The sequence below is a fragment of the Devosia sp. YIM 151766 genome (assembly GCF_030285925.1).
Taxonomy (GTDB): Bacteria; Pseudomonadota; Alphaproteobacteria; order Rhizobiales; family Devosiaceae; genus Devosia.
Genome location: NZ_CP127251.1, coordinates 3,054,958 through 3,111,321, shown reverse-complemented (window position 1 = coordinate 3,111,321; position 56,364 = coordinate 3,054,958). Strand labels below are relative to the sequence as shown.

At 64.2% G+C, this 56,364-nt stretch carries 50 protein-coding genes and 1 tRNA gene (2 of these 51 cut by a window edge); 28 read left to right on the top strand and 23 right to left on the bottom strand.

Features of this window, described 5'->3' with window-relative positions; translation table 11 throughout:
- Positions 1 to 1,304: the 5' portion of a glucose/sorbosone family PQQ-dependent dehydrogenase gene (locus O9Z70_RS15265; protein WP_286020293.1), read on the bottom strand. 547 nt of this gene lie to the left of the window's left edge; the window shows 1,304 of its 1,851 coding nt (coding positions 1-1,304); the start codon lies at positions 1,302 to 1,304; its stop codon lies beyond the left edge, outside the window.
- A 229-nt stretch (positions 1,305 to 1,533) separates the two neighbouring features.
- Positions 1,534 to 2,259, bottom strand: coding sequence for a Bax inhibitor-1/YccA family protein (locus tag O9Z70_RS15260; RefSeq protein ID WP_286020292.1), 726 nt, complete (start codon positions 2,257 to 2,259; stop codon positions 1,534 to 1,536).
- Between the two features lie 202 nt (positions 2,260 to 2,461).
- On the opposite strand from O9Z70_RS15260, the gene thpR reads away from it, so the two are divergent.
- The 4 genes from thpR (at position 2,462) to rlmN (ending at position 5,966) form a co-directional block, all read left to right on the top strand.
- On the top strand, positions 2,462 to 3,001 hold the full coding sequence (thpR, locus tag O9Z70_RS15255; RefSeq protein WP_286020291.1) for an RNA 2',3'-cyclic phosphodiesterase: 540 nt from the start codon (positions 2,462 to 2,464) through the stop codon (positions 2,999 to 3,001).
- 202 nt (positions 3,002 to 3,203) lie between these two features.
- Positions 3,204 to 3,725 carry an invasion associated locus B family protein gene (locus tag O9Z70_RS15250; protein ID WP_286020290.1) on the top strand — a complete coding sequence of 174 codons (522 nt, stop codon included), beginning with the start codon at positions 3,204 to 3,206 and terminating at the stop codon, positions 3,723 to 3,725.
- A gap of 88 nt (positions 3,726 to 3,813) precedes the next feature.
- Positions 3,814 to 4,320, top strand: a complete 507-nt coding sequence (locus tag O9Z70_RS15245; protein ID WP_286020289.1) for an invasion associated locus B family protein — start codon at positions 3,814 to 3,816, stop codon at positions 4,318 to 4,320.
- Positions 4,321 to 4,757: 437 nt separating this feature from the next.
- Positions 4,758 to 5,966 (top strand): dual-specificity RNA methyltransferase RlmN, encoded by a 1,209-nt coding sequence (rlmN, locus tag O9Z70_RS15240; protein ID WP_286020288.1) that lies wholly within the window; start codon positions 4,758 to 4,760, stop codon positions 5,964 to 5,966.
- 131 nt (positions 5,967 to 6,097) lie between these two features.
- Here rlmN and O9Z70_RS15235 read toward each other — a convergent pair whose 3' ends face one another.
- Together O9Z70_RS15235 and O9Z70_RS15230 are read right to left on the bottom strand one after the other, a co-directional pair.
- Positions 6,098 to 6,943 carry a 23S rRNA (adenine(2030)-N(6))-methyltransferase RlmJ gene (locus O9Z70_RS15235; protein ID WP_286020287.1) on the bottom strand — a complete coding sequence of 282 codons (846 nt, stop codon included), beginning with the start codon at positions 6,941 to 6,943 and terminating at the stop codon, positions 6,098 to 6,100.
- Between the two features lies 1 nt (position 6,944).
- Positions 6,945 to 7,592, bottom strand: coding sequence for a LysE family translocator (locus O9Z70_RS15230; protein ID WP_286020286.1), 648 nt, complete (start codon positions 7,590 to 7,592; stop codon positions 6,945 to 6,947).
- A 105-nt stretch (positions 7,593 to 7,697) separates the two neighbouring features.
- Between O9Z70_RS15230 and O9Z70_RS15225 the strand changes: the two genes are divergently transcribed.
- The 8 genes from O9Z70_RS15225 to O9Z70_RS15190 all read left to right on the top strand — a co-directional run bounded on the left by O9Z70_RS15225 (position 7,698) and on the right by O9Z70_RS15190 (position 17,959).
- The gene (locus O9Z70_RS15225) at positions 7,698 to 8,921 is read left to right on the top strand and encodes an argininosuccinate synthase (protein ID WP_286020285.1); all 1,224 of its coding nucleotides are present in this window, start codon (positions 7,698 to 7,700) and stop codon (positions 8,919 to 8,921) included.
- A 188-nt stretch (positions 8,922 to 9,109) separates the two neighbouring features.
- Positions 9,110 to 9,703, top strand: a complete 594-nt coding sequence (locus O9Z70_RS15220) for a phosphotransferase-like protein (protein WP_286020284.1) — start codon at positions 9,110 to 9,112, stop codon at positions 9,701 to 9,703.
- A gap of 68 nt (positions 9,704 to 9,771) precedes the next feature.
- Positions 9,772 to 11,898: a sensor domain-containing protein gene (locus O9Z70_RS15215; RefSeq protein ID WP_286020283.1), complete on the top strand. Its 2,127-nt coding sequence runs from the start codon at positions 9,772 to 9,774 to the stop codon at positions 11,896 to 11,898.
- A 273-nt stretch (positions 11,899 to 12,171) separates the two neighbouring features.
- Entirely contained in the window at positions 12,172 to 13,986 is a 1,815-nt protein-coding gene (typA, locus tag O9Z70_RS15210; RefSeq protein WP_286020282.1) for a translational GTPase TypA, read from the top strand.
- Positions 13,987 to 14,080: 94 nt separating this feature from the next.
- The gene (locus O9Z70_RS15205; protein WP_286020281.1) at positions 14,081 to 14,689 is read left to right on the top strand and encodes a DedA family protein; all 609 of its coding nucleotides are present in this window, start codon (positions 14,081 to 14,083) and stop codon (positions 14,687 to 14,689) included.
- A 338-nt stretch (positions 14,690 to 15,027) separates the two neighbouring features.
- Positions 15,028 to 15,330: a YggT family protein gene (locus O9Z70_RS15200; protein ID WP_286020280.1), complete on the top strand. Its 303-nt coding sequence runs from the start codon at positions 15,028 to 15,030 to the stop codon at positions 15,328 to 15,330.
- A gap of 3 nt (positions 15,331 to 15,333) precedes the next feature.
- Positions 15,334 to 15,708, top strand: coding sequence for a DUF167 family protein (locus O9Z70_RS15195; RefSeq protein WP_286020279.1), 375 nt, complete (start codon positions 15,334 to 15,336; stop codon positions 15,706 to 15,708).
- A gap of 136 nt (positions 15,709 to 15,844) precedes the next feature.
- Positions 15,845 to 17,959 carry a sodium-translocating pyrophosphatase gene (locus O9Z70_RS15190; RefSeq protein WP_286020278.1) on the top strand — a complete coding sequence of 705 codons (2,115 nt, stop codon included), beginning with the start codon at positions 15,845 to 15,847 and terminating at the stop codon, positions 17,957 to 17,959.
- Between the two features lie 429 nt (positions 17,960 to 18,388).
- On the opposite strand, the gene O9Z70_RS15185 is transcribed toward O9Z70_RS15190, so the two are convergent.
- The 3 genes from O9Z70_RS15185 to O9Z70_RS15175 form a co-directional block, all read right to left on the bottom strand.
- Positions 18,389 to 19,762 carry a serine hydrolase gene (locus O9Z70_RS15185; protein ID WP_286020277.1) on the bottom strand — a complete coding sequence of 458 codons (1,374 nt, stop codon included), beginning with the start codon at positions 19,760 to 19,762 and terminating at the stop codon, positions 18,389 to 18,391.
- Positions 19,763 to 19,829: 67 nt separating this feature from the next.
- Positions 19,830 to 20,360: an inorganic diphosphatase gene (gene ppa, locus O9Z70_RS15180; protein ID WP_286020276.1), complete on the bottom strand. Its 531-nt coding sequence runs from the start codon at positions 20,358 to 20,360 to the stop codon at positions 19,830 to 19,832.
- A 213-nt stretch (positions 20,361 to 20,573) separates the two neighbouring features.
- Positions 20,574 to 21,029 carry a tellurite resistance TerB family protein gene (locus O9Z70_RS15175; RefSeq protein WP_286020275.1) on the bottom strand — a complete coding sequence of 152 codons (456 nt, stop codon included), beginning with the start codon at positions 21,027 to 21,029 and terminating at the stop codon, positions 20,574 to 20,576.
- A 214-nt stretch (positions 21,030 to 21,243) separates the two neighbouring features.
- Here O9Z70_RS15175 and O9Z70_RS15170 point away from each other — a divergent pair, with 214 nt between their 5' ends.
- The 3 genes from O9Z70_RS15170 to O9Z70_RS15160 are packed head-to-tail and all read left to right on the top strand — an operon-like array spanning position 21,244 to position 27,057.
- Complete coding sequence (locus O9Z70_RS15170; protein WP_286020274.1) at positions 21,244 to 22,053, top strand: ImuA family protein; 810 nt, start codon at positions 21,244 to 21,246, stop codon at positions 22,051 to 22,053.
- Complete coding sequence (locus O9Z70_RS15165) at positions 21,938 to 23,605, top strand: Y-family DNA polymerase (protein ID WP_286020273.1); 1,668 nt, start codon at positions 21,938 to 21,940, stop codon at positions 23,603 to 23,605. Before O9Z70_RS15170 ends, O9Z70_RS15165 begins: the two co-directional genes overlap by 116 nt.
- Complete coding sequence (locus O9Z70_RS15160) at positions 23,602 to 27,057, top strand: error-prone DNA polymerase (protein WP_286020272.1); 3,456 nt, start codon at positions 23,602 to 23,604, stop codon at positions 27,055 to 27,057. The genes O9Z70_RS15165 and O9Z70_RS15160 overlap by 4 nt, the downstream gene beginning before the upstream one ends.
- Positions 27,058 to 27,080: 23 nt before the next feature.
- On the opposite strand, the gene O9Z70_RS15155 is transcribed toward O9Z70_RS15160, so the two are convergent.
- On the bottom strand, positions 27,081 to 27,371 hold the full coding sequence (locus tag O9Z70_RS15155; protein ID WP_286020271.1) for a 4a-hydroxytetrahydrobiopterin dehydratase: 291 nt from the start codon (positions 27,369 to 27,371) through the stop codon (positions 27,081 to 27,083).
- Positions 27,372 to 27,565: 194 nt separating this feature from the next.
- Here O9Z70_RS15155 and O9Z70_RS15150 point away from each other — a divergent pair, with 194 nt between their 5' ends.
- Positions 27,566 to 29,860 carry a putative bifunctional diguanylate cyclase/phosphodiesterase gene (locus O9Z70_RS15150; protein ID WP_286020270.1) on the top strand — a complete coding sequence of 765 codons (2,295 nt, stop codon included), beginning with the start codon at positions 27,566 to 27,568 and terminating at the stop codon, positions 29,858 to 29,860.
- Between the two features lie 135 nt (positions 29,861 to 29,995).
- Positions 29,996 to 30,751, top strand: coding sequence for an N-acyl amino acid synthase FeeM domain-containing protein (locus tag O9Z70_RS15145; protein ID WP_286020269.1), 756 nt, complete (start codon positions 29,996 to 29,998; stop codon positions 30,749 to 30,751).
- A 6-nt stretch (positions 30,752 to 30,757) separates the two neighbouring features.
- Here O9Z70_RS15145 and O9Z70_RS15140 read toward each other — a convergent pair.
- From O9Z70_RS15140 to hemC, 5 genes are all read right to left on the bottom strand, one after another.
- A tRNA-Thr gene (locus O9Z70_RS15140) sits at positions 30,758 to 30,833 on the bottom strand.
- A 36-nt stretch (positions 30,834 to 30,869) separates the two neighbouring features.
- A complete protein-coding gene (locus O9Z70_RS15135; protein WP_286020268.1) occupies positions 30,870 to 32,255 on the bottom strand; it encodes a heme biosynthesis protein HemY in 1,386 nt (461 codons plus the stop codon).
- Positions 32,252 to 33,454 carry a COG4223 family protein gene (locus O9Z70_RS15130; protein ID WP_286020267.1) on the bottom strand — a complete coding sequence of 401 codons (1,203 nt, stop codon included), beginning with the start codon at positions 33,452 to 33,454 and terminating at the stop codon, positions 32,252 to 32,254. The genes O9Z70_RS15135 and O9Z70_RS15130 overlap by 4 nt, the downstream gene beginning before the upstream one ends.
- A gap of 25 nt (positions 33,455 to 33,479) precedes the next feature.
- The gene (locus tag O9Z70_RS15125; protein ID WP_286020266.1) at positions 33,480 to 34,214 is read right to left on the bottom strand and encodes a uroporphyrinogen-III synthase; all 735 of its coding nucleotides are present in this window, start codon (positions 34,212 to 34,214) and stop codon (positions 33,480 to 33,482) included.
- A complete protein-coding gene (gene hemC / locus O9Z70_RS15120) occupies positions 34,211 to 35,149 on the bottom strand; it encodes a hydroxymethylbilane synthase (protein ID WP_286020265.1) in 939 nt (312 codons plus the stop codon). The genes O9Z70_RS15125 and hemC overlap by 4 nt, the downstream gene beginning before the upstream one ends.
- Positions 35,150 to 35,206: 57 nt before the next feature.
- On the opposite strand from hemC, the gene tsaD reads away from it, so the two are divergent.
- From tsaD to O9Z70_RS15100, 4 genes are read left to right on the top strand one after another with little or no spacing between them, the layout of a single operon-like run.
- Positions 35,207 to 36,286 carry a tRNA (adenosine(37)-N6)-threonylcarbamoyltransferase complex transferase subunit TsaD gene (gene tsaD / locus O9Z70_RS15115; RefSeq protein ID WP_286022029.1) on the top strand — a complete coding sequence of 360 codons (1,080 nt, stop codon included), beginning with the start codon at positions 35,207 to 35,209 and terminating at the stop codon, positions 36,284 to 36,286.
- Positions 36,276 to 37,262 carry an NAD(P)H-dependent glycerol-3-phosphate dehydrogenase gene (locus O9Z70_RS15110; RefSeq protein WP_286020264.1) on the top strand — a complete coding sequence of 329 codons (987 nt, stop codon included), beginning with the start codon at positions 36,276 to 36,278 and terminating at the stop codon, positions 37,260 to 37,262. The genes tsaD and O9Z70_RS15110 overlap by 11 nt, the downstream gene beginning before the upstream one ends.
- A gap of 1 nt (position 37,263) precedes the next feature.
- The gene (locus O9Z70_RS15105) at positions 37,264 to 37,557 is read left to right on the top strand and encodes a YciI family protein (RefSeq protein WP_286020263.1); all 294 of its coding nucleotides are present in this window, start codon (positions 37,264 to 37,266) and stop codon (positions 37,555 to 37,557) included.
- Between the two features lie 3 nt (positions 37,558 to 37,560).
- On the top strand, positions 37,561 to 37,995 hold the full coding sequence (locus O9Z70_RS15100) for an EVE domain-containing protein (protein ID WP_286020262.1): 435 nt from the start codon (positions 37,561 to 37,563) through the stop codon (positions 37,993 to 37,995).
- Positions 37,996 to 38,562: 567 nt separating this feature from the next.
- Here O9Z70_RS15100 and O9Z70_RS15095 read toward each other — a convergent pair.
- The 4 genes from O9Z70_RS15095 to dapF form a co-directional block, all read right to left on the bottom strand.
- Positions 38,563 to 39,180 (bottom strand): septation protein A, encoded by a 618-nt coding sequence (locus O9Z70_RS15095; protein ID WP_286020261.1) that lies wholly within the window; start codon positions 39,178 to 39,180, stop codon positions 38,563 to 38,565.
- 285 nt (positions 39,181 to 39,465) lie between these two features.
- Positions 39,466 to 40,677: a signal recognition particle-docking protein FtsY gene (gene ftsY, locus O9Z70_RS15090; protein WP_286020260.1), complete on the bottom strand. Its 1,212-nt coding sequence runs from the start codon at positions 40,675 to 40,677 to the stop codon at positions 39,466 to 39,468.
- A gap of 132 nt (positions 40,678 to 40,809) precedes the next feature.
- Positions 40,810 to 42,072, bottom strand: a complete 1,263-nt coding sequence (mtaB, locus tag O9Z70_RS15085) for a tRNA (N(6)-L-threonylcarbamoyladenosine(37)-C(2))-methylthiotransferase MtaB (RefSeq protein WP_286020259.1) — start codon at positions 42,070 to 42,072, stop codon at positions 40,810 to 40,812.
- Positions 42,072 to 42,920 carry a diaminopimelate epimerase gene (dapF, locus tag O9Z70_RS15080; protein ID WP_286022028.1) on the bottom strand — a complete coding sequence of 283 codons (849 nt, stop codon included), beginning with the start codon at positions 42,918 to 42,920 and terminating at the stop codon, positions 42,072 to 42,074. The genes mtaB and dapF overlap by 1 nt, the downstream gene beginning before the upstream one ends.
- Positions 42,921 to 43,204: 284 nt before the next feature.
- On the opposite strand from dapF, the gene O9Z70_RS15075 reads away from it, so the two are divergent.
- The 4 genes from O9Z70_RS15075 to rpsP all read left to right on the top strand — a co-directional run bounded on the left by O9Z70_RS15075 (position 43,205) and on the right by rpsP (position 47,603).
- Positions 43,205 to 44,164, top strand: a complete 960-nt coding sequence (locus tag O9Z70_RS15075) for a hypothetical protein (protein WP_286020258.1) — start codon at positions 43,205 to 43,207, stop codon at positions 44,162 to 44,164.
- Positions 44,161 to 45,363: a GNAT family N-acetyltransferase gene (locus O9Z70_RS15070; RefSeq protein WP_286020257.1), complete on the top strand. Its 1,203-nt coding sequence runs from the start codon at positions 44,161 to 44,163 to the stop codon at positions 45,361 to 45,363. The genes O9Z70_RS15075 and O9Z70_RS15070 overlap by 4 nt, the downstream gene beginning before the upstream one ends.
- Before the next feature lie 246 nt (positions 45,364 to 45,609).
- On the top strand, positions 45,610 to 47,193 hold the full coding sequence (gene ffh, locus O9Z70_RS15065; protein ID WP_286020256.1) for a signal recognition particle protein: 1,584 nt from the start codon (positions 45,610 to 45,612) through the stop codon (positions 47,191 to 47,193).
- A gap of 35 nt (positions 47,194 to 47,228) precedes the next feature.
- Positions 47,229 to 47,603 carry a 30S ribosomal protein S16 gene (gene rpsP / locus O9Z70_RS15060; protein WP_286020255.1) on the top strand — a complete coding sequence of 125 codons (375 nt, stop codon included), beginning with the start codon at positions 47,229 to 47,231 and terminating at the stop codon, positions 47,601 to 47,603.
- Between the two features lie 101 nt (positions 47,604 to 47,704).
- Here the strand turns inward: rpsP and leuB are convergent, their stop codons facing one another.
- Positions 47,705 to 48,805, bottom strand: coding sequence for a 3-isopropylmalate dehydrogenase (gene leuB, locus O9Z70_RS15055; RefSeq protein ID WP_286020254.1), 1,101 nt, complete (start codon positions 48,803 to 48,805; stop codon positions 47,705 to 47,707).
- A 180-nt stretch (positions 48,806 to 48,985) separates the two neighbouring features.
- Entirely contained in the window at positions 48,986 to 50,251 is a 1,266-nt protein-coding gene (locus O9Z70_RS15050) for a Glu/Leu/Phe/Val family dehydrogenase (protein ID WP_286020253.1), read from the bottom strand.
- Between the two features lie 179 nt (positions 50,252 to 50,430).
- Between O9Z70_RS15050 and O9Z70_RS15045 the strand changes: the two genes are divergently transcribed.
- Positions 50,431 to 50,814 (top strand): GreA/GreB family elongation factor, encoded by a 384-nt coding sequence (locus tag O9Z70_RS15045; RefSeq protein ID WP_286020252.1) that lies wholly within the window; start codon positions 50,431 to 50,433, stop codon positions 50,812 to 50,814.
- Between the two features lie 2 nt (positions 50,815 to 50,816).
- Here the strand turns inward: O9Z70_RS15045 and O9Z70_RS15040 are convergent, their stop codons facing one another.
- The 3 genes from O9Z70_RS15040 to argC form a co-directional block, all read right to left on the bottom strand.
- Positions 50,817 to 51,458, bottom strand: coding sequence for a CPBP family intramembrane glutamic endopeptidase (locus O9Z70_RS15040; RefSeq protein WP_286020251.1), 642 nt, complete (start codon positions 51,456 to 51,458; stop codon positions 50,817 to 50,819).
- 120 nt (positions 51,459 to 51,578) lie between these two features.
- A complete protein-coding gene (leuD, locus tag O9Z70_RS15035; protein ID WP_286022027.1) occupies positions 51,579 to 52,184 on the bottom strand; it encodes a 3-isopropylmalate dehydratase small subunit in 606 nt (201 codons plus the stop codon).
- A gap of 98 nt (positions 52,185 to 52,282) precedes the next feature.
- Positions 52,283 to 53,236, bottom strand: a complete 954-nt coding sequence (gene argC / locus O9Z70_RS15030) for an N-acetyl-gamma-glutamyl-phosphate reductase (protein WP_286020250.1) — start codon at positions 53,234 to 53,236, stop codon at positions 52,283 to 52,285.
- Positions 53,237 to 53,366: 130 nt separating this feature from the next.
- Here argC and deoD point away from each other — a divergent pair, with 130 nt between their 5' ends.
- Positions 53,367 to 54,080: a purine-nucleoside phosphorylase gene (gene deoD, locus O9Z70_RS15025; RefSeq protein WP_286020249.1), complete on the top strand. Its 714-nt coding sequence runs from the start codon at positions 53,367 to 53,369 to the stop codon at positions 54,078 to 54,080.
- Between the two features lie 39 nt (positions 54,081 to 54,119).
- Here the strand turns inward: deoD and O9Z70_RS15020 are convergent, their stop codons facing one another.
- Positions 54,120 to 55,517, bottom strand: coding sequence for a M20/M25/M40 family metallo-hydrolase (locus O9Z70_RS15020; protein WP_286020248.1), 1,398 nt, complete (start codon positions 55,515 to 55,517; stop codon positions 54,120 to 54,122).
- 147 nt (positions 55,518 to 55,664) lie between these two features.
- On the opposite strand from O9Z70_RS15020, the gene O9Z70_RS15015 reads away from it, so the two are divergent.
- Positions 55,665 to 56,364, top strand: the 5' portion of a protein-coding gene (locus tag O9Z70_RS15015) for a FadR/GntR family transcriptional regulator (protein WP_286020247.1). The gene runs 77 nt beyond the window's last position; the window shows 700 of its 777 coding nt (coding positions 1-700); its start codon is at positions 55,665 to 55,667; the stop codon falls past the right edge of the window.

Below are 56,364 nucleotides of genomic sequence, written 5' to 3'. Positions count from 1 at the left end.
GTGTCGCGATAGCGGTTCTGGGTGCTGAACCAGGCCGTCGGCAAGCCATCGGCCTGCTGGCCGTCTTCGGTCAGGTGCTGGACATAGAGCTGACCGTGCTTGAGGGTCGGCAGCAGCACCGAATTGTCCCATTCGGCGATGCCATTGTCCCCGGCGGCGTAATATTCGACTGAGCCCGGCGCGACGGTCGGGTTGCAGATCCAGCCGCAGCCGCCGGCGAAGTCGAAGTCATTGTCGACCGTCCAATAGGTGGCGATGGGATCGACAACCTCGGCCTCGAATTCGGTTTCCGGATAGAGCGGCACCGTATCGGGAATGTTGCGGCCGGTATAGCGCAGGTCCTGCGGCGCTTCGCTCCAATTGCCGTAGACATAGGCCTTGTCATCGACAAAGCCCGCGACATTGGGCCAGCCGTAATTGCCGCCCGGCTGCAAGACGTTGAGCTCATCGTCGGTATCCGGGCCGTGCTCGGAGACATAGATGGTGCCGTCGGGGCCGAAATCGATGCCCTGCGGATTGCGGTGGCCATAGGTGAAGATGTGGCTGCGCACACCGTCGATTTCCGGATTGTCCTCGGGGATGGAACCGTCGAGATTGAGCCGCAGCACCTTGCCGGAATAAGCGGTCCAGTCCTCGTCGGCGACCTGCTCGGCGGTGGGCAGCAATTGGGCATGGTTGGGGAGCTGATAATTGCCGCCGAAATTGGCGCCCTGCTCGCCGATGGTATAATAGAGCTTCATGTCGGGACCGATCTTGACCCGGCCGGCATTGTGATCGTTGCCGGCGGGAACGCCGGTCAGCAATTCAACCGGGTTGGTCAGCTCCTGATTGTCCACGTCATAGGTGTAGCGGACCAGCTTGGCGCGGGGGCTAGGCGCATCGGCGGTGCCGGTCTCATAGGTATGGACCAGATAGACGTAATCATTGCCGGTGCCGGTCAGCAATTCGGGATGCAGCGCCATGCCGAGCAGGCCCTGATGCTGCACGTCGACGCTGAAATCGTCCAGGGTGAGCAGCGTCTGCTGCGCGCCGGTAAAGGGATCGATACGGGTCACCTCGCCCGAGGAGCGTTCGGTCGCCCAGATCAGATCGTCCGGACCCCAGGTGATTTCCCAGGGATTGGCCAGACCCGAGGTCAGCACCCGCGCCGAAAACAGACTGTCCTGGCCGGCTTCGATGTCGACGGGGTTGTCCTGAGCCAGGGTCAGGCTCGTAGTCAGCATCAGCGCCGTGGCCAGCGCCCCCCCGGCCAAAGTCCGCACAAGCGAAGCCGCGCTCGCGCGCCCGATATGCCGCGTAGTCATGAGCAATTTCCTTATAGAAGATCCAAGCCGATGCGGGCCGCGATCCGAAGGCCCGATCCACACAACGAACGAGCCGGGTTAAGGTTCCATAAGCTTTCGAAGAAGATTTGAATTTATCCACGCCGCTTGGCCTGACGGGGCCGCACAGAAAAGGCCGCGGCTTGTGCAAGCCGCGGCCCGGATTGTCGTTCGACCGTATCCCTCGACCAGGTGATCGAGGTCCGTGCTCCTATTCGCGATTGCCGAACAGGCGCAGCAGCATCAGGAACAGGTTGATGAAGTCGAGATAGAGCGAGAGCGCGCCCATAATGGCGTTCTTGGCCATCACGTCGGCACCGTAATGCTCGGAATAGCTTTCCTTGATCTTCTGGGTGTCATAGGCGGTGAGGCCGGTGAAGATCAGCACGCCGACCACCGAGATCACGAATTCCATCATCGAGGACTGCATGAAGATGTTGACGATGGAAGCGATGATGATGCCGATCAGGCCCATGAACAGGAAGCTGCCCATGCCGGTCAGGTCACGCTTGGTGGTGTAGCCGTAAAGGCTCATGGCGCCGAACGTGGCGGCGGTGATGAAGAACACCTTGGCGATCGAGGCGCCGGTATAGACCAGGAAGATCGACGAGAGCGACAGGCCCATCACGGCGGCGAAAGCCCAGAACACCGCCTGCGCCGCCGGCACGGAAAGCTTGTTGATGCCGAAGCTCAGCACCAGCACGAAAGCCAGCGGCGAGAGCATCAGCACCCAGGCCAGCGGGCTGCCATAGAGCAGCTCGGCATTGGCCTGGCTCGACATCGCCCATTGGCTGGTGAAATAGGCGACCAGCCCGGTCACGACGAGGCCGAGGCCCATGTAATTGTAGACACGCAGCATATAGCTGCGCAGGCCCTCGTCGATGGCCAAGGCCGAGCCGGCCCGCGCATTGAGGGTCTGACGGTCATATTCAGCCATTCTCAGGTTTTCCTTTCCCATTTTCGATGCGGTCTTTTCACCGCCGGGGGCAATTGGCTCATGCCACTTGCAGGGGAATATGGGGATGTCGTCATTGATTGACAAGGATAAATGGCGCGCTGCGGCATCGGGACTGGCCCGATAAAATCATTGTGTTAGGCTCAATCCCAGAATCGCGTCGCCGCTTGCCCGGGAGGCAGCCATGCCCCGGCTCTTTACTGGCCTCGAAATTCCCGCCGATCTGGGCTTCGCCCTGTCGCTGAAGCGCGGTGGATTGATCGGAGCCCGCTGGGTCGATCCGGAAAACTATCACATCACCCTGCGTTTCATCGGCGATGTCGATGGCCAGATCGCCAATGAGGTCGCCGACAGCCTCGACCGGCTGAGCAATTCGCCGCAATTTCCCGTGCGTCTGACCCAGTTGAGCGTATTTGGCGGCGACAAGCCGCGGACATTATATGCCAGCGTCGAGCCGTCCGAAGCGCTCAGCCGCTTGCAGGCGGCGCATGAGCGGGTGCTGCAGCTGGTGGGATTGCCGCCCGAGGGACGCAAATTCGTGCCGCATGTCACCCTGGCGCGGCTGCGCGGCACCAGTGCCGCAGACGTGGCGCGATTTCTCGCCGAAGCGGCGCGCTTCGAGCCGTTGAGCTTCGTACCGGCGCGTTTCGTGCTGTTCTCCAGCCGCGATTCGGTCGGGGGCGGCCCCTATCTGGTCGAACAGAGCTATCCGCTGGCCGCTTGAGCGCCGTTAGCGTTTCCTTAACCGTTCGGCCGCAAAGCCGGCTTGGAGGGCCGACCCGTCAAATTGCCGCCGCCTTTGGCTTTCATTTGAAACGAATACGCGTCAAATGCAGGCGGATTTGACACCTTGGTAACCATGTTCGGGCCATTTTGGGCGGGCAGGACGTTCCCGAATTGCAGTAAGACAAGAGGAAGAATTGGCGATGACGACGAAACCCGGTGCCCTCGCAATCGGGCTGGCTGCGGCCGCGATCATGGCTCTGGCGCCAGCGGCACAGGCGCAGCAGGCGACTGAATTGGGCACTTTCAACGCCTGGTCGGCCTATACGGCCAGCGATCAAAGCGGGCAGCTCTGCTTCATTATCGGCGAGCCGCAACGGAGCGAGCCGGCGGGCGTCAACCGCGACCCGATCAAGTTCCTCATTGTGCACCGCAAGGGCATGGGGTCCAAGAACGAGGCGCAGACGCAGATCGGCTATCCTTATAACACCACCGACGCCAAGGCTTCCGTCGCCGTGGACGGCAGGAGCTATGTGATGGCGGCGCGCGGCTCGACCGCCTGGCTCGCCTCGTCCGGCGACGAGGCCGGCTTCGTTGCCGCCTTCAAGGCCGGCAATCAGATGGTGGTGCGCGGCACCAGCCAGCGCGGCACCGATACGGTGGACACCTATTCGCTGTCCGGCGCCACGGCGGCGATGAACGCCATCGACGCCGCCTGCCAGTAAGCACTTGCCCCTCGCGGCCGAAAGGCCGTAACTGGGCGCCGGACCGCTTGGCCCGTCGCCTGTCGCTTTCTCCAAGAGCCGATTATTGATGATCCGACCCCTAGCCGCCGCCCTCGCTCTTGTCCTCGCCGCCACCGCCATCCTGCCCGCGCAGGCGCAATCGGCGCGGGTGCTGGGAGATTTTCGCGACTGGTCGAGTTATGCGGCCGATGACGGCACCGGCACGATCTGTTTTGCCATGACCAAGCCTAAAAGCACCGAGCCGATTCCGGACGGCTATGGCGACGCCTATGTCTATGTCACCAATCGTCCCGGCGAGGACGTGCTGAACGAGTTCAATGTGGTGGCCGGCTATACGTTCCAGACCGGGTCCATGGCCAGTGTCGGCGTCGACGGGCAGAATTTCGCGCTGTTCACCCAGGGCGACGCCGCCTGGCTCGATGACAGCGCCCAGGCCGCCAATCTCGCCGCCGCCATCCGCGCCGGCGTGACGCTGACGGTCACCGGCACCGCGTCCGATGGCAGCCAGATCACCCAGTCCTATTCGCTGTCCGGCGCCACGGCCGCGCAACAGGCCAGCGGCGCCGAATGCTGAGGCATGAGCAAGCTCGTCCGCAATGAACAGCGGAAATTGACGGCGAGCTATATGAACGGCCTGTCTATGGCTTTTTTGGCATTGGCGGGTTCGCGCCGTTGGTCGCCAGCGCCGTGTCCGGCCCCGCATCGCCCCTGATCCCCCTCCTGGTGCTCGGTTGTATTCTGGCCAGTGCGGCCCACATTTACTGGCGAGACTGGCTCTGAAAGAGTTGGAAGAATGACGGATTTCGGATTTCTGCTCAGCTATGGAATCGTGTTTGTTGGCGCTGCGGCAATCGCGGTCTTGGCGTTGACCCTCAGCCGGACGAAAAAGCCGAACCATGCGGCGCCTGGCGAATAGGTCAGGCCGCCTCCCGCCAGCGTGACTTTGCGCTTTGGCACGCCCTGTGATATTGGCCGCGGACTTTCCCGCATTTCCGAGCCCCCGTGCCTGCCATGAGCATTGCGCTGAACCTTGACCATTCGAGTGCCGTCCGTCCCGTGGCCGCGGGCCGGCCATCGCTGATCGGCCTATCCAAGGCTGGCCTGGCCGAAGCGCTCACCGCCCATGAAATAGTGGCGGAAAAGGAAGGCCGGATGCGCGCCAGCCAATTGTGGAACTGGCTCTATGTCAATGGCGTCACCGATTTCGAGCGCATGACCAATGTGGCCAAGCCGGTGCGCCAGAAGCTGAGCGATACGTTCAATCTCGACCGCCCTGAAATCGTCACCGAGCAGGTTTCGGTCGACGGCACCCGCAAATGGCTGTTCCGCTTCCGCGACCCGGCCAATCCGAACCTGCCGCCGGTCGAGGTGGAAACCGTCTATATTCCGGAAAGCGATCGCGGGACGCTTTGTGTCTCCTCGCAGGTGGGCTGCACGCTGACCTGCTCGTTCTGCCATACCGGCACGCAGAAGCTGGTGCGCAATCTCACCGCCGGCGAAATCCTCGGCCAGATCCTGATGGCCCGCGAGCGCCTGGGCGATTTTCCCGGCGGCGCGCGCCCCGACGATGGCGGCCTGGTGCCGGGCGGCGAGACTCGCGCCATCACCAATATCGTGATGATGGGCATGGGCGAGCCGCTCTACAATTACGACAATGTCAAACAGGCTCTGCTCATCGCGTCGGCCGGCGACGGCATGAGCATTTCCAAGCGCCGCATCACGCTGTCGACCTCGGGCGTCGTGCCCTATATCGAGCCGACCGGCCGCGAGATCGAGGTCATGCTGGCCATTTCCCTGCATGCGGTGCGTGACGATCTGCGCGATGTGCTGGTGCCGATCAACAAGAAATGGCCGCTCAAGGACCTGCTCGACGCCTGCCGCAATTATCCGGGCCTATCCAATGCCCGCCGCATCACCTTTGAATATGTGATGCTCGACGGCATCAATGACAGCGATGCGGAAGCCCGCGAATTGGTGCGGCTGCTGGCCGGCATCCCGGCCAAGATCAACCTCATCCCGTTCAATCCCTGGCCGGGCAGCAATTACGGCACCTCGCCCTCGAGCCGCATCGAGCGCTTCGCCGATATCGTCAACAAGGCCGGATATGCCTCGCCCGTCCGTACCCCGCGCGGCCGCGACATCTTCGCCGCCTGCGGCCAATTGAAGAGCGAAAGCGAACGGCTGAGCAAGAAGGACCGCGAAGCGTTGGCCGGGGTCTGACGAGAACGCGAAAGCTTCAATAGACCTCATCCTGAGCCCGTCGAAGGACGAGGTCGATATACGATGGCCCGCGACCTCGTGGTTCGTACTTCGACAAGCTCAGCAGCTCACCATGGGGTCTATCAGAAGCTCTATTCCCCCGCGACCCAATCGACCAGCCAGCCTCCGCGCTCCTCGCCCAGCAGCTCCGCCAGAACCGGCAGCACCGTCCGCATTTCCTCTCCCAGCACATAGGGCGGATTGACCACGATCATGCCGGTGCCGTGCAGTCTCGGCGGGATGGAGGGCGGCCTGATGGTCAGTTCCAGCCGCAGGATTTTTGGAATTCCCGTCGCCTTGAGCGCCTTCACATAAGCCTCGACCGCTGCCGGCTCCTTGATCGGATACCAATAGGCATAGATGCCGCCGGGCCAGCGGCGCTGCGCCCGTTCGAGGCTGTGGACCATGCGGGCAAATTCGCCCTTTTCCTCGAAGGGCGGGTCGACCAGCACCAGGCCGCGTTTTTCCTTGGGGGGCAGATGGGTGCCGAATGCCGCCCAGCCGTCGAGATGGGTCACCCGGGCCTGGATGTCGCCGGCGAAATTTTCCCGCAGCGCCGCGGCGTCCTCGGGATGCAGCTCGAGCGCCATCAGCCGGTCCTGCGGCCGCAGCAGGTGGCGGGCGATGAAGGGCGAGCCGGGATAGAAGCGCAGCACGCCATCAGGATTGCGGGCCCTGACCGCCTCGATATAGGGCGCCAGCAAGGAGGCAGCCGGTTCGGCCACGCCGTTTTCGATCAGCCGTCCGATCCCGTCCAGCCATTCCCCGGTCCGTTCGGCCTTGTCGCCGAACAGGTCGTAGAGCCCGATGCCGGCATGGGTATCGATGACGCGGAACGCCGCCGGCTTGCGGCTGAGATAGGCGAGGATGCGGGTCAGGACGATGTGCTTGACCACATCGGCGAAATTGCCGGCATGAAAGGCGTGGCGGTAATTCACCTTACTTGCGGCCTTCGGCGAATAGGATGGTCGCCGCGAAGGCGGTGAACACGGCGGCAAAGCTCCAGTTCAGCGCCCGCTGCACCCAGGTGCTGCGCACCAGCGTCCCGGCCAACCATTCGGCGGCAAACACCGTCAGCACCGCCAGCGGAATCGACACCAGGATGAATTCGGCGCCGAGGAATAACAGCTTCTGCCCTGCCGCCGGATCGTGGCTGTCGACGAATTGCGGCAGGAAGGTCATGAAGAACAGGACGACTTTGGGATTGAGCAGGTTAATGCCTATTCCGGTGAGATAGCTCTGCGCCACATTCGGGGTCTTTGCCGCCTTCTGGGCGAGGCGCAGACCGCCGCCCTGGGTGATCGCCTGCCAGGCCAGATAGAGCAGATAGAGCGCGCCGGCGATCTTGAGCACGAAAAAGGCCGTCGGCGCCGCGACGATCAGCACCGAAATGCCCAGCGCCACCAGGCAGGTATGCACCAGAATGCCGGTCATCGCCCCGGCCGCCGTGGCCAGCCCGTGCTCACGGCCATAATTGATGGCGCGCGACATCTGCAGCGCCATGTCCGGGCCGGGGGTGATGGCCAGCACGATGGTGGTCAGGGCAAAGGCGAGGATGACGGGCAGGTCGGGAATGAAGGCGGGCATCGCTGGGCGCTCAAGAATCTTGGGGCGGACAATTGCACCAAAGCCCGCTCCTGACTAGGGTGCGCCCGAATTCGGCCCCAGGGCCAAAAATATCGAGACAAGATCATGGCGAATGACATCAAGAAAGTCGTGCTGGCCTATTCGGGCGGGCTGGACACCTCCATCATCCTCAAATGGCTGAAGGAAACCTATTCCTGCGAGGTGGTGACCTTCACCGCCGATCTGGGCCAGGGCGAAGAGCTGGAGCCGGCGCGCCAGAAGGCCGAGATCTTCGGCATCAAGGACATCTATATCGAGGACCTGCGCGAGGAATTCGTGCGCGATTTCGTCTTTCCGATGTTCCGCGCCAATGCCATGTATGAGGGTCTTTACCTGCTCGGCACCTCCATTGCCCGGCCGCTGATCGCCAAGCGCCTGGTGGAGATCGCCCATGAGACCGGGGCGGACGCCATTTCCCATGGCGCCACCGGCAAGGGCAATGACCAGGTGCGCTTCGAATTGACCGCCAATGCGCTCGATCCGTCCATCAAGGTCATCGCGCCCTGGCGCGAATGGGACCTGCGCAGCCGCACCAGGCTGCTCGAATATGCCGAGGCCAACCAGATTCCCATCGCCAAGGACAAGCGCGGCGAAGCCCCGTTCTCGGTCGATGCCAATCTGCTGCATACCTCCTCGGAAGGGCGGGTGCTGGAAGATCCCGGCGTCGAGGCGCCCGAATATGTCTATCAGCGCACCACCGCCCCGGAACAGGCGCCGGACCAGCCCGAATATGTCAAGATCGGCTTCGAGAAGGGCGATGCCGTCTCGGTCGATGGCATCAGGCTCTCGCCCGCTTCGCTGCTGGAAAAGCTCAACGAACTGGGCGGCAAGCATGGCGTCGGCCGGCTCGACCTGGTGGAGAACCGCTTTGTCGGCATGAAATCGCGCGGCATTTACGAGACGCCTGGCGGCACCGTTTTGTGGCATGCGCATCGCGGCATCGAATCGATCACGCTCGATCGCGGCGCGGCGCATCTCAAGGACGAGATCATGCCCAAATATGCCGAGCTGATCTATAACGGCTTCTGGTATTCGCCGGAGCGCGAAATGCTGCAGGCGCTGATCGACAAGAGCCAGGAATTCGTCGCCGGCGAGGTCACGGTCAAGCTCTATAAGGGCAGCGCCAATGTGGTGGCCCGCACCTCGCCCTATAGCCTTTATTCGGAAGACCTCGTCACCTTCGAGGAAGGCGCCGTGGCCTATGACCACAAGGATGCCGAGGGCTTTATCCGCCTCAACGGCCTGCGCCTCAAGACCTGGGCCGCCCGCAACGCCAAGGCGCGCGGCTGAGTTCGGCGATGGGCCGACCTGAGGGCAGCCATAGCTTGAGAAATTCTCATAGACCTCATGGTGGGCCTGCCGAACCATGGGGTCGCAAGCGCTGAAGCTCCTTCGGGCGCGACCTCGTCCGTCGACAGGCTCAGGATGAGCTCTGTGGGAAAACTGCGCATCCGGCACCGGTAATGTGGAGCACGTCCATGCACGGCCGCATACTCATCCTCAATGGCCCGCCCCGCGCCGGCAAGTCGATGCTGGCCCATGCCGTGCAGGCCGAAATTCCGGGCCGGTGGATCAATTGGGGCGTCGACGCCTTCAATGCCACGCTGCCGCCAGTGCTCCTGCCCGGCATCGGTCTGCGCCCCGGCGGCGAGCGACCCGATCTCGAACCGCAGGTAGCGGCGCTCTATGCCGCCTATTTTGCCGCCCTGGCCGGCTTTGCGCGGCAGGGCTTCGATGTCGTCGCCGATCTGGGCCTGCACCGCGATTATGCCGCCCCGCTCGACCCGATGAGCATTCTCCGGCAGTCGCTGGCCGGCTTGCCGCTGGTCATGGTGGGGGTGGATTGCGCCCTCGACATCATCATGGCCCGCCGCAATGCCGATCCCGGGGGTGGCTTCTATGCCAGCGGCCCCGGCATTCCGGCGCCCGTCGCCCGCTGGCAGGAGGCGGTGCATGCAGGCCAGGAATACGACTTGCGGCTCGATATGGGTTCGCTGACGCCGGCAGCGGCGGCGGCCCGTCTCGCCCGGTTCCTCGGCAGCGCGCCAATCGATTGCGTAAGCCCGGCTTAAGGCGCCGTTAAGCCGGGCTCATTAGCCTTCGCGCCTGCGTCGGATAATATTTGAGAACTGGGGGTTCGATGCGGTCGGAGGATGCCGGCAAGGTCGGGGAGGTCGCCGAGGCGCTGCTCTTGGATGCGGCGCTGGAAAGTATTCCCTATGGATTCTGCGTCTGGTCGCCGCAATTCCGGCTGCTGCTGTGGAACAAGCATTACCGGGATTTTTATGGCTTTTCCAAGGACGCCATCCATCGCGGCATGACGCTGGAGGACGTTATCCATCTCTCGGCCCGGCTGGGCAATCATGCCGGCCAGGCCCCGGAGGCTTTTTACGAGCATTATACCAGCGATCTGCTGGCCAATCGCCATGGCGCCCGCGCCAAGAGCCAGGAAGTGGTCGCTGGCGGCCGCATCATCGAAACCGCCCATATCTATTCGGACAAGCTCGGATGGGTGGTGACCCATGAGGACATCACCGACGAGATCGCCCGCGCCGAAAGCCAGCAGAAGCGCAAGCTGGAGCTGGAGCGGCAGAATATCCGCCTCGACGCGGCGGTGAACAATATCTCCATCGGCCTGTGCATGATGGATGCGCGCGGGCGGCTGGTCATCTGCAACGAGCCCTATGCCCGCATCTACAACCTGCCGGTGACGCTGCTGCGGCCCGGAACCCAGCTCGAGGATATCCTCGGCCACCTGTTCGACAGCGGCATGAGCTCCAATGGCAGCAGGGACGAATATATCGCCTGGCGCCGCGAGGTCATCGCCAAGCGCGAATATGGCAAGAATATCCACGAGCTCAGCAACCGCACCATCCTGATGCAGCACCATCCGATGAAGGATGGCGGCTGGGTGTCGACCCATGAGGACATTACCGAGCAGCGCCAGGCCGAGGCCCGCATCCAGCACCTGGCCCGCCACGACGCGCTGACCGATCTGCCCAACCGCATCGAATTCCTCGAACAGATGGCCCGGACCGAGGCGGCGCTCAAGCGCGGCGAACGGGCCGCCGTGCTCTATATCGACCTCGACCATTTCAAGGCGGTCAACGACACGCTGGGCCATGCGGTGGGCGACGAGGTGATCAAGCAGGCGGCGGTGCGCCTCTGGGGCACGACGCGCGAAACCGACCTGCTGGCGCGGCTGGGCGGCGACGAATTCGCGCTGCTGCTGCGTCCCATCGACGGGGTCGACATGGCGGCCCGGGTCGCCGACCGCATCGTCAAGGCCATGCGCGCGCCGATGAATATCGGCGGCCAGCGCATCGAGATCGGCGCCTCGGTCGGCATTGCCGTGGGCCCGGGCGACGGCACCTCCACCGACCAATTGGTCAAGAATGCCGATCTGGCGCTCTACAAGGCCAAGTCCGAAGGGCGCTCGACCTATCATTTCTTCGAAACCGGCATGGACGCGGAATTGCAGCAGCGCCGCTCGATCGAGGCGGGCCTGCGCCTGGCCATGACACGCTCGGAATTGCGCCTGATGTTCCAGCCGCTGCTGGATCTGGCCGAAAACCGCGTCACCTGCGTCGAGGCCCTGCTGCGCTGGGATCACGACGACCGCACCATTTCACCGGCCGAATTCGTGCCGGTGGCCGAGGATACCGGGCTCATCGTGCCGATCGGGGAATGGGTGCTGCACCAGGCCTGCCTGGCGGCCGCCGGCTGGCCGGGCGATGTGCGCGTCGCCGTCAATCTGTCCCCGGTGCAATTCCGCCACAAGGGTCTGGTGGCCCAGGTCAAGGCCGCCTTGACCGAAGCCGGGCTCGAACCGACGCGGCTGGAGCTGGAAATCACCGAAAGCCTGCTGCTCACCGACAATGAGGCGACCATCGCCGCCCTGCATGAATTGCGCGGCATGGGCGTACGCATCTGCATGGACGATTTCGGCACCGGCTATTCCTCGCTCTCCTATCTGCGCAGTTTCCCCTTCGACAAGATCAAGATCGACCGCTCCTTCATGCGCGACCTCACCACCCGCAATGACAGCCAGGCCATCATCAAGGCGGTGATCGGGCTGGGCCAGTCGCTGGGCATGCTGACCACCGCCGAAGGCGTCGAAACCGAGGAACAATTGGCCATGGTGCGCGAGCATGGCGTGTCCGAAGTGCAGGGCTTCCTGTTCTCGCCGCCGCTGCAACCGGCCACCCTGGCCAATCTGCTGCATTCGGAAGCGGCCAAGGCCCAGACCCGGCAAAGGGCGTCGTGAAGCCGGGATAGGCCGGCTGGCTCAACCCCGCTGTCACAAGCGCGTCGCGCGCGGGGGTGACGATCCGAGGGTGGCCATCCTGACGCAGACCCCCCTTGCATATTGAAACCTTGTGAAATCGGGCCCCATGTTATATGCAGCGCCCGACCCTGCCGGGCCCCCGGATTTCGGCCCAGGCATATTCATACCGCATGGTTTGTCCTTGCCAGCCCACCCGAGAGCACTCCCGTGGGGCGGTTTTACGGATCGTGCCAGCTAAGGCTTAAGCTCCATATGTCTCTGCGCAATATCGCCATTATCGCCCACGTCGACCACGGCAAGACCACGCTGATCGACGTTCTGCTCAAGCAGGCCGGTTCATTCCGCGACAATGAGCGTGTCGAGGAACGCGCCATGGACAGCAACGATATCGAACGCGAGCGTGGCATCACCATCCTCGCCAAGGTGACCTCGCTGCTCTGGCGCGACAATCGCATCAATATCGTCGACACGCCCGGCCACGCCGATTTCGGTGGCGAGGTGGAGCGCATCCTGTCCATGGTCGATGGCGTGGTGCTGCTGGTCGACGCCGCCGAAGGCCCGATGCCGCAGACCAAATTCGTGCTCGGCAAGGCCCTGGCGCGCGGCCTGCGCCCCATCGTGGCCATCAACAAGATCGATAAGTCCGACGAGCGCCATATGGACGTGCTCGAAGAGGTGTTCGACCTGTTCATCGCGCTGGACGCCACGCCCGAACAGCTCGATTTCCCGGTGCTTTATGGCGCCGCCAAGCAGGGCTGGATGATGAATGAGCCCGATGGCGCCCGCGAGAGCCTGGAGCCGCTGCTCGACAAGGTGCTGGAGCATGTGCCCGAGCCCCAGGTCGAGGCCGGCCCGTTCCAGATGCTGGTCACGGCCATCGAGCGCAATCCATTCCTCGGTCGCGTGCTGACCGGCCGCATCCATTCCGGCTCAGTCAAGCCGGGCGATGCCATTCATGCCATTCATCATGATGGCAAGATCATCGAAAAGGGCCGGGTCTCCAAGGTCCTGGCCTTTCGTGGCCTGGAGCGCACCCCGATCGATCGGGGCGAAGCCGGCGATATCGTCTCCATTGCCGGGCTCGAAACCGCCACGGTGGCCGATACCATCGCCGTGCCGCAGGTGACCAGCCCGCTCGCCGCCAAGCCGATCGATCCCCCGACCCTCAGCGTCACCTTCCGCATCAATGACGGCCCGCTGGCCGGCCGCGAAGGCGACAAGGTGCAGTCCCGCGTCATCCGCGAGCGGCTGATGCGCGAGGCCGAGGGCAATGTCGCCATCCGGGTGACGCCGGGCGAGGACAATGACAGTTTCGACGTGGCCGGCCGCGGCGAATTGCAGCTCGCCGTGCTCATCGAGAACATGCGCCGCGAGGGGTTCGAGCTGACCATCGGCCGCCCCAAAGTGCTGTTCAAGGAAGAGGATGGCGTCAAGCTGGAGCCGGTCGAGGAAGTCATTATCGACGTCGACGACGAGCATACCGGCGCCGTGGTGCAGAAGCTCACCGAGCGCAAGGGCGAATTGACCGATATGCGCCCTTCCGGTCTCGGCCGCACCCGCATCAGCCTGCTGGTCCCCACCCGCTCGCTGATCGGCTATCAGTCCGAGCTGTTGAGCGATACGCGCGGCACCGCCATCTTCAACCGGCTGTTCCATTCCTTCGTGCCGTTCAAGGGCGATCTGCCCAGCCGCCGCACCGGGGTGCTGATCTCCAATGCCACCGGTCAATCGGTCGCCTATGCCCTGTGGAACCTGGAAGAGCGCGGCCCGATCATGATTGATGCCGGCGTCGACATCTATGAGGGCATGATCATCGGCGAGCATAGCCGCGAGAACGATCTCGAGGTCAACGCGCTCAAGGGCAAGCAGCTCACCAATATCCGCACCACGTCCAAGGACGAGGCGGTGCGCCTGACCACGCCCAAAAAGCTGACGCTGGAGCAGAGCCTGGGCTATATCGCCGACGACGAATATGTCGAGGTAACGCCCAAATCGATCCGCCTGCGCAAAATCTGGCTCGACCCCAATGAGCGCAAGAAGCAGAGCCGGGCAGCCAAGTCGGCTTGAGCTAACGGCGCGTTAGTCCTCACTCGCTAGTTTCACATCGTCATTGCCCGGGTCAGCCGGGCAATGACGATGAAACGAAAGAGCGGAGCGCAGCATGACCGACTGGATCATCCAGACCATAACCGAATTGGGCTATGTCGGGATTTTCCTCGTCATGCTGGCCGAGAGCCTGTTTCCCCCGATTCCGTCCGAGCTCATCATCCCCTTTGCCGGCTTCGCCGCCGCCAATGGCGATCTCAATTTCTTCGGGGTCCTGGCCGCCGCCACGATCGGGGCGGTCACCGGCATGCTGCCCTGGTATTTTGCCGGGCGGATTTTCGGCCTGGCCCGGGTCCGCTTCCTCGCCGACCGCTTCGGCCGCTTCATGGCGATGAATGCCGACGAGATCGATATCGCCGTCTCCTGGTTCAAGCGCTATGGCCCGGTCATCGTGTTGTTCGGGCGGCTGGTGCCGCTGATCCGCACGCTGATTTCCATCCCGGCCGGGCTGTCGCGCATGCCGCTGCCGATATTCCTCGCGGCCTCGACCAGCGGGGCGCTGATCTGGAATATCTTCCTCACCTCAGCCGGCTATATCCTGCATGAGCATTACCACGTCATCGAAGTGGTGCTGGATCCGCTGAGCTATGTGGTGCTGGCGCTGGTGGTGCTGATCTACCTCTTCCGCGTCGTCACCTGGAAACCGGCCCGCACCAGCCAATAGGCTTTGGTGCCCCGGTTCTCCGACCCCTCGCAAAATGCAATTCCTTTCGCATTCTGCCTCGCAGGACCGGCTGAGAAATACGAATATTCACAATGCCTTAATCTCTGGGCCCGGGTTTGCGGGGCGTTCGGGTCTGGCACGCTTCCTGCATTGGGAGGGCTGTCCGGATGAAGTGTGCTGCGTACCGGACAAGTCAGTCATTTGGGGTCCTGCATCGCGTAATCCGGTGCAGGACCCCGATGCTTTCGGGAAACCCGCGCCGCGGCGCGGGCCTTCGGCCTTGCCGCCTCCGCCGCTAGTGACTAGATAATTCGCCGACCTTTCATCCGGAGACGCCCATGCGCGCCGTGCTCGACATCATCCTCATCCTCCTGCAGCTCTATTGGTGGGTGCTGCTCATCATGATCATCATGAGCTGGCTGATCTCGTTCAATGTCATCAATACGCGCAATCAATTCGTCGCCACGATCTGGCGGGTGCTGAACCAGTTGACCGAGCCGGTGCTGAACCCGATCCGCCGCTTCATGCCGAATTTTTCCGGCCTCGACCTGTCGCCGCTGATCGCCTTCCTCATCATTTTCTTCATCCAGTCGATCATCGGCTATTACATCTATCCGGCGGTGATGCGGGCCGGTATCTAGGCCTTGCCGGGCGACGCGTCCCTGCCGGCCTGGTGCCGCGCCAGCGAAACCGGGCTGCTGCTTTATCTGCGCGTCACGCCCAATGCCGGGCGCGACGCCATAATGGGCGCCGAGCGGCGCGATGACGGCAATTGGGTGCTGCGGGTCCGGGTCAGCGCCGTGCCCGACAAGGGCAAGGCCAATGCGGCGGTGATCGCGCTGCTGGCCAAGGCGCTGGACGTGCCCAGATCGACGATTTCCCTGGTGAGCGGAGAAACCGGCCGGATGAAGGTGCTGGCGGTCCTGGGCGAGGCGACGGCGCTGGCCGAACGGGCGCATTTTCTGGCAGCGCCTCACGCCGGGCAATTGCGCAAAAGCCGCGACAATTCATCGCAATAGAGATTGCCTACGCCATTAATCCCGGTAAGCTCCCCCTCGGGAGGGGCCCGTCGGAGGGCTTGTGGCGGACCGGGCGCAAGATCCGGGCGCGACGGCGTGGGTCCCTCGGAGGAGAATGTTTCAAGGGACTAATCCTATGGATCTGGCACTTTGGCTGATCGTCGCCTGTGGCGGTCTGTCTATCGTTTATGGCGTGGTGACCACTCAGGGCCTGCTCAAGGCCGATGCGGGGTCGGCGCGCATGCAGGAGATTTCGGCGGCGGTGCGCGAGGGCGCATCGGCCTATCTCAAACGCCAATATATCACCATCGGCATTGTCGGGATCGTCATCCTGATCCTCGCCTGGCTGCTGCTGGGCATCTATGCCGCCATCGGCTTCCTGATCGGGGCGGTGCTGTCGGGCGCCGCCGGCTTTATCGGCATGAATGTCTCGGTGCGCGCCAATGTGCGGGTCGCCCAGGCGGCCGTGGGTTCGCTGGCCAAGGGGCTGGACCTGGCCTTCAAGTCCGGCGCGGTCACCGGCATGCTGGTGGCGGGCCTGGGCCTGCTCGGGGTGACGCTCTATTTCATCGTGCTGACCGGCATGGGCTTCGCGCCCACCAGTCGCACAATCATCGATTCGCTGGTGGCGTTGGGTTTCGGCGCCTCGCTGATTTCCATCTTCGCGCGGCTGGGCGGCGGCATCTTCACCAAGGGCGCCGATGTGGGCGGCGACATGGTAGGCAAGGTCGAGGCCGGCATTCCCGAGGACGATCCGCGCAATCCGGCCACCATCGCCGACAATGTCGGCGACAATGTCGGCGATTGCGCCGGCATGGCGGCGGACCTGTTCGAGACCTATGTGGTCACCATCGTCGCCACCATGGTGCTGGCCGCCATCATCCTGCCCGAGCCATTCAAGCTCATCGGCATGGTGCTGCCCCTGGCCATTGGCGGCGCCTGCGTCGTCACCTCGATCATCGGCACCTATTTCGTCAAGCTGGGCGCCGACAACAATATCATGGGGGCGCTCTATAAGGGCGTCATCGCCTCCGGGGTGCTGTCGCTGCTGGCGCTGGTGCCGGTGCTGTGGCTGATGTTCGGCGACATGAATGCCGTCATCGACACCGCCGACAAGTCCTTTACCCCCTGGCATCTGTTCTGGTGCGGCGCCACCGGCCTGGTCATTACCGGGCTGATCATCGTCATCACCGAATATTATACCGGCACCGGCCGCCGCCCGGTCAATTCCATCGCCGAAGCCTCGGTCACCGGCCATGGCACCAATGTCATCCAGGGTCTCGCCGTGTCGCTGGAATCGACGGCGCTGCCGGCGCTGACCATCATTGCCGGCATCATCGTCACCTATTCGCTGGCCGGCCTGTTCGGCATCGCCGTGGCCGTGGCTACCATGCTGGCCCTGGCCGGCATGATCGTGGCGCTCGACGCTTTCGGCCCGGTCACCGACAATGCCGGCGGCATCGCCGAAATGGCCGGTCTCGACCAGGAAGTGCGCCGCAATACCGACGCGCTCGACGCGGTGGGCAATACGACCAAGGCGGTCACCAAGGGCTATGCCATCGGCTCGGCGGGCCTTGGAGCGCTGGTGCTGTTCGCGGCCTATACCGAGGACCTGAAGCACTATTTCACCGACCTCACGGTCAGTTTCGACCTCACCAATCCCTATGTCGTGGTCGGCCTGTTGTTCGGCGGCCTCCTGCCCTTCCTGTTCGGCGGCATGTCGATGACTGCCGTGGGCCGCGCCGCGCAATCGGTGGTGGTGGAAGTGCGCCGCCAGTTCAAGGCCGATCCGGGTATCATGGCCGGCACGTCGAAGCCCGATTATGCGCGGGCGGTGGATATGCTGACCAAGGCGGCGATCAAGGAAATGATCGTGCCTTCCCTGCTGCCGGTGCTCAGCCCCATCCTGGTCTATATCGTCATCCTGTGGATCGCCGGCCAGGCCAATGCCTTCTCCTCCCTGGGCGCCATGCTGATGGGCGTCATCGTCACCGGCTTGTTCGTCGCCATCTCGATGACGGCGGGCGGCGGGGCCTGGGACAATGCCAAGAAGAGCTTCGAGGACGGGTTTACCGACAGCCAGGGCGTCACCCATCAAAAGGGATCGGAAGCCCACAAGGCCTCGGTCACCGGCGACACGGTCGGCGACCCCTACAAGGACACGGCGGGCCCCGCCGTCAATCCGATGATCAAGATCACCAATATCGTGGCGCTGCTGCTGCTGGCGGTGCTGGCGAAGTGGGGCATGTAGGCCGGACCCGATCCGGATCGGCATGAAGCAGGCCCGGGGGAAGCTCCGGGCCTTTATTTTTAGAGTGCTTCGGCTTCTCGGGACGTGAGACCCTTAGCCCCCTCCCCCTTGAGGGGAGGGAAGGGGAGGGGGTGCTGCGGTTCCTACACATCCGGCAGCCTCGTCCCTGGCTCCGACACCCCCACCCTCATTCCCTCCCCTCAAGGGGGAGGGAGGCGCAGGAGCCACCGATCCTGTCGCCGCAGCAAGCACCCATTCCCACTCAGGGGGGAGGGGACAAGCTCACCATGAGGTCGATGAGAGGGCGGAGGCTCAAGGGGAATCGCGCTCGCTAGGCATTCCGGACTCTATCAAGACCTTATCCCGAGCCATCGCAGACCTCATGGTGAACTTGTCGAACCACGAGGTCGGGAGCCCCGATGACCCGACCTATTCCAGCCGCAGTGCCGGCATGTCCTGCCCGTTCTGGTGCAGGGTCAGCGCCTTGGCCTTGCCCGCTTCCACCTCGAAGCTGATCTGGGCGTCCACCACGCGATAGAAGAAATCCGTTTCGCTTTCCGGGAAAATCTCGAAACGCTGCTGTCCGGTCAATTGCGCGAACAGCCGGTCATCCTCATTGCTGATGGAGAGGACCACCCCCGGAGCCAGCAGATAATCGCCGGCATAGATCGGCAGGATCGCCGGATCGATATCCACGGCGCTGCGCAATTGGGGCTGCTGGCGCAGCGGCAGGGCCGGATCGAGCAGGTGCAGGCCGATATCCTCGATGCCGGCCTCGGTCACCATGTTGGACAGCACCACGACGCCATTGCCGCTCTGGCGCTCGAAGCCGGCAAAGCTGCGGAAACCGGCGGTAATGCCATTGTGCCAGACGATGTCGGCCTGGCCGCTATCGGTGATGAACCAGCCCAGCCCGATGGCATCGCCGCCGGCCGGCCGGGTGCGCGCCAGCATGGTCTGGAAGGCGGGGGTCAGGGGCGTCTCCACCGCGCCGCTGGCGGCGGCGATGAACTTGGCCATGTCGGCGCTGGTGCTCAACAGGCCGCCGGTCGGGGCGAAGACGTCGAAATCCCAATGCGGCACGATTTCGCCGGCGGCATTATGACCGCTGGCCATGGCTGGCTGTGCCGCGCCGGTCAGCGCCAGCATGGATTCCCGCATGTCGAGCGGGGCGAGAATTTGCGTCTCCAGCAATTGGGCATAATCGGCATTGCCGACATGTTCGATGGCCAGCGCCAGCAAGGCCGTGCCGGCATTGGAATATTCGAAGCTCTCCCCGATCGGCCGGGGCAGGTCGTAATCAGCCAGCCAGGCCAGGAGGCCCTCGGCGCCATAGCCGGAATAGGGATTTTCGAGGCCATTGGCCGCCAGGTCATCGGGCAGGCCGGAGAGACCGGCGCTATGGGTGGCCAGATCGAAGGCGGTGATGGCCCTGTCGCCCTCTTGCGGCAGGATGGTGCCCGGGGGCAGATAATCGGCGATGGGCGCATCGAGATCGATGCGGCCGGCATCGACCAATTGGGCCAGCAGCAGATTGGTGAAGACCTTGGTGAGCGAGCCGGTTTCGAACAGCGTGTGCTCGTCCACCGGCACGGCGCTGTCGGCGATGAGCGTGCCATGGGAGACGAAGCGGGTTTCCCCGTTCTCGATGACGGCGACGGCAATGCCCACATTGGCCCGGTCGCGGCCGATGCGGTCGCTCAAAATCTGGGCGATCTCGGCATCGGACGGCATGGCCGCCTCCTGGCCAAGGACCGGTGTGGCGAGCAGGGCGGCAAGAGCCAGGGGGGCGAGTGGCTGCATGAAAAAGGCCTCCGGCAGTGCAAGGATCTTCTCCCTACAACGCCGCAGGCCGGAATTGGATCGGGAATCAGCCGTTCTTGGCCATGTCGATGGATTTGAGGATCACCTCGCGGGCCGCATCGATACCCCCGATATGGTCGATGCGGGCCCATTTGCCGGGTTCGAGATCCTTGTAATGGGTGAAGAAATGCTTCACCCGTTCGAGCTGAATTTCCGGCAGGTCGGCGATATCGGCGATATTGTCATACATGCGGGTCAGCTTGGAGATCGGCACGGCGATGATTTTTTCGTCCTGGCCGCCATCGTCTTCCATGAACAGCACGCCGACCGGGCGGGAGCGCACCACGGCGCCGGGCACCAGCGGACGGGAATTCATCACGATGACGTCGAGCGGATCGCCGTCGCCGCACAAAGTATGGGGCACGAAGCCGTAATTGCCCGGATAGCGCATGGGCGTATAGAGGAAGCGGTCGACGAACAGCGCGCCGGAATCCTTGTCGATCTCATATTTGATCGGCTCGCCACCCAACGGCACTTCGATGATGACATTGAGGTCGTCGGGCACATTCTTGCCGGTGGGGATCGCGTCGATATTCATGGTCTAGCCTTGGTCGCCGGGAGGGGACGGAATGGAGGCAGGTTCTGCCCACAAAGACTGTCAAAGGCAAGCCGCAAATCCGCCGCACCCGATAGGGATGGCCCGCGGCGCTTAGGTTTTTCCGGAGAGAAGCCGAATGCGGGCCGATGTGGGCGGATGATGGCGGCGGCAGGGCTCAAGGTTAACAATGTGCTCACCATATCGGTGTCGGCGTCATTGTTCGGGGCGGACCAAGCTCGTCTGGGCGCGGACCTGATTGCGCAGAATGGTGCGGTCGCGGCCGGACACGCCGATCAGTTCGGCGACGCGCCAGACCATGTTGTCTTCCAGTTCATGGTTCTTGCGGTCGGCGAAGACCACGGCCCACATCATGCGGACGATCTCGATGCGATCCTCCAGGTCGAGTCGGGCCAAGTCCTTGGTGAATTTATAGAAATCCACCGCTTCGGCATCGCGCTTGGCGGCGTCGCGGATCAGTCGGTCCACGGCGCCTTCTTCGAGATCATAATGGCCCATCAGCGCGACGCGAATGGCCTCGCGTTCCGCTTCCTGCATGACCCCGTCCACGGCGGCCAGATGCACCAGCAGGGCGGCGACCGCCAGTTTGGGGTCGGAAAGGTCGACCGGCGCTTCCGGCTTGCCGAACAGGCGGTTCAGGGCCTCGAACATGGGAGCTCCGTCGGGATAGGGTTTCGAATAGCCGCGGGCCGGCGGCTTGAGACTTAGCCATAAGTGGCGCCGGCTCAATGGCTTGGCCGGATTTTCACGCGGTCTTGAGCGCTGCTGATGCGCCCATGTCACAGCGGGTGCTGCAAAAGGGACTCGACTCTCGGCAGAATCGGAGTCTAAATGTTCCCGTTTTGTTCACTAAGACGGTCGCGCCATGCAGACCCCGAGCCGCCAGCAGCGCCTTGCCGCGCTGCGGGATGTCATTGCCGATATCGAGCGCAAGCCGGCTTTGCTGGAGCCGCGCCATGCGGATTCGCCCGCGGCTGACGGGGCTTTTCCGGCTTTTTCGGGCGGGCTGGTGCAGGAAGTGTTCACCGATGCGGTGCGCAATGGCGGGGCCAGCCTGGCCTTTGCGCTGGGCCAGGGAAAGGGGCTGCTCACCGCCCGGCGTCCGGCCCTGATCTTCCTGCAACTGGCCGGAGACGGGCGGTTCTTCGGGCTGCCCTATGGGCCGGGCCTGAGCCATTTCGGGGTCGATCCGGCGCAGGTGATCATCGTGCGCCCTGCCGATATGGGAGAATTGCTCTGGGCGGCCGAGGAGGCCCTGGGCTGTGCCGCCGTGGCGGGCATCGTCGCCGAAATCGGGGCAATGCCGGCTCCGCTTGATTTCACCGCCAGCCGGCGCCTCAGCCTGCGGGCGGCCGAAACCGGCACCTCGCTGTTTTTGCTGCGCTACGGCACCGGGCGCGAGGCCAGCGCGGCGCATTTGCGCTGGCATCTCGCGCCCGGACGCAGCGCCCGCCAGCGCCACGATCCCGTCGCCCCCGGCGCGGCGCGCTGGCATTTGCGGCTGGAGCGCGGGGTGACGGTCAGGCGTCAGGGTAAATGGTTGCTGGAATGGACGGAAAATGGCTTTGCAAGTCTCCCTGCTCGGTCCCATGGGCCGGATCGGCTCGGCGCCGGAAAGGCGCTTTCTCGGGCTGTTCCTGCCGCATTGGCCGACCGACTATCTCAAACGGCGTGATGCCAATCTCAAGGCGCCCCTGGCGCTGTACGAGCGGATCAAGGGCGGACTGCGCCTGGCGGCCATCGATGCCGAGGGCATGCGGCTGGGACTGCGGCAGGGCATGAACCTGGCCGATGCGCGGGCTCTGGTGCAATCTCTGACCGTTCTCGAACTCGATCGTCCCCTGCTGGAAGCCGGCTTTGCCGATTTTGCCGACTGGCATTCCAATCTGAGCCCGCTGGTTTCGGTGCTGGCCGATAGCGCGCCCTATGGCGACCTGATGCTCGACATTACCGGGGTCAGCCATCTTTTCGGCGGCGAGGCCGCCATGCTGCGTCTGGCGCTGACGCGCCTCCGGGCATTGAATTACAGCGTGGCCGGCGCCATCGCGCCCACGATCGGCGCCGCCTGGGCTGTGAGCCATTTCGCCCGCAGCCAGGTTCTGCCGCTTGCGGCGCTGGAAAGCGGGCTCGATGTCCTCCCGGTCCATGCCCTGCGGCTCGACGAAAAGCAGGTCGCCACGCTGGTGCAGATGGGCCTCGACAATATCGGACAGCTCCGCAATCGGCCGCGAAAGCCGCTGCAGGCGCGGTTCGGTGCGTCCCTGCTCACCCGGCTCGATCAGGCCTATGGGCTGATCGAGGAAAGGATGGCGCCGCGCCTGCCCATGGTCGAGCATGCCGTCGAACGGCGCTTCGCCGACCCGATAGCGCTGCTGGACGACGTGCTGGCCGCCACGCATGACCTGGCCGTCAAGCTGGCCTGTCATCTCGAGCAGCACGGGCTGGGCGCCCAGAGCTTTCATCTGTTTCTCTATCGCGTCGACCACAAGGTCATGACCCTTTCGCTCAATGCGTCACGGCTGACCCGCGACCCGGCCCATATTACCGGGCTGTTCCGCCATCGCGCCCAGCGGCTGCAAGGCGAATACGATGCCGGCTTCGGCATCGACATGGTGCGGCTGGCGGTCAGTTCCACCGATCGGCTCGATGCGGAGCAGAAAGGGGCTTTCGCGGCGCCCAGCGGGCTCGAGGATATCGATCGCCTGCTGGACAGGCTGGGCAGCCGGTTGGGCAGTGAGGCGGTTTTGCGCAGCCAGTCAATCGCCAGCCATGTTCCCGAACGGGCTGCAAGATTGGTGCCGGCCGTGGCGATGGCGGCGGAAAATCCGGTCGAGCCGCCGCCCCTCATGCGGCCCTTGCGGCTTTTGCCGCAGCCCGAACCGGTGATGGTCAATGCCGAAGTGCCCGATGGCCTGCCCGGCTCGATGGTCTGGCGGCGGCAGGTTTACCGGCTGGTCAAGGCGGCGGGGCCGGAACGGATCGGCGCCGAATGGTGGCGCAGCGGCCAAAGGCTGGCATTGGTGCCGGAAGAGAAACCGGACAAGGACCCGCAATCCAGCCAACCAATACCCTATATTGCCGACCTGCCGCTTTTCGATCCCGAGGCCGGAACGCGCGATTATTACGTGGTGGAAGACGAAGAAGGCCGCCGTTTCTGGCTATTCCGCCTCGGCCTTTATGGCGGAGAAATCCTGCCGAGCTGGTATCTGCACGGATTTTTCCCATGAGCCGGATCGTCGGACTCAAAAGACCGGAAACGGCACCGCCGCCTTCCCCCATGGCCGCGCCTTTCTATGCCGAGCTGGTCACCACCAGCAATTTCTCCTTCCTGCGCAGCGGCTCGCATCCCGAGGAATTGGTCAGCGCCGCCATGCATATGGGGCTCCCTGCCTTGGGCCTGTGCGACCGCAACAGCTTTGCCGGGGTGGTGCGCGGCTATGTGACGGCGCGAGACAACCAGGCGATCGCTCCCGATTTCCGCTATCTGGTCGGGGTACGACTGTGCTTTGCCGATGGCACGCCCGACATCGTCGCTTATCCGACCGACCGGATTTCCTATGGGCGGCTGTGCAAGCTGCTGACCCTTGGCAATAGACGCGGCGAGAAGGGCAAGCCGATATTGTTCTTCGCGGATCTGTTCGGCGCGGGTGATCCGGGGTCCGAAACCGAGCAGGGGCCTCCCGAGGATTATTCCCAAGGTCAGCTCTTCATTCTCCTGCCCGACGAAAGCGATTGGGGATTGAGCGAAAAGATTCTGGATCGGCTGAGCCGGCAGGCGCCGGGCCGTGTCTGGGTCGCCGGCACGCCGCGCTTTGACGGGCGGGACCGGGCCCGCCTCAACCGCATCGACGCGCTGGCCAAACGCCACCAGGCCAGGATGCTCGCCAGCAATGATGTCCATTATCACGAGCCGGACCGGCGCATTCTCTTCGACGTGGTGACCTGCATTCGCGAGCATGTCACCTTGGAGGAAGCCGGCTTCCGGCTCAGCGCCAATGCCGAGCGGCACTTGAAGCCGGCGGAAGAAATGGCCCGGCTTTTTGCCGAATATCCCGATGCCCTGGCCCAGACCCGGGTTTTCATCGACCGCATCGGCTTTTCGCTCGATCAGCTCCGCTACAATTATCCCGAGGAAACCATCGGCAATGGCGAAACCGCGCAGCAGACGCTGGAGCGCCTGACTTGGGAAGGGGCGGCGCGGCGCTATCCCGGCGGCGTCAACAATGCGGTCAAGGAGAGCCTTTGGAAGGAGCTCTGCCTCATCGCCTATAAGGGCTATGCCGCCTATTTTCTCACTGTGCACGACATCGTCATCTATGCTCGCAATGAGCGCAGGATCCTATGCCAGGGGCGCGGCTCGGCGGCTAATTCCAGCGTCTGTTTCTGCCTGGGCATTACCGCGGTCGACCCGACCAAGAATACGCTGGTCTTCGGCCGCTTCATCTCCACCGAGCGGGACGAGCCGCCCGATATCGACGTCGATTTCGAGCACGAGCGGCGCGAGGAGGTGATGCAATATGTTTATAATAAATATGGCGGCAAGCGCACGGGGCTGACCGCCAATGTCATTTGCTATCGTTCCCGCAGCGCGATCCGCGAAACCGCCAAGGCGTTCGGTGTTTCGGACGACATCATAGCCGCCTTCAACCAATTGCATTGGGGCTGGGGCAGCTCTCTCAATCTCAAGGATCTCGAACATCTCGGGCTCAATCCCGACGATCCGGTCATGGCGCAGATGTTCGAGGTGGTGAAGGTGCTGCGCGGTTTCCCGCGTCATCTTTCCCAGCATGTGGGCGGTTTCGTCATTACCCGGGATTCGCTCGAAAGCCTCGTGCCCATCGGCCAGTCGGCCATGGATAGCCGGGCGATCATCGAATGGAACAAGGACGATATCGATGCCCTGGGCATTCTCAAGGTCGACATTCTGGCTCTGGGCATGCTGTCCTGTCTGCGGCAGGCTTTCGATCTGCTCCATGTCCATTACCGCAAGCGCTATGAGCTGGAGGATCTGCTTGCCGAGGAAACCGGCAAGGGACCGCTGGACAAGGCCCGCGTCTATGCCATGACCCATCGCGCCGACACGATCGGCGTGTTCCAGATCGAGAGCCGGGCACAGATGTCGATGCTGCCGCGCCTGCGCCCGCAACGCTTTTACGACCTCGTCATCGAAGTGGCCATCGTGCGTCCCGGCCCCATCCAGGGCGGCATGGTGCATCCCTATCTCAAGCGCCGTGACGGTATCGAAAAATGGAAACCCAAGCCCGGCGACGCCCTCGATGATGTGCTCAAGGAAACCCTGGGCATTCCGCTTTTCCAGGAACAGGCCATGCAGATGGCCATCAAGGGAGCCGGTTTCACGCCGGGCGAAGCCGATCAATTGCGCCGGGCCATGGCGGCCTGGCGACGCACCGGCAAGATCGCGATTTTCGAGAAGCGGTTCATTGACGGCATGATTGCCAATAATTACGAGCGCCAATTCGCCGAGCGCTGTTTCGCCCAGATCAAGGGCTTTGCCGAATATGGCTTTCCCGAAAGCCACGCGGCCAGCTTTGCGCTGCTGGTCTATGCATCCTGCTGGTTCAAATGCCATTACCCCGATATTTTCGCCTGCGCGCTGCTCAATTCCCAGCCCATGGGGTTCTATGCGCCCAGCCAGATCATCCGCGACGTGCGCGAGCACGGGATCGAGGTGCGGGAAGCGGATGTCAATCTGTCCGATCTCGAATGCTTGCTGGAGCCGGGCGGCGATCGCCAGGTCCGGGACCATATCTGGCCGCGTCATGCCGAGATGGCCGATGACATCCTCTCGAACAAGGCCATAAGGCTGGGCCTGCGCTTCATCGAGGGTCTCGCCGAAAACGACATCAATATCATCGTGGCGCGACGCGGGGCCGGCTATGTCTCGGTGCGCGATTTGTGGCTGCGGACCGGTGTGCCGATCGCCAGCCTCGAAAAACTGGCACGAGCCGACGCCTTTGCCTCATTGGGCCTGAAAAGGCGCGATGCGCTCTGGGCCGTCAAGGGATTGGTGGGGACGCACGGCGCCGAAACCCTGCCGCTCTTTGCCGCCGCCGGTCCACCGGCAATCCCGCCCTCCGAGGATGCGGCGGACCTGCCGGATATGCAGCAAGGCGAAGAAGTCATCCATGATTATGCGACGCTGTCATTGTCGCTCAAGGGCCATCCGGTCGAATTCCTGCGGCCCATGCTGATGGCGCGGGGCACGACCCGGGCCGGCAATCTACCCAAAGTCGCTTCCGGCCTGCGGGTGGAAGTTGCCGGCCTGGTCCTGGTGCGACAGCGGCCGGGCACGGCCAGCGGGGTGGTCTTTGCCACGCTGGAGGACGAAACCGGCGTGGCCAATGTGGTGATCTGGCCCAAAGTGTTCGATGCCAATCGCAAGACCATCCTGTCGAGCCGCATGCTGGCGGTGCGGGGCAAGGTGCAATCCGAAAGAGGCGTCATCCATATCATCGCCGAGGAAATGGAGGACCTGACCCGGCATCTGCTCGATCTCGCCCATGGCAAGGATATCGGGAACGGAATACTGGCGCGGGGCGATGAGGGGAAATCCGGTGGCGACCGGCCGGAAAGCCGCAACCGCGAGGCCTTGCGCGAGATCGAACTGGCCCGCCGCCAGGCTTATGCAGCCCTGCCGGGCGGGCGAAATTTTCACTAAGGACGAAGGATTTCACCCAATGCTCAGTCAAGAAGCGCATCGATGCTGTGGGCCAGATCGATATCCTTCTGGCTCAATCCGCCCGCATCATGCGTGGATAAGACAATGCGGACCTGGTTATAGACATTGGACCATTCGGGATGATGGGCCGCCTTCTCCGCCAATAATGCCACGCGCGTCATGAAGGCGAAGCTTTGAGAAAAATCCTTGAAGCGGAATTCGCGAATGATGGCGTCACTCGCAGCGTCATGGGACCAGTCCGCAAGCCGGGCCAGAGCCAGGTTGCGCGCCTCTGCCGATAATTTTTCAGCCATGTCTTCCTCCTCGACGAAATCCTTGATGCGGCCAAGCAAGAACGATTGACCGGAAGAAAAGCTGCGGCTGACCCGGCATGCCGGCATTAACCAGCCGTTTAGCCTACAAGCCGACTCCGACCCGGATCGGCGGCTCCGGGCAAGAGCTTGTTAAGGGCTTATGCGCCCAATAGCGCAGTAACGGGGAAAATTCTGTGCTGACCTCTGCCAGAAAAACCATGCCGGCCTTGGACTATGTGTCCATTATCCGTTCGGTCTATAGTGAACGGGGCGCCATGCTGCTTGGCGCCATTTCCAGTGCCGCAGTGGCCGCGATCTCGTCTTTCCAGGCAGAGGCGCCGATCCTGCTCGTGGTGGCGGCCGCGCTGCTGGTGGTCGGACTGATCCGGTTTTACAACATGCAGGCTTTCTGGCGCGCCGGCATTGGCGACGACGACGCCGAAGCGGCCGAACGCTGGGAAAATCGGGCGCTGATCGGCGGCGCGCTGGTGGCGTTCACCCACGGCATCTGGTGCCTGGTGGCCATCCTGGTGGTGCGCGATCCCTTTGCCGAACTGGCGAGCTGCACCCTGACCATCGCCTCCACCGTGGGCCTGGTCGCCCGCAATTTCGGCCTCGACAGGCTGCTCACCATCCAGATCGTCTCGCTGTCGGTGCCGCTCTGGATCGCCATGATCTTCCGCGGCAATTTCTACCACCAGCTCTTGGCGGCCATGCTGATCCTGTTGCTCATCAGCTATCGCAAGATGGCGGGCGATGTGCGGGCGCTGCTGCTCTCCGCCGTGCATGGCCGCGTGGAGGTCTCCCGTCTCGCCGCCGAATTCGACATCGCCATCACCACGCTCGAGCATGGTCTGTGCATGCTCGATGAAAACGGCACCATCACCCTGGCCAATGATCGGGCGGTGCAGATCTTTACTTCGCTCGAAATCGGCAAACTCGCTGGCCAACCTTTCGGACCGGTGCTCGAAACATTGGGCGCGCGCGCTCTGGTGCCGAAAATCGCGGTAGCCCGGTTGAGGAAAATCATCGATGAGCGCGGCTCCGGCAAGGTGCTGTTCTCGATCCATGAAGGGCCCTGTTTCGAGGTCACGGTCAGTTCGGGTCAACAAAGGACGGTGCTGCTCTTTGAAGACATTACCGAGCGCATGCTGGCCGAAGAGCGCATCAATTTCATTGCCCGGCACGACACGCTTACCGGCCTGCCCAATCGCAGCCATTTCAACACATTGGCGGCGGAGCATTTGCAGATGCGGGCCGAGATGGGTCTGCCCAGCACCCTGATGATCATCGACATCGATGAATTCAAACACGTCAATGACAGTTTCGGCCATGTGGTCGGCGACGAATTGCTGCGCCAGACCGCCGACCGCCTGAGCGCGGCGCTGCCGGACGAGGTTCTGCTGGCGCGGCTGGGCGGCGACGAATTCATCGCCCTATGCGCGGCGGACCACGCCAAGGGTCGGAGCGCGGCAGAGCAGGCGCTGGCCGCTTTCGATACGTCCTTCATGCTCAATGGCATCGACCTGCCGGTCCGAATCAGTATCGGCGTGGTGCATAGCCCGGCCAGCCAGGACGATCTGGAAGAGCTGATGACCAAGGCGGACCTGGCGCTCAATGCCGCCAAGACGGAAGGCAAGGCCCGCAGCCAGATTTTCCATGCCCAGATGGATATCGACTACCATTATAGACAGCGCCTCAAGGCCGATCTGCGCGATGCCGTGGCGGCTGGCCAGTTGAGCCTGGCCTTCCAGCCGCTGCTCGATATTTCGACGCGCAAGGTGATGAGCTGCGAGGCGCTGGCGCGCTGGACGCATGCCGAGCTCGGCCCGATCGCGCCGGCGATCTTCATTCCGCTGGCCGAAGAAATGGGACTGATCTCCGACATCACCGCCTGGGTGGTCGAGAATGCGACGCGCGAATGCAGTTGCTGGGCCAGCTCGGTTGGGGTCGGCGTCAACGTTTCGGCGCGTGATTTCCGCGGCATCGATCTGCCGGCCTTGGTCGACCGGGCGCTGCGGCAATCCGGCCTGCCGCCGGAGCGCTTCGAAATCGAGGTGACCGAGACTGCCGTCATCGAGGAGCGCGACCTGGCCGGCAGCGTGTTGCAGGCGCTCGCCGATCGCGGCATCGCCATCGCGCTGGACGATTTCGGCACCGGCTATTCCTCGCTGAGCTATCTCAGCGCGCTGCCCTTTACCAAGCTCAAGATCGATCGCTCCTTCGTGGCCGACATTGCCGACGACCCGCGCGCCCTGCGGCTCTTGGCCAATGTGGCGCGACTGGGCCGGGATCTCGATTTGAAGGTGGTGGCCGAGGGGGTCGAGACCGAGGAACAGCTCAATGTCATGCTGAGCCAGACCAGCGTTCAGCAAGTCCAGGGCTATTTCTTCAGCCGCCCCCTGCCGGCCAAAGACATTGCCGAACTGATCGAGCGCTTCAACGGCAAGACGTCCAACCGCCATGCCGAAAATCGCCTACATGGTTAACATTCGATTAACTCGCTGATTTTTCAGTAAAATTCAGCCCCTGCCTCGGGTATTTGGCGCCAGCCGGGCTATTTTCCCAATGCGGTTATCCCTAACAGAGGGTTAATATGCCTTCTGGACTATGGGGCAATGTTCATGAGTGCGGCCAAATCTGCTGAAACCAGCGCCAATTCGCGTTTTGCCACGACGTTGCTCGATCTGCTCGATCTTGTGCGCTATCGGCGGGTCAGCTCCGATGAGCAATTCGATCCGGTCTATCGGTTGCGCTACGAAGCCTATCGGCGCGAAGATTTCATCCCGGTCAATTCCCAGCAGGTCACAAGGGACGAATTCGACGACCTGCCCAATTGCTATTGCTTCGGCGTCTATATCGATGGCCAATTGGCCAGCTCGCTGCGTTTTCACGTCGTCACGCCCGAACAGCCTTATTCGCCCTGCATGTCGGTCTGGCCCGACGTGTTGCAGCCGCTTCTGGATAGCGGCAAGAATTTTATCGATCCCGGCCGCTTCACCGCCGATTTCGATTTGTCGCTGGCCTATCCGGCCCTGCCCTATCTGACATTGCGGCTTGCCGCCATGGCCTGCGAATATTTCCCTGTCCGCTATTGCATGTCCGCCGTCAGGCCCGAACATACCGCCTTCTACAAGCGGGTATTCGGCGCGAAGCCCCTGGGCGAGGAGCGCAGCTACGCCAATCTCGCCTTTCCCATGCAGCTTTACGCCGCCGAAGTGCCAGCCATCCGCGACCGCGTGGCGGATCGCTATCCCTTCTTCATGTCGCTTCCCGAGGAACGCGCCGCCCTGTTCGGCACGAAACAGCCCGACCTCATCGCCATCGCGCCATCGGCGCGGCAGGCACAACGGCTCGAATTGATGGAACGGGTCGAATAAGAAAAGTGGTGCCGCTTAGGTGACTCGAACACCTGACCCCATCATTACGAATGATGTGCTCTACCAACTGAGCTAAAGCGGCGCCGAAGGGGGTGGCCCCTAACGGATGGCGGGTCTTTTACTGGTCGTTTTCGGTCGGCGCAAGGGGCAAGGGAGCGGGTGTCGACAACAAAGCCGGCACGGAGCCGCTGGTGGCCGCCGCAAGCGGGGCCGGACTTTTGTTGCTGGCTACCGGCACTTTCCATTCGAACGCATCCAGCCGCCCGGTGAGCGGGGAAATCGGCTCCCATTCGTCGCTGACGATATTATCGGCGGTCCATGCCGGATCCCGGGGCGCGCGCACGGCGCGGGCCAGCCATTCACGGGCCTTGCCCTGGTCGCCGCTCTGGCCTTCCTCGATCTCGGCCATCAGGCTGGCGACGCCCTGCGTGGCATCGGCTCCGGCAAAGGGCAACAGGGCTTCGCGGGCCAGCGGCCAGTCATAGGCATCGATGGCGGCGCCGGCCAAAGCCATGCCAGCGGCGCGGTGGGGCGGCGGCAGTTCGACGATTTCGCGCAGGCGTTTCAGCCGTTCGACCGCCGAGGCGCCGGGTTGCGCATGGGCATAGAGCGCGGCGATATCGGGATGGCCGGTGGCGCGCCAGATGCGCCGCAACAGGCTTTGCGCCCGACGGGTTTCGCCGCGATTGGTATAGATGCGGGCCGCGATCAGGGCGGCGGGTACGAAATCGGGCAGCAATTTCAGCGCGGTCAGCGCGTGGTCGAGCGCGGCATTGGGCTCGGTGGTCTCATTTTCGCGGGCGCGGGCGGTTTCGATGACGGCCTGGCGGCGGCGCTTGCGGGCCTTTTCTTCCCGGGTGCCGGCGGCTTCGGCATTGACCATGGCCACCGCTTCGGCCCATTGGCCGCGCCGCGCCAGATCGCCGAACACGGCCTCGGCGGCCCAATCGCTGCTCGGCGCCAGGGCTAGGGTCTTGCGGGCAAAGGTCAGGGCCGCTTCCGGCCGGTTCTGGGCCCGGGCCTGGTCATAGAGACCGGTCAGAGCGGCCACGGCGGTTCTCTCGCTGGCGATAAGAGCGCGATAATGCTCGCGGGCGGCGGGCATGTCGCCCAGGGCCAGATCGGCCCGGGCTTCGAGCAGTTTTGCGGCGCTGCTGTCGGACAGGCGGGCCTGGGCTTCGCGGGCCATGATGCGGGCCCGGGCCGGATCGCCGGCCTGGAGGGCGATGATGGCGTCGGAAAGGGCCTCGACGCCCTGTTCGCGGCGTTTGGCGGCGCGGCGGCGCGCCATGGCTTTCGGCGCGCCGATGATGCGGCGCAGCACGGCCCAGACGGCGATGATCAGCGCCGCGCCCAGCAGCAGAATGACGATTGCGGTGCCGAGGCGCGGTTGCAGGCGCTGGCCGGCAATTTCCAGAATCAGCGTACCGGGCAGGGAGATGACCCAGGCGGCAAGGGCGGCAATGGCGAGGCTGCCGATGATCCAGGAGGCGAGACGGATCATGCGCCGCTCCCCGTGCCGAGCGCCAGGCTGCGCAGACTGGCGAGGAAGGCTTCGGCCTCCGCCAGGGCGGCGATGTCGTCCGCGACCGGTCCGGCGGCGGCGCTCATGGCGGCAGGCAGGGCGCTCAGCGCCGATTGGGCGGCGCGGAAGTCGCGCCGCGCCATGGCCGCCTCGAGCTGGGTCACGATGGCTTCCGGACCGTCGCCCTCGATCTCGCCGGCGGGCCGCATCGCCACGATGCCGCGCAGCCAGTCCATGGCGCCGTCCTGCCAATCGGCCCCGGCATTGGCGGGCCGACCGGCCAGCATGTCGGGCACCACCTGGTTGAGACGCCGCGCCACCTCGTCGGGCCGCGGCAAGCCTCCGGTGGCAGCAGCGGCAACCATTTCGGGAATTGATGTCTCCGGCCAGGTCCGGCGCAGCGCCGCCAATTCGGCGGTATAGGGGCGGCCGGACAGGAAAGCGCTTTCCAGACTGGAGAAGATCAGCGGCAATTGGGCGGTCTGGTCCGTTGCCGACGCGCTGGCACTGGCCGCCTCGGCCAATGCGGAGATGCGGCTTTCATTGTCGGCGAGCCTGGTGGTCGTCTCGCTGGCCTCCTGGCGCAATTCTGCCAATTGAGTTTCGAGCGCGGCAATCGCGGCGGCGTTCTGGCCTTCGCCTTCTCCGGGCGCCGGACCGGCCGGCAAGGCCTCGAATCGCGCGGACAGGTCCGCAAGCCGTTCGGCAAGATCGCCAATGTCGGTTTGCTGGCCCGGGGCCGGCAGGGCCGCGATGTCGGATTGCAGATTGCCGACGCGGTTGCCGAGCGTGGCCAGTTCGCTTTGCAGCGTGCCGGTCGTCGTCTGCAATTCGGGAATGGCGGTGGCGAATTGGGCGAGGCGTGGATCCGGCGGCGGGGTCTGTGCCGGGCTGGGCCAGAGGCCGAACCAGGCCAGGCCATAGGCGGCGCCGAGACCGATGGCGCCCCCCAGAATTCCGGCGATCCACGGCGCGCCCGAACCTCGATCCGGTTCGCGGGGCTTGGTCGTGGCCGATGGCTTTGTTGGCTGCGGCTTGCTTTTCACGCTCGCATCGGCGGGTTTGGCGCCCGGCGCGGCGCGGGCCGTGCCTTCCAGGATCGGCGGCCTGACCGGGCCGGTCTTGTCCTGGGCTTTGGGATCGGTGGGCGGCGTGTCCTTGCCGGGATTGTCAGCCATGGGCCTTACCTCTTGCTCGTTCCGATCATGGCCCAGTTTGCTCGCGGGCAAAAGCCAGTGCCAGCGCCATCATCGCTTCCTCGCTGGGATGGTCGGCGAGAAGAATGCGGCTGAAGCGGTTGTCGATGAGCGGGGCGGCCACATTTTCCGACAGGCACAGCATGGGCAGGCGGCGTCTTTGTGCGTCCGTGAGATTCGCGGCGGCCAGCGCGCAGAAAATCTCGGCGGTGCGGCGGGAATAGAATAGAACGGCGCCGAAATCCTCAGCCGACAGGGCGGCCGCGATCTCGGGATCGAGGCGGGATTCGGCGACCATTTCATAGACCGGGGTGGTCACCACCATCAGGCCATGCGGCGCCAGGGCATGGGCGAGATCGCCGCTCAGATGCTTGCCGGCAGGATAGAAGACCGGGCCGGCGAGCCGGGCCAGGGCGATGGTGGTGACCAGCGATCCCAGCGTGCCATCGGCGGGCGTCACCGAGACGAAGCCCAATTGCCGGGCCTCATGGGCGGTGCGATCGCCCACAGCGAAGGCCGGCGTGGTGAGGAAGGGCGACAAGGCTTCCAGATCCGCGAGGCCGCGCAGGGCGTTGGTACTGGTGAAGGCGATGGCGGCAAAGCCTTCGGCCATAGGCAGATTTGCCGCCAGCGTCTGCCTCGTCATCAGCGGCGCCATTGCCGAGGGAATTCCCAATGCCGCCAGCCGCTCCTGCGTCGCCTGCGCATCGGGCTCCGGCCGCGTCACCAGCATGCGCATCATGCCATCCACCGCTTCAGCCAATCCGGACCGGCCTGCGCCAACAGCTCCCGGCCGACCTGTTCGCCGAGCTGGCGCGGATCGCTCCCTTGGGCCTCGGCCCGATAGCTGGTCTGGCCGTCAAGGCTGAGAATCTCGCCCTTCAGGCTCAGCAGGCCGCCGTCGCGGGCCGTCAGTGCCCCGACCGGGGTGCGGCAGGAGCCATCCAATATGGCGAGCATGGCGCGTTCGGCGGCAATGGCGGCATGGGTCGGGGCGTGGTCGAGCGGAGCGACGATATCGGCAAAGTGCTGGTCGCCTTCGCGGATGGCGATGCCGATGGCGCCCTGGGCCGGGGCCGGCATGAAATGCTCGGGATCGAGAATGGAGGTGGCGCGATGCGCTTCGCCCAGCCGGTTCAGCCCTGCCAGAGCCAGCAAGGTGGCATCGGCGACGCCATCGAGCAGCTTTTGCAGCCTGGTATGCACATTGCCGCGGAACGGCACGATGCGCAGGTCCGGCCGCAACCGCTTCGCCTGGGCGGCGCGGCGGATGGACGAGGTGCCGAAACGGGCGCCCTCTGGCAGGTTGTCGATGCCCTTGACGCTGACCGAGAGGAAGGCGTCGCGCACATCCTCGCGTTCGAGGAAGGCGGCCAGCACCATGCCGGGCGGCAGGCCGGTCGCCACGTCCTTGCTGGAATGGACGCCGATATCCACGCGGCCCGAAAGCAGTGCCTCGTCGATCTCCTTGGTGAAGACGCCCTTGCCGCCGATATCGGACAAAGTGGTGTTTTCCGACTGGCTGCGGTCGCCGCCGGTGGAAAAGACCTCGATGGCGATATCGTCCTCGGCGACGCCATGCGCCTCGGCGAGCAATTGGCGGACCAGCCGTGCCTGGGCAAGGGCAAGGGGGCTGCCGCGTGTTCCGATCCGGGCGAAGGGAGTGGGCGATTGCATATCCGGGCGGTCCTGGTGTAGGCGATAAGCTCGCTGATGGGAGTAGACTACTTCGTCATGACCGGGCAAGCGCCAGCCATTATCCTGGGTATCGAGACCAGCTGCGATGAAACCGCCGCCGCCATTGTCATGCGGGATGAATCCGGTCGCGGAACCATTCGTTCCAATGTGGTGCGCAGCCAGCTCGATGAACATGCGGCATTTGGCGGCGTGGTGCCCGAACTGGCGGCGCGGGCCCATGTGGAATGGCTCGATCACATCATCGCGCAGGCCGTGGACGAAGCGGGAATCGACTTGTCCGATATCGACGCGGTGGCGGCAACGGCGGGGCCGGGATTGATCGGCGGCGTCCTGGTGGGGCTGACCACCGGCAAGGCATTGGCCGCCGCTTTGGGCAAGCGGCTGATCGCGGTCAACCATCTGGAAGCCCATGCGCTGACGGCGCGGCTTACCGACGGGATAAAATTCCCCTATCTTATGCTGCTGGTTTCGGGCGGGCATAGCCAATTCGTGCTGGTGCGCGGCGTCGGCGATTACCAGCGCTGGGGCGGCACTATCGACGATGCCCTGGGCGAGGCTTTCGACAAGGTGGCCAAATTGCTGAGCCTGGGCCATCCGGGCGGGCCGGAAGTGGAGCGGATCGCCCGCGATGGCGATGCCAGGCGGTTCAAATTTCCGCGGCCATTGCTGCGCGAGGCGCGGCTGGATTTTTCCTTTTCCGGGCTCAAGACGGCGGTGCGGCTGCAGGCCGAGGCCATCGCGCCGCTGACCCGGCAGGACGTGGCCGATATCGCCGCCAGTTTCCAGGCAGCGGTGACCGAGATCGTGGCGACGCGGTCGCGACAGGCGCTGCAACGGTTGCAGGCGGAATGGCCCGACATGGCGCCGCAATTGGTGGTGGCCGGCGGGGTCGCCGCCAATAGAAGCATTGCCGCGGCGCTGGCGGCGGTCGCAGAAGATATGGGCGTTCGTCTGGTGGTGCCGCCGATTGCCCTGTGCACCGATAATGGCGCCATGGTGGCCTGGGCCGGCGCCGAGCGGCTGGCCCTGGGCGCCGGCAATGGGCTGGATGTGGCGGCGCGGCCGCGCTGGCCGCTGGACATGCCCGACATGAAGGTGAGTGAAGATGCCGCTTGAAAGCGTAGCCGTGATCGGCGGCGGGGCGTGGGGCACGGCGCTGGCGCAGGCCGTCGCCATGGCCGGCCGGTCGGTGACGCTGATCATGCGCAATGCCGAACAGGCGGCCGCCATCAATGCCGGCCGCATCAATCAGGCGGCCTTGCCGGGGCAGGTCCTGCTGCCGGGCGTCACGGCCGCCGGGGCTTTCAGCGGCGCCGATATCGTCATTCTGGCGGTGCCGGCGCAGGCGACGCGGACCCTGTTGTCCGGGCTCGATCCGGCCCTGCTTGCCGGCCGGCCGATCGTGCTTTCGGCCAAGGGGCTGGAGACCGGCACGCTGGCGCGGCAGAGCGAGATTCTCGCCGACATGGCGCCGGAGGCCGTGCCCTATGTGCTGTCCGGCCCCAGCTTTGCCGCCGATGTCGCGGCGGGGCGGCCGACGGCGGTGACGCTGGCGGGAGACGATGCCAGCGACACTTCCGCGCTGGCCGCCGCCCTGGCCGGCCCGACATTCCGGCCCTATGCCGCCGACGACCGCGTCGGGGTGGAGATCGCCGGGGCGCTGAAGAATGTCTATGCGCTGGCCTGCGGCGCCGTCGAAGGCGCCCATCTCGGCGCTTCGGCCCGGGCGGCGCTGATCGCCCGGGGCTATGCGGAAATGGCACGGATGGTCACCGCCATGGGCGGTTCGGCCCATACCTTGACCGGGCTGGCCGGGCTGGGCGATCTGACGCTGACCTGCACCTCGGTGCAATCGCGCAATTATCAATTCGGCATGGCGCTGGGCGCGGGCCGCCGGACCGAGGATATCCTGGCCGGCGGGTCCAGGCTGGCGGAGGGCGTGGCTACGGCGCCGGTCGCCGCCGCTCTGGCGAAAAGCCTCGCTGTCGAGGCGCCGCTGATCGAGGCCGTCGACGCCGTCATAGCCGGTCAGGCCGATATTGCCGAAATCGTGGCGGGATTGATGTCCCGCCCGCTCAAGAGGGAAGATTGAAATGCTCTATGCCATGATCGCCAAGGATGCTCCCGGCGCGCTCCAGACCCGGCTCGACACGCGGCCGCAGCATCTGGACCATCTCAAATCGCTGGGCCCGAAGCTGGTCTTTGCCGGAGCGCTGCTCGATGCCTACGAACAGCCGGAGGGCTCGATCGTGGTGTTCGAGGCCGAGAGCCTTGCCGAGGCCGAGGCGCTGGCCGCCGCCGATCCGTTCGTGTCGGCCGGGGTGTTTTCCGCCTATGAGGTCAAGCGCTGGCGCCTGGCCATCAACAATTCCGGCGCGGAGCTCTGAGCCATGGCCTATTGGCTGATGAAGTCGGAGCCGGACGTTTTTTCCTTCGACGATCTGGCCAGGAAGACGGCGAAGGGCGAGGTCGAGGAATGGAACGGCGTGCGCAATTATGCGGCGCGCAACAATATGAAGGCCATGGCCATCGGCGACGAGGCGTTCTTCTACCATTCCAATATCGGCAAGGAGATCGTCGGGATCATGAAGATCGTGGCCCTGGCCCATCCCGACAGCACCGCCGAGCTCAACGCCAAGGGCGCGGTGGTGTGGGAATGCGTCGACGTGCAGGCGGTGAAGCCCTTTGCCCGCCCGGTGACGCTGGCCGAGATCAAGGCGATTCCCGAATTGAGCGAGATGGAGCTGGTCAAGCTCTCCCGGCTGTCGGTGTCCAAGGTCGGTGACGCCGAATGGACGCTGCTCTGCCAGATGGGTGGTCTATAGGCGGCCTGGACGTGCCGAAGCGCCGGACGGCCATGGGCCTCCGGGTTTGCTTTGGTGAAGGACCGCCATTCGAGCTTAGCTCTCACGGCCTTCTCGTTTCAAACCGGTCCACCGGACCGATTTGTGGGCTTTGCCGCACAACTCGAAGCTGCGGCATGGGGCGAGGTTTGCCTCGGTGCCGGTCGTCCGGCGGAAAATAATGGGTGAGGAAGACCTCGCCCCATGCACCGGATGCTCGTTCATCGCGCTGGTGCGGCGGACTTGCGTCCTGATTTCCGCCCATGAGGGACTGTTTCGTCTTCGCCCTGCTGGCGACGTGACAGCTGCCGTCCGGTGCAGCCGGAACGGCCCGACATGGTTCCCGTGGAGTGAGCCGGGATCCGCCCATACGCGCGACGGAAGAAGGGCGACCCCTTCTCCATCCGGTATCCCGCACCGACCGTTCGTCGCGACCGCGCAGCTTGTGCGGGAATGGATGAAAGGTGCACCAGATTTCGGCAGCGGGGATAAGTTTTCACGCCGGCCCCGATCCCGGGGGCGGGCGGGAAGGAGGCGAGAAGGCCCGCTTCAGGTGCCGGTGGCGACGGGGGGAGGCTGAGCCGGCTCCGCCGCGGGGGCATATTTGTTGAGCAGCGGCAATTGGCTCATCGAGAAGACGATGGTCAGCGGCATGATGCCCCAGACCTTGAAGGCCACCCAGAAATCGGTCGAAAAATTGCGCCAGACCGCTTCATTGAGCACGGCGAGGACGACGAAGAACAGGCCCCAATTGAGCGTCAGCTTCCACCAGCCTTCGGGCCTGAGCTTATAGACGTCGCCGAAGACATATTTCAGCAGCGATTGCCCGAAGACCAGGCCGCCCAGGAGAATTGAGGCGAACATCACATTGGTGATGGTGGGCTTCATCTTGATGAAAGTGTCGTCCTGCAGCCACAGCGTCAGCCCGCCAAAGACCAGCACCACGACGCCGGTGACCAGCGGCATGACGGCGACCTTTTTGAGAATGATCCAGCTCAGCAGCAGGGAAATGGTCATGGCCGCCATGAACCAGGCGGTGGCGACGAAAATATCGGCGCGGCCATTCATGATGAAGAAGACGACCAGCGGTCCGAGCTCCAGCGCCAGCTTGGTGATCTGGGGGCGCAATTCGTCCCAATTGACTTCAGGTTCGGCTTTGTCCGTCATCTTACTTCCCGTGGCATGGCTCCAATGTGAGGGCAGGGGCCGGATCATGCAAGGCGCAATAGTCCGCAAGAGTGGTGAGATTTTGGCTTTGCCGGCATTCGCCGCAGCCAATGCGCTATTCCCTTCGGGATGGGAACGGTTCTGTCGATCAACGCTGGACGCCACCTCCCGGCGGAGCGAGGGCGAGGCTGCCGGATGTGTAGAAACCGCAGCACCCCCTCCCGCCATTCGAGCGTAGCTCTCATGGCCTTCTCGCCTCAAATCTCTCCACTGGAGAGATTTGCCCTAGCGGGGTGGCTCGAAGCCGGCAATGGCGCGGGCGAAATCGCTGGCGGCGAAGGGTTCGAGGTCCTCGACCCCTTCGCCGACGCCGATGAAATGCACCGGCAGGCCGAATTTGCTGGCGATGGCGACGAGGATGCCGCCGCGGGCGGTGCCGTCGAGCTTGGTCATGACCAGCCCCGTCACTCCGGCGCGCTGGCCGAAGATTTCCACCTGCTTGAGAGCATTCTGGCCGGTCGTGGCATCGAGGGTCAGCAGGGTAGCATGGGGGGCTTCGGGATCGACTTTCTTGATGACGCGGATGATCTTTTCCAGCTCGTTCATCAATTCGTCGCGGTTCTGCAACCGTCCGGCGGTGTCGATGATCAGCACATCGCGGCCTTCCGCCCGGGCCTGGGTGACGGCGTCGAAGGCCAGGCCCGAGGCATCGGCGCCGGCCGGGCGGGCGATGACCGGCGCGCCGGTGCGCTGGCCCCAGACCTGCAATTGCTCGATGGCGGCGGCGCGGAAGGTATCGCCGGCCGCCAGCATGACCGAGCGGCCCTCGCGGGTCAGCTTCTGCGCCAGCTTGCCGATCGTGGTGGTCTTGCCCGAGCCATTGACGCCGATCATCAGGATGACGAAGGGTTTCTTGCCCGCATCAATGGCGAGCGGCTGAGCCACGGCGGTCAGCACCTCCTCCACCTCGGCGGCCAGCACCGCCCGCACATCGTCGCCCGACACGTCCTTGTCGAAGCGGTCGCGGCGCAGAATCTCGGTGATCGCCATGGCGGTGTCCACGCCCAGATCGGCCTGGATCAGCACGTCTTCGAGTTCATCGAGCGTCGCCGCATCCAGTTTGCGCTTGGTAAAGACCGAGGTAATGGACGAGCTGAGATTGTCCGAAGAGCGCTTGAGGCCCGAAGCCAGGCGGCCGAACCAGGACTGGAGCGGCTGGGCCGGCGTGGCGATCTCGGCGGGCGGGGTGACGAACTGGTCCTCGACCCGCTCGATATAATCGGGGGTGGTTTCCGGCGGGCCGGGCGGCGGCGGAATATCGGCGGGCCGGAGCGGCTCGGCCGGCTCCGGGATGGGCTCGGGTTCGGGCGTGGCCGGCACGCTTTCCGGCGCCGGCTCGGCCGGGACTTCCGGCTTCGTTTCCGGCGGCGCGGGACTGGGCGCCGGCTGGTTGCCGCCGAAGAGGCGCTGGAAAAAGCCCGGTTTCTTGTCGGTCATTGCCTGTCTTTCGCTGGTTCCGGCCCACATTGCCACAACCGTCTGGTTCGACAAGCTCACCATGAGCTCCACGCTAACGCAGAACTCCCGGAGACCTCATCCTGAGCCTGTCGAAGGACGAGGTCGTTGCCGCTAGGCCGCCGCCGGCAAGGCCTCGCCGGTCAGCCCGTCCGCATCCATGCCGGTAATGCTGACGCCGAGCAATGCGCCGGCCTGGGCTCCCGGAACGCGCACCGGGATGAATTGTTCGGTGCGGCCAAGGCCGTTGCGTTCGACCAGGACGTTTTCGAGCCGGCCGAGGCGGCTCCGGCACAGGGCGGCGAACTGGCTGTCGCCCGCCTGGCGCAGCAGCGCGGCGCGCCGGCGGGCAATGGCCTTGCCGACCTGCGGCATGCGGGCGGCGGGGGTGCCGGGGCGCGGCGAATAGGGAAAGGCGTGGATATAGGTGAGCCCGGCCTCGGCGATGAAGCGCCGGGAATTTTCGAACATGGCGTCGGTCTCGGTGGGGAAGCCGGCAATGATATCGGCGCCGAAGACCATGTCGGGACGCCGGCTGCGCAATTTGTCGACGACGCCGAGCGCATCGTCGCGCAGATGCCGGCGCTTCATGCGCTTGAGGATGAGATCGTCGCCCGATTGCAGCGACAGGTGCAGATGCGGCATCAGCCGCGGCTCGCCCACCGCCTCATAGAGCGCCGGATCGGCTTCGATGGAATCGATCGAGGAAATCCTGAGGCGCGGCAGGTCCGGGACATGGCGGAGGATCGATTGCGTGAGCTTGCCCAGGGTCGGACTGCCCGGCAGGTCGGGGCCATAGGAGGTGATGTCCACCCCGGTCAGCACCACTTCGGCATAGCCATTGCCGACGAGCTTCTTGATCTGCTCGACCACCAGCCCCATCGGCACCGAGCGCGACGGCCCGCGACCGAAGGGGATGATGCAGAAGGTGCAGCGATGATCGCAGCCATTCTGCACCTGCACGAAAGCGCGGGTGCGGCCATCCATGCCCTCGATGAGGTGCCCGGCGGTCTCGCGCACACTCATGATGTCGTTGACCTGCACCTTGTCGTTGAGCGGGGTGCCGAAAACCATAGGCCGGTAGCTCTCGGCCTTGAGCTTGTCCGCATTGCCGATGACCAGGTCGACCTCTGCCATGTCGCCGAAACTGCGCGCCTCGGTCTGGGCGGCGCAGCCGGTGACGATGATGCGGGCGGCGGGATGGTCGCGCCTGGCCTTGCGCACGGCCTGCCTAGCCTGACGCACGGCCTCGGCGGTCACCGCGCAGGTATTGATGATGATGGCATTGTCGAGCCCGGCCTTTTCGGCCTCGGCCTTCATCACCTCGCCCTCATAGGCGTTGAGGCGACAGCCGAATGTCAGCGTCTCGACCCCCATCAGGCGGCCCCGCCGCGGGTCCAGGCGCCACTGGCCGGATCCAGCCTGCCGCGCCATTCGAGCTCGGCCGGCCCGGTGAGGGTGACATGATCGTTGTCGAGCCATTCAACCAAAAGATCGCCGCCCGGCAGCGTCACCCTGGCCTTGCGGCCGGTGCGCCGGGTGCGGGCGCCATTGACCAGGGCGGCGCAGGCGGCGGTGCCGCAGGCCTCGGTCAGGCCGGCGCCGCGCTCCCAGGTCCTGAGGACGATGTGATCGGGGCGGACCACTTCGGCGATGGAAATGTTGCAGCGCTCGGGAAACAGCGGATGGTTTTCGAGCAGCGGCCCGAACCGGTCCAGCGCATAGGACCATATATCGTCCTTGACCCAGAAGGTGGCATGCGGATTGCCCATGGAGGCGACGGAGGGCGAATGCAGCACCGGCGCGTCGATGGGGCCGATCTGGAGCTCGATGGCGCGGGTATCGGCGAATTCCTCGTTGAGCGGAATGTCGTACCAGGCGAATTTGGGCGTGCCCATATCGACAAGGATGGCGCCATCTTCGTCTTCCTCGCCGAAGAGGATGCCGGCGACGGTCTCGAAGGTGAAGCGCCGCCGGCCCTGTTCGGCCGAAAGGGCCCGGACCACGCAGCGCATGCCATTGCCGCAGGCCTGGGCGCGGCTGCCGTCGGAATTGACGATCTCGATATAATTGTCGGTGCCGGGTGTGCGCGGGTCATGCACGGCCATGATCTGGTCGAAGCGGGTTTCGGGATGCGCATTGATGGCGATGGCGGCTTGCGGCGTGACGCGCGCCGGCATGCCGCGCAAATCGGCGACGATGATCTGGTTGCCCAGCCCGTTCATCTTAAAAAAGGGGACGTCGCTCAAGGCGGTCTTCCATCGGTGTTGCTACCAAATAGCACTTTGCCGGTTTATATGGCGGATGTACCGGAAAATTGCCAGCATGGGTGTTGCCCGATTGATCCGGTTCAGGGCTCAGCGCGCGCCATAGCTGCATTTTTCTTTTATTTTTAACCACTTGCGCTGGGGTTGATCTTAACCAGAAAGGCAGCTTTCACGTGCAGCTGGCGCTTTGTGGACTAGGATGATGGCCGAAAATCTTATCCCAGCATCCGGGGAGCCGATCCATGAACATGCCGCTCATTTCCGATCAGATCATCACCGACTGGCAGCCGCATTATCCCAAGCTTTGGGGCAATCAATCGTTGCGCCTCGGCCATAGCCTCGCCAATTCGCCGCTGTTCACGGACGAGGCGCTGGCATCGCTGATCGACCGCTCGCCGCGCGAAGCCTATCACGTCAATTATTCGCAGAAAACGCCGGGCAATCCGCCCAAGAGGCGCGAAGGCGAAATCAAGGAAATTTCCGGCGCCGAAGTGCTCGAGGTGGTGCGCAATGGCAATATCTGGGTGAACCTGACCGCCCCGGCCAAGACCGATCCGGCCTATGGCGCCTTGCTCGACAGCCTCTATGCCGAATTCGAGGAGCGGGTGCCGGGCTTCAAGAGCTATAAGCGCAATCTGACCATCCTGATCTCCTCGCCGAATGTTTCGGTGAAATATCATTCCGACGTGCCGGGGCAGAGCCTGTGGCAGGTGCGCGGCACCAAGAAGGTCTATGTCTATCCGGCCCAGGCGCCGTTCATTTCGCAGCCGGCGCTGGAAAAACTGATCCTGGGGCAATTGCGCGAAACCGACATGCCGTTCGAGCCCTGGTTCGACGATTTCGCCCAGGTCTACGATCTGGAGGCCGGGCAGATGCTGCATTGGCCGCTTAACGGGCCGCACCGCGTGGTCAATCACGGCATGCTCAATGTCAGCTTCACCACCGAGCACTGGACCGACGATTTGCGCAAGCATTACGCGGTCAATTACGCCAATGGCATTCTGCGCGGCAGACTGGGCCGGAAAAAACTCAGCCAGCAGGTGACGGGCCTGTCCTATCTCAGCAAATTGGGGCTGGCCGGGGCGGTGAAGTTCAGCCCGCTCAATCCGCAGAAGAAAAAGGTCTATAGCGTCGATTTCCGGGTCGATCCTCAAGCGCCGGAAGGCGTGCGCGATATTCCGGCCCATACATTCGAGAAATGACTGCCGCAGGCGCGATCGCGCTTTCCCCGGGGCGCCATAGTGCCGACGCGACAGCGCCCGGCCAGGAATTGGGCGCGAAAGTGGTGCGCAAAAGGCAGGACCTCGATGCGCTGGCTGGATGCTGGCAGGCGCTCGAGGCCGGAAGCAGCGGCGCCAACCTGTTCCAGAGCCTGGGCTGGGCGCGGGCGGTCTTCGACTTCGAGGCGGCGCGCGAAAACCCGGATTTCGATCCGGTCATCGCGGTCCTCAGGCAGGGCCAGCAATTGATCGCGGTGCTGCCGCTCGAGCGCGTCCGGACGGCGATGCGCCGGGTGCTGGTGCCGCTGGGCAATGGCTTCGGGCAATATTGCAATATGCTGCTGGCGCCGGGTATCGATCCGGGGCGGGCCATGTCGCGCCTGCTGGATGCGGCGATTGCGGCGGCGCCCTGCGACGCGGTGAGCCTACTCAAGATCAGGGATGGATCGAGCCTCGACCGCGGTCTGCCCAAGACCGCCATCGAAACCGGCTCCGAAGCGGGCGCGCCCTATGTCGCGCTGGATGATTTTGCCGATTTCGCCGGCTATTTCGCCACTATTCGCAGCAAGACGCGCAAGAATATGCGCAATGCCCGGAACCGGCTGGAACGGAGCGGGCCGGTGGAACACAAGGTCGCCACGGCACCGATCGAGCAATTGGGCCTCATCGAGCGCACCCTGGCCGGCCGGGCCGAGCGGCTGCGCGATCAGGGGCTCACCTCGCGGGCTTTCCGCGATAGCGGCTTTCCGGATTTCTGCCGCAATCTAGTCGGCCATCCCGATATCGACCTCATGACCTTTTCGCTGACCCAGAAGGGCAAGCCGATCGCCGAGCAATGGGGGTTCGTGCATGGCGGGCGCTATTATGCCTATGTCGCCGCCCGCGATTTTTCCAATTCCGATGAAAGCCCGGGCAAGCTGCATTTGGGCGAAGTGCTCAAGGCCTGCGCCGAACGGGGTCTTTCCGGCTGCGATCTGGGCGTGCCGGTCATGCCCTATAAGCTGACCTTCGCCACCGAAACGGTGATCGTGCGCGATTTCGCCCTGCCGGTCACGCTGAAGGGCTGGCTGATCACCCAGGGCTGGGACGTGCTGCTGCGGCCGGCGCTCAAGGGACTGGTGCTGCGCATGCCGGCGGGGCTGCGGACCCGGTTCATGCATCTGGCATGGCGCCGGGCCTGAGCGGCCGCGCTGCCGGACCTCAAACGCCTGGCCTGTCCTTGACTCCGGCGGGACTTTCCCTTAGAGCCAGCCCGTTCATCGAGCTTCATGTTCCTGAGCCGCCGACCGGGACCCCGCAAGGGTAGTCAGACGATCCCGGAGGTCAACACCCGCCAGCGCGTTGCGCCCGCGGGTGGGTTTGGTGTTTGGCTTGCTGCACCCTATCTCTCCGGGACCTTTTCCGGCAGACGAAGGATGGACCGATAGATGTTTGAGAGCCTTTCCGACCGGCTTGGCAAGATTTTCGATGGGCTTCGCGGACGCGGCGCGCTGAACGCCGCCGATGTCGATGCGGCCATGCGCGAAATCCGCCGGGCGCTGATCGAGGCCGACGTGTCGCTCGAAGTGGTCCGCGCCTTTGTCGAGCAGGTGCGCGCCCGCGCCGTGGGCGCCGAGGTTACCCGCTCGGTGACGCCGGGCCAGCAGGTGGTCAAGATCGTCAATGACGAACTGGTCGCCGTACTGGGTTCCGATGCGGTCAGTATCGATCTCAATGCGCCGGCGCCGGTCGCCTTGCTGATGGTGGGCCTGCAGGGCTCGGGCAAGACCACGACCAGCGCCAAGATCGCCAAGCGCCTCAAGGACCGGCAGAAGAAAAAGGTGCTGCTGGCCTCGCTCGATACGCGCCGCCCGGCGGCGATGGAGCAATTGCGGGTTTTGGGCGAGCAGGTGGGCGTCGATACGCTGCCCATCGTCGCCACCGAAAATCCGGTCGAGATTGCCCGCCGCGCCGAGCGCGAAGGTCGCCTGGGCGGCTATGACGTCCTCATCCTCGACACGGCCGGCCGCACCCATATCGATGAAGAGCTGATGGCCGAAACGGTCGCCATCCGCGAGGTCGCCCGCCCGCACGAAATCCTGCTGGTGGTCGATGCGCTGACCGGCCAGGACGCCATCAATGTCGCCCGGAGCTTCGACGGGCGCCTCGACATTACCGGCATCGTCATGACCCGCGTCGACGGTGACGGGCGCGGCGGTGCGGCTTTGTCGATGCGCGCCGCCACCGGCAAGCCGATCAAGCTGATCGGTGTCGGCGAAAAGATGGATGCGCTGGAGGATTTCCATCCGGCGCGCATCGCCGACCGCATTCTGGGCATGGGCGATATCGTCTCGCTGGTCGAGAAAGCGGCGGAACATGTCACCGCCGAAGACGCCGCCAAGATGGCCAAGAAGCTCAAAAAGGGCGTCTTCGACTTCGAGGATTTGCGCGGCCAATTGCAGCAAATGAAGAAGATGGGCGGCATGGGCGGCCTCATGGGTATGCTGCCGGGAGCGGGCCAGCTCAAGAAAGCCATGGCCGGCGCCAATGTCGATGAAAAAGTCTTCGACCGGCAGATCGCCATCATCAATTCAATGACCCGCAAGGAGCGGGAAAATCCCGACCTGCTCAATGCCTCCCGCCGCAAGCGCATCGCGGCCGGCGCCGGCGTCGAGGTCTCGGACATCAACAAGCTTGCCAAGCAGCACCGCCAGATGGCGGATATGATGAAGAAGGTCTCCCGGGGCGGCATGGGCGCGCTTGGGGGCATGTTCGGCGGCAAGATGGGCGGGATGCTGGGCGGCATGCCCGATCTTTCCAAGATGGACCCGGCCCAGCTCGAACAGATGGCGCGCCAGGCCGGGATCAATCCCGAGCAGCTCAAGGGCCTGCCTGCCGCCGATCCGCCGCAGCAGAAGGCGCTGCCCAGCGACGTCAACGCGCTGCTCAAATCCTCCGGCGGTCCGGCCTTGCCCGGGCTCGGCGGAGCGCCCCGTTTCCCCGGCCTTCCCGGCCTGGGCAAGAAGAAATAGCTCTTTTAACCGACTTGAACTGACAGGACTGAACAATGGCTCTCAAGATCCGCCTTGCCCGCGCCGGCACCAAGAAGCGCCCCTTCTACCATATCGTCATCGCCGATGCCCGGTCGCCGCGCGATGGTCGCTTCATCGAAAAGCTCGGCACCTTCAACCCGCTGCTGGCCAAGGATGCGGAAAACCGCATCGTGCTCAACAATGAGCGCGCCCAGCACTGGCTCTCCGTCGGCGCCGTGCCGACCGACCGCGTGCTGCGTTTCCTCGACGCCGCCGGTCTTGCCAAGCGTGATGCCCGCAACAATCCCAACAAGGGCGAGCCGGGCGAGAAGGCCAAGGCGCGCGCTGAAGAAAAGGCCGCCAAGGACGCCGCTGCCAATGCGCCGGCCGAGGAAGAAGCCGCCGAATAATTCCGGTTCTGGTGAATTGAAAAAGCCCCGGTCGCAAGACCGGGGCTTTTTGTTGGGCGGGCTCATGGTTCGACGGGCTCACCGTGAGGTCTCAGGGGCTCTTACTGCTTCAGCTTAGCGAGGATGGCGGCGCCCATTTCCTCGGTGCCGATGGTCTTGCGATTGTCCTGGGCGATGTCGCCGGTGCGCAATCCGTCGCTGAGCACGGCGGAGATGGCGCCTTCCACCTTGCCGGCCAATTCGATCATGTTGAACGAATAGCGCAGCGCCATGGCGAAGGAGGCGATCATGGCGATGGGATTGGCGATGCCCTGGCCGGCAATGTCGGGAGCCGAGCCGTGAACGGGCTCGTAGAAGGCCTTGCGCTTGCCGGTCGCCGGATCGGGGGCGCCGAGCGAGGCGGAGGGCAGCATGCCCAGCGAGCCGGTGAGCATGGCGGCGACGTCGGAGAGAATGTCGCCGAACAGATTGTCGGTGACCATGACGTCGAACTGCTTGGGATTGCGCACCAATTGCATGGCGGCGTTGTCGGCCAGGATATGGTGCAGCTCGATATCGGCATAATCCTGGGCAACAGTCCTGACCACTTCGTCCCAGAGCACGCCGGACTTCATGACGTTCTTCTTGTCGGCCGAATGCACCTTGCCGCTGCGGGTACGGGCGAGGTCGAAGGCGACGCGGGCGATGCGGTCGATCTCATAGGTCTCATAGACCTGGGTGTCGATGGCGCGCTTCTGGCCGGAGCCGAGATCGGTGATGGTCTTGGGCTCGCCGAAATAGACGCCGCCGGTCAATTCGCGCACGATGAGGATATCGAGGTCTTCCACCAATTCCCGCTTGAGCGAGGAGGCTTCGGCCAAGGCCGGATAGCAGATGGCGGGGCGCAGATTGGCGAAGACCGCCAGTTCCTGGCGCAGGCGCAGCAGCGCGGCTTCCGGGCGCTGCTCATAGGGCACCTGGTCCCATTTGGGGCCGCCGACGGCGCCGAAGATCACCGCATCGGCGGCCTTGGCCTTGGCGACGTCCTCGTCGGTGATCGCCAGCTGATGGGCGTCATAGGCGGCGCCGCCGGCCAGGCCGCGATCCAGCGAAAAGTCCGTCAGGCCCTCGGCATTGGTCCAGGCAATGAGCTTTTCCACCTCGACCATGATCTCGGTGCCGATGCCGTCGCCGGGCAGAAGGAAAAGGGAATGGGTGGCCATGATCGTCTAAAAACTCCTCGCCGTACTGGTGGGTACACCTCAATGCGGCGCAGTTAGCGCTTTTTGCCCATGCCGCGCAAGCCGTGCTCCGCCGGGACCGATAGGGGCGGCACAAAAAAGAAGGCGCCCATAACGGGCGCTTTCCTTAGCCGCAGGGGAGCCCAAAACGGGCTATCCGTTTCAACCGGCGAAGAACGGCTGGGTGCCGTGGGCTTCGATGGCGGTGGCGAGGCGGCCCAGGGCATGGATATAGGCGGCGGAACGGGCCGAAACATTGCGGGTCTTGGCGATGTCCCAGACGGCGCGCCCTTCGCGCTCCATCATCTTGAGCAGGCGCGCCTGGATTTCTTCCAGGTCCCAATAATAGCCCTGACGGTTCTGCACCCATTCGAAATAGGACACGGTGACGCCGCCGGCATTGGCCAGGATGTCGGGCAGGACCACGACGCCCTTGTCGTTCAGGATCTGGTCGGCATCGGGGGTGATCGGGCCATTGGCCAGTTCGAGCAGGACCTTGGCCTTGATGGTGCCGGCATTGTCCTTGGTGATCATGTCTTCCAGGGCGGCGGGCACCAGCAGGTCGGCCTCGATGGCCAGCAGATCGTCGGCCGAAATGACATGGGCGCCCTGCTCGGCGGCCATGTCGGCGACGCGGCGGCCGGCATTCTTGCCCTTGATCAGTTTTTCGACGTCGAGCCCGCCGGGGCGATAGATGGCGCCGGCCGAATCGGAGACCGCCACGACCACATTGCCATCGGCGGCGCTGAGCCGGGCATAATATTGGCCGGCATTGCCGAAGCCCTGAATGGCGACGGTGTGGTCCTTGTCCAGGCCCAGTTCGGCGGCCAGGTGGCGCACGAGGTAGAAGCCGCCGCGCGCCGTGGCGTCGTTGCGGCCGAGCGAGCCGCCCAGGGCGATAGGCTTGCCGGTGATGACGGCGGGGGAAACCTGGCCGGTGATCTGGTTATATTCGTCGGCCATCCAGCCCATGATCATGGCATTGGTATAGACGTCGGGCGCCGGGATATCGCGGTCGGGCCCCATGATATTGGCGAAGGCCTGCACATAGGCGCGCGACAGCCGCTCCAGTTCCGACTTGGACAATTCATGCGGGTTGACGCGGATGGCGCCCTTGCCGCCCCCATAGGGCAGGTTCATCACCGCGCATTTGAAGGTCATCCAGAAGGCCAGCGTCTCGACTTCTTCGATATTGCTGTCGGGATGAAAGCGGATGCCGCCCTTGGTGGGGCCACGGGTATCGTCATAGCGGCAGCGCCAGGCCAGGAACGATTTGCGCGAGCCATCGTCCATGCGGATGAGCAGGCGCGTCTTGGTGGTCTCGCGCGGATATTTGAGCTTTTCGGTTACGTCCGGATCGATCTGGAGATGATTGGCGGCTTCTTCCAGGCGAATGAGCGCACGGTCGAGCAGGGTGTCGTCGGACATGGTTAACCCTCAAGGACGGGGGAATTATGCGAAACGCATAAAAATGCGGCACACACCTGCCATGGCGAGGGGGTTAGGTCAATAAACCTGACGCATGTTGGGCTGAAAAATTCTTCTCTGCCCATTGACTGGGCACAATGGCATAGGAATATGACAACCCGCTCGTTCCTTGGTGTTCAGTGTTTTCCTCCCTGCCGCTGCCTGCGATTCTCATCAATTCCGACGATTACAATCGCGTGCTGCTGCTGGCGGAGCGGTCGGCCAGCGCCATGCCCTATGTGTCGGCCTATCTCGAACGGGAGCTGCACCGCGCCGAAGTCTGCAATCCCTGGGAGAAGGCGGGCGTGTCGATGGGACAGCGGGTGCTGTTCCGGCTGGACGACGAGCCGCGGGCGCGGCTGGGGGTCTTGAGCTATCCCAACCGGCCGTTCGGGGAACGCGGCAATGTGCCGATCCTCGGGCCGGTCGGTGCGGCCCTGATTGGCATGCGCCGCAAGGCCAGTATCGAATGGCTGGACCAGGGCAAGATCCGCACGCTGACGGTGGTCGATTACGGCTGGTAGCGTCAGGCGGCGAAGCCGTTGCGGTCGAACAGGACCCAGAAGGTGAAGAGATTGGTGAGGGTGTGAGCAATGCTCACATAAAACACCGAACCGGTGCGCCAGGCGATCCAGCTCCATAACAGCCCCAGCAGCGCCGCGCCGCCGATCAGGGCGGCCGCCCCGCCATCGAAGACGACGCCATGGCTCAGCGCCAGCGGCACGTGCCAGAGGCTGAACAGCGCCCAGCCGAGCCATAAGCCCAGCCGCGGCCAGGCGCGGAAGGTGGCGAGGAAGCCGCCGCGCCAGGCCATCTCCTCCAGCGGGCCGTTGATCGTGGCAATGAGAATGGCCAGCCACATACCGCCATTGGTCAATATGGCGGTATTGGGCGCGAAGGCGACGATGGCGATCAGCCCGATCTGGGCCAGCAGCAGGGGAATGAGCCACCAATCGCGCCAGGGCAGCTTTTCGGAGAACAGGCGGCCGTCATTGCCGGGCAGCGCGTGGAGCCCGATCACCGGCAGGCAGAAGAACAGCCAGTAGAAGGTCAGCGAGAAGAGATAGCCGGCGCGCGAATCCCATTGGGTCAGCGCCGGCACGAGCCAAAGCAGCACTCCGATCAGGAGTGCTGCATGCACGAGCAGGGCGAGCTGTTTGCCATTCATCGCCCGGACACATGTGCGGGGCGGGCCAAAGCGGCGCACGCCCTATGAAAGTGCCGCTCCATCTTCTTGGTGTCGCATCGTTCTTGCCAAAAACCGGATGCCACTTTTCGGCACGACGCTCTAGAGCCAGGGCCGTTCGGAAGCCATCCTGCCTTCGAAGGCGGAGATGGAGGGGTCCGATTTCAGCGTGCCGGCGATGTCGTCGAGGCCTTCGAGCAGGATCTGCTTGCGGGACGGGTCGATGTCGAAATGCAAGGTGCCGCCATCGGGCCCGCGAATGGTCTGGGCTTCGAGATCGACGCTCAGCGTGGCGTTGGAGCCGCGCTCGGCGTCGTCGAGCAGCAGCTTCAATTGCTCGGGGGTCACCACGATGGGCAGGATGCCGTTCTTGAAGCAATTATTATAGAAAATATCGGCGAAGCTGGTGGAGATCACGCAGCGGATGCCGAAATCCAGCAGAGCCCAGGGCGCATGTTCACGCGAGGAGCCGCAGCCGAAATTGTCGCCGGCAATGATGATCCTGGCGTCGCGATAGGCCGGCTTGTTGAGCACGAATTCGGGATTTTCCGCGCCGTCCTCGTCATAGCGCATTTCCGAGAACAGGGCGGTGCCCAGACCGGTGCGCTTGATGGTCTTCAGATATTGCTTGGGGATGATCATGTCGGTGTCGATATTGATGATCGGCAGGGGCGCCGCGACACCGGTGAGGGTGGTGAATTTTTCCATGGGGCTCTGGACCTCGCTATTGGGATGGTCATGACGCAGAACCGGGCTTTGGGTCAAGGCCGAACCGTACCGAAGCGTTCGGCGGTCCGGCCCGGCGATTACGCCTCCAGGCTTTCCCCGGCCCCGACCCCCAGCATGATATTGAGGTTCTGCACCGCGGCTCCCGCCGCGCCCTTGCCCAGATTGTCATAGATCGAGACGATGACGGCCTGAGCGGCGTCGTCATTGGCGAAGACATGCAGGGTCAGCGTATTGGTGCCGTTATGGGTCTGCGGATCGAGGGCGGCGTCCTTGCCCAGCCCGGCCTGATAGGGCGCGACGCGGACAAAGCTGTCGGCAATGGCGGCGTAATGGTCGGCCAGGGCGGCGTGGAGAGCCTTGCCCGAAGGCATTTGGGCGACCATGTCGAGATGCAGCGGCACCGAATTGGTCATGCCCTGGGCGAAATTGCCGACCACCGGCTCGAAGAGCGGGGCGCGATTGAGCCCGGAATAGACCTGCATTTCCGGCAGGTGCTTGTGCTGGAAGGCCAGGCTATAGGGCATGAACTGGCTCGCCGTCGTGCCCTGGGCTTCATAATCCTCGATCATCTGGCGACCGCCGCCGGAATAGCCGCTGATGCCGTGATAGGAGAGCGGATAATCGCCGGGCAGCAGCCGCGCCTCGATCAGCGGGCGGATCGAGGCGATCAGGCCCTGGGGCCAGCAGCCGGGATTGGCGACATAGCGCGAAGCGGCGATGGCATCGCTCTGGTCGGCCGCCATTTCGGCAAAGCCATAGGTCCAGCCGGCGGCGACGCGATGGGCCGAGGACGCATCGATGACGCGGGTGGTATCATTCTCGATCAGCCGCACGCTTTCCTTCGCCGCCTCGTCGGGCAGGCAGAGGATGGCGATATCGGCTTCGTTGAGCAGGCGGCGGCGCTCGTCCTCATCCTTGCGCTTGTCAGGGGCGATGGACAGGACTTCGAGGTCGCGGCGGCCGGCCAGGCGCTCGCGAATCTGCAGCCCCGTCGTGCCGGCTTCGCCATCGATGAAAATCCTTGCGACCATGTCCATGCCTCCTTGGCTGCAGGCGTAGATGGCCCCGGCGGCCGCTTCCGTCAAGCGCCGGGGCCAGGATTGTCTTTGCCATGGCAGGGTGGCATTGATTTGAGCAGATGGACAGGAAGGAAAGAGCGCCATGACCACCCCGCACAACCATGCCAAGCCGGGCGATTATGCCGAAGCCGTGCTGCTGCCGGGCGACCCGCTGCGCGCCAAATGGATCGCCGAGACCTTTTTCGAGGATGCCAGGCAGGTCAATTCGGTGCGCAATTGCCTGGGCTTTACCGGCAAGTGGAAGGGCCGGCCGGTCTCGGTGCAGGCCTCGGGCATGGGCCAGCCATCCTTGTCGATCTATGTGCACGAATTGATCAATGTCTATGGCGCCAAGACGCTGATCCGCGTCGGCACCTGTGGCGGGCTCAATGCCAAGGTGAAAGTGCGCGACGTGGTGCTGGCGCTGGGAGCGACGACCGATTCGGCCATCGTCAGGGGCCGGTTCGGCCCCTATAATTTCGCTCCGATCGCCGATTTCGGCCTGTTGCGGGCAGCGGCGGACAAGGCCGATGCCAAGGGGCTCAAATTCCATGCCGGCAATATGCTGTCCTCGGACATCTTCTATCACGCCGATGGCTTCGAGGGTTACGGCCAGCTGCCCGATCACGGGGTGATCGGCGTCGAGATGGAGGCGGCGGCGCTCTATACGCTGGCCGCCCGGTTCGACGTGCGGGCGCTCACCATCTGCACCATGACCGATTGCCTGATCACCCAGGAGGAAATCAGCGCCGAGGACCGCCAGACCTCGCTCACCGACATGGTGGAACTGGCGCTCGACGTGGCAGTGGAGGCGTAAGGCGCCATTCAGGGGCCCGCCCGGATTCGCTCCGCCGGATCAGCCGGCGGCGCGGCTCAGGGCTCCCAGCACCCGCACCCAGGAGCGGATGCCGCGGTGGAAGCTGTCCAGGTCGTATTTTTCATTGGGCGAGTGAATCTGGTCGTCGACCTGGGCGAAGCCGATCAGCAGCGTATCGAGGCCGAGGATCGACTTGAACTCGCCCACTACCGGGATCGAGCCGCCCGAACCGGTGATCACCGCCTGCTTGCCCCATTCATCGGTGAGCCCGGACAGCGCCTGGCGCAGGAAATCGCCATCGGCGGGAACGGTGATGGCCGGCGAGCCGCCATGGGGGGTGAACTTCACCGTGCAATCGGCCGGCAGCAGGCTCTCGACATGGGCGCGGAACGCGGCGCGGATCTTGTCCGGGTCCTGCCCTGAGACGAGGCGGAAGGATATCTTGGCGCTGGCCCGGGCGGGGATGACGGTCTTGAAGCCGTCGCCGATATAGCCGCCGCTCATGCCGTTGATTTCGCAGGTCGGGCGGGCCCAGAGCTGTTCGAGCACCGAGCGGCCCTGTTCGCCGGCGGCGACGGACAGGTTCACATTGCCCAGAAAGCTCTTCTCGTCGAAGCCGAGCCCGGCCCATTGGGCTTTCAGCTCGGGCGAAATCTCGGCAACATCGTCATAGAAGCCGGGCAGGGTGACCGAGCCGTCCGGGGCGCGCAGGCTGGCAATGATCTCGGCCAGCACCTGATTGGGATTGCGCGCGGCATTGCCGAACATGCCCGAATGCAGGTCCTTGTCGGCAGCGATGATTTCCACCTCGTCGGCGACGAGGCCGCGCAGCATGGTGGTGATGGACGGCGTCTGGCGATCCCACATGTCGGTGTCGCAAACCAGGGCGATATCGGCCTGCAGTTCCTCGGCATGGTCGCGCATGAAGGGCGGCAGGTTCTTGCCGCCGCTTTCCTCCTCGCCTTCCAGCAGCAGCGAGATGCGCAGCGGCAGCGCGCCGGTGGCCGCCTTCCAGGCGCGGCAGGCTTCGATGAAGGTGAGCATCTGGCCCTTGTCGTCGGAGGCGCCGCGCGCCACGATGATCTTGCGGCCGTCCCGCTCCTGGATTACCGGCGCGAAGGGATCGGTGTGCCAGAGCGCGAGCGGATCGACCGGCTGCACGTCATAATGGGCGTAGAACAGCACGTGCGGGCCGGCCTGTTCGGGGCCATGGGCGACGACGACGGGATGGCCGGGCGTAGGGCGCGAGGCGGCGGTGAAACCAAGCTCGCCGAGTTCGGCGGCAAGCCAGTCGGCGGCCTTGCGACATTCGGCGGCATAGGCCGGATCGGTGGAAATCGACTTGATGCGCAAGAGGGCGAAAAGCCGTTCAAGGCTCTGATCCAGCCCCGAATCGACACTTTCGAGTACTTTGTCGATGGTTTGCGGGCTGGTCATGGTCCAATTGTCCTGTCGTTGAAACCGAATTTGCGGCCAGCACAATGGCGCGGCCGAGTGCGGCCTGTCCAGCCCGTCAGCCGGGTCTTATTGTCATACTTATGGGCCTGTGATTAGCTCGGGTCCGGTCGAGAAAGAAGAGTCGAGATGGACAGGTCCAGCGGACGCGCGCGCAATTCCGGCGACCTCATCGCCACGCTTTCCGGCCGCAATCCGGCGCGGAACCTGCATTCCGACGTGTTGTGGGAAATGGGTTTCGCCATCGTTTCGGGACAGTATCCGCAGGGCAGCATATTGCCGCCCGACAGCGAATTGCTGGACCGGTTCGGCGTGTCGCGCACGGTGCTGCGCGAGGCGCTGAAGACCCTGGCCGCCAAGGGATTGATCGAGGCACGGGCGCGGATCGGCACCAGGGTATTGCCGCGCGGGCGCTGGAATCTCTTCGATGCCGACGTGCTGGCCTGGCATTTCGAGCTGGGCCCGGACATCGCCTTCCTGCGCAGCCTCGCCGAGGTCCGGATCGGCATCGAGATCGAGGCCGCGGCCTTGGCGGCGGAACGGGCGGAGCCGGACCAGGCCGCCATTCTGAGCGAGTGGGTGAACAAGATGGCCGGCGCCAAAACCCCGGCCGATTTCGCCCGCTACGATCTCGAATTCCACCGGGCGGTGGCCGAGGCCTCGGGCAATCCGTTCATGGCCTCGATCAGCGCCCTGGTGGAAATGGCGCTGACGGCGGCCTTCACCATTTCCTCGCCGGTCAACAATTCCGCCGCCCTGGCCGAGACGGTGAATGTGCACCGGCGCATCGCCGAAGCCATTCGCGACCGCGATCCCGCCGCCGCCCGCG

Coding starts and splice junctions, on each gene's coding strand:
- mtaB (WP_286020259.1), bottom strand. CDS start 42,072: ATGGGGGTCGAGACGCTGACATTCGGCTGTCGCCTCAACGCCTATGAG.
- O9Z70_RS15020 (WP_286020248.1), bottom strand. CDS start 55,517: ATGACCAGCCCGCAAACCATCGACAAAGTACTCGAAAGTGTCGATTCG.
- O9Z70_RS15070 (WP_286020257.1), top strand. CDS start 44,161: ATGACTGCCGCAGGCGCGATCGCGCTTTCCCCGGGGCGCCATAGTGCC.
- O9Z70_RS15130 (WP_286020267.1), bottom strand. CDS start 33,454: ATGGCTGACAATCCCGGCAAGGACACGCCGCCCACCGATCCCAAAGCC.
- typA (WP_286020282.1), top strand. CDS start 12,172: ATGTCTCTGCGCAATATCGCCATTATCGCCCACGTCGACCACGGCAAG.
- rlmN (WP_286020288.1), top strand. CDS start 4,758: ATGAGCATTGCGCTGAACCTTGACCATTCGAGTGCCGTCCGTCCCGTG.
- O9Z70_RS15040 (WP_286020251.1), bottom strand. CDS start 51,458: ATGAATGGCAAACAGCTCGCCCTGCTCGTGCATGCAGCACTCCTGATC.
- tsaD (WP_286022029.1), top strand. CDS start 35,207: ATGACCGGGCAAGCGCCAGCCATTATCCTGGGTATCGAGACCAGCTGC.
- leuD (WP_286022027.1), bottom strand. CDS start 52,184: ATGGAAAAATTCACCACCCTCACCGGTGTCGCGGCGCCCCTGCCGATC.
- rpsP (WP_286020255.1), top strand. CDS start 47,229: ATGGCTCTCAAGATCCGCCTTGCCCGCGCCGGCACCAAGAAGCGCCCC.
- O9Z70_RS15155 (WP_286020271.1), bottom strand. CDS start 27,371: ATGGCTGAAAAATTATCGGCAGAGGCGCGCAACCTGGCTCTGGCCCGG.
- leuB (WP_286020254.1), bottom strand. CDS start 48,805: ATGGCCACCCATTCCCTTTTCCTTCTGCCCGGCGACGGCATCGGCACC.
- O9Z70_RS15160 (WP_286020272.1), top strand. CDS start 23,602: ATGAGCCGGATCGTCGGACTCAAAAGACCGGAAACGGCACCGCCGCCT.
- argC (WP_286020250.1), bottom strand. CDS start 53,236: ATGGTCGCAAGGATTTTCATCGATGGCGAAGCCGGCACGACGGGGCTG.
- O9Z70_RS15165 (WP_286020273.1), top strand. CDS start 21,938: ATGGCTTTGCAAGTCTCCCTGCTCGGTCCCATGGGCCGGATCGGCTCG.
- hemC (WP_286020265.1), bottom strand. CDS start 35,149: ATGCAATCGCCCACTCCCTTCGCCCGGATCGGAACACGCGGCAGCCCC.
- O9Z70_RS15135 (WP_286020268.1), bottom strand. CDS start 32,255: ATGATCCGTCTCGCCTCCTGGATCATCGGCAGCCTCGCCATTGCCGCC.
- O9Z70_RS15110 (WP_286020264.1), top strand. CDS start 36,276: ATGCCGCTTGAAAGCGTAGCCGTGATCGGCGGCGGGGCGTGGGGCACG.
- O9Z70_RS15105 (WP_286020263.1), top strand. CDS start 37,264: ATGCTCTATGCCATGATCGCCAAGGATGCTCCCGGCGCGCTCCAGACC.
- O9Z70_RS15220 (WP_286020284.1), top strand. CDS start 9,110: ATGCACGGCCGCATACTCATCCTCAATGGCCCGCCCCGCGCCGGCAAG.
- O9Z70_RS15245 (WP_286020289.1), top strand. CDS start 3,814: ATGATCCGACCCCTAGCCGCCGCCCTCGCTCTTGTCCTCGCCGCCACC.
- O9Z70_RS15185 (WP_286020277.1), bottom strand. CDS start 19,762: ATGCAGCCACTCGCCCCCCTGGCTCTTGCCGCCCTGCTCGCCACACCG.
- O9Z70_RS15200 (WP_286020280.1), top strand. CDS start 15,028: ATGCGCGCCGTGCTCGACATCATCCTCATCCTCCTGCAGCTCTATTGG.
- ppa (WP_286020276.1), bottom strand. CDS start 20,360: ATGAATATCGACGCGATCCCCACCGGCAAGAATGTGCCCGACGACCTC.
- O9Z70_RS15075 (WP_286020258.1), top strand. CDS start 43,205: ATGAACATGCCGCTCATTTCCGATCAGATCATCACCGACTGGCAGCCG.
- O9Z70_RS15050 (WP_286020253.1), bottom strand. CDS start 50,251: ATGTCCGACGACACCCTGCTCGACCGTGCGCTCATTCGCCTGGAAGAA.
- deoD (WP_286020249.1), top strand. CDS start 53,367: ATGACCACCCCGCACAACCATGCCAAGCCGGGCGATTATGCCGAAGCC.
- O9Z70_RS15190 (WP_286020278.1), top strand. CDS start 15,845: ATGGATCTGGCACTTTGGCTGATCGTCGCCTGTGGCGGTCTGTCTATC.
- ftsY (WP_286020260.1), bottom strand. CDS start 40,677: ATGACCGACAAGAAACCGGGCTTTTTCCAGCGCCTCTTCGGCGGCAAC.
- O9Z70_RS15175 (WP_286020275.1), bottom strand. CDS start 21,029: ATGTTCGAGGCCCTGAACCGCCTGTTCGGCAAGCCGGAAGCGCCGGTC.
- O9Z70_RS15215 (WP_286020283.1), top strand. CDS start 9,772: ATGCGGTCGGAGGATGCCGGCAAGGTCGGGGAGGTCGCCGAGGCGCTG.
- O9Z70_RS15205 (WP_286020281.1), top strand. CDS start 14,081: ATGACCGACTGGATCATCCAGACCATAACCGAATTGGGCTATGTCGGG.
- O9Z70_RS15145 (WP_286020269.1), top strand. CDS start 29,996: ATGAGTGCGGCCAAATCTGCTGAAACCAGCGCCAATTCGCGTTTTGCC.
- O9Z70_RS15225 (WP_286020285.1), top strand. CDS start 7,698: ATGGCGAATGACATCAAGAAAGTCGTGCTGGCCTATTCGGGCGGGCTG.
- O9Z70_RS15260 (WP_286020292.1), bottom strand. CDS start 2,259: ATGGCTGAATATGACCGTCAGACCCTCAATGCGCGGGCCGGCTCGGCC.
- O9Z70_RS15170 (WP_286020274.1), top strand. CDS start 21,244: ATGCAGACCCCGAGCCGCCAGCAGCGCCTTGCCGCGCTGCGGGATGTC.
- thpR (WP_286020291.1), top strand. CDS start 2,462: ATGCCCCGGCTCTTTACTGGCCTCGAAATTCCCGCCGATCTGGGCTTC.
- O9Z70_RS15230 (WP_286020286.1), bottom strand. CDS start 7,592: ATGCCCGCCTTCATTCCCGACCTGCCCGTCATCCTCGCCTTTGCCCTG.
- O9Z70_RS15125 (WP_286020266.1), bottom strand. CDS start 34,214: ATGATGCGCATGCTGGTGACGCGGCCGGAGCCCGATGCGCAGGCGACG.
- O9Z70_RS15250 (WP_286020290.1), top strand. CDS start 3,204: ATGACGACGAAACCCGGTGCCCTCGCAATCGGGCTGGCTGCGGCCGCG.
- dapF (WP_286022028.1), bottom strand. CDS start 42,920: ATGAACGGGCTGGGCAACCAGATCATCGTCGCCGATTTGCGCGGCATG.
- ffh (WP_286020256.1), top strand. CDS start 45,610: ATGTTTGAGAGCCTTTCCGACCGGCTTGGCAAGATTTTCGATGGGCTT.
- O9Z70_RS15095 (WP_286020261.1), bottom strand. CDS start 39,180: ATGACGGACAAAGCCGAACCTGAAGTCAATTGGGACGAATTGCGCCCC.
- O9Z70_RS15100 (WP_286020262.1), top strand. CDS start 37,561: ATGGCCTATTGGCTGATGAAGTCGGAGCCGGACGTTTTTTCCTTCGAC.